The following is a 57,671-nucleotide window of genomic DNA, read 5'->3' on the forward strand; positions in this document are numbered from 1 at the left end:
GATTTTGAAAACCGCCAAACCGTCAAAATTCGTGACCGTTACGAGGCTTCAGTCCCATGCGTCGTCGGGCCAGTATCGCGACAAAAATCCGTCTTTGTTGAAGATGCAAAATTCCTACGCTCACAAACGGACAAACCGATCAAATGGGCATTGCCTGGGCCTATGACAATGGTCGATACCCTTTATGATGCGCACTATAAGAGCCGTAGAGAGTTAGCGTTAGAGTTCGCTAAAATCCTCAATGAAGAAGCAAAAGAACTGGCTAAGGCTGGCGTCGACATTATTCAATTTGATGAACCGGCGTTTAATGTTTTCTTTGATGAAGTGAATGATTGGGGCATCGAAGCCCTTGAACGCGCGAGTGAGGGATTAACGTGCGAAACCGCTGTTCACATTTGCTATGGCTACGGAATTAAAGCCAATACGGATTGGAAAAAGACCCTAGGCAGTGAATGGCGTCAATATGAAGAAGTGTTTCCTAAATTACAACGTTCGAGTATCGATATTATTTCCCTCGAATGCCATAACTCTCATGTCCCGATGGAATTACTTGAATTAGTGCGTGGCAAAAAAGTCATGGTCGGCGCTATCGACGTCGCGACTAACACGATTGAAACCCCAGAAGAGGTTGCTGCAACACTACGCGAAGCGCTGAAATATGTTGATGCAGACAAACTTTACCCATGTACGAACTGTGGTATGGCACCACTCTCGCGTGACGTTGCGAACGCCAAACTCCATGCGTTAAGTGCTGGCGCTGAGATTGTTAGAAAAGAATGTTTAAACCAATAAAATCGGTGTGTTTTTAGGGAGTTCGAGCCATTCTGTTGCTTACGGTGTCGATTGCCTCGTTAAGTAGTCTTTGATGGCTCGAAACTCAAGAGAAACAATGCTGAATGGATAAATTGAACATGATTTTTGGATAGAAACCTGCCAGTAATAGGCTGACAGGCTTCTGTACAAAACGTGTTTCAAGTTGGCCGAGTAAATACCCGAAAATAACACTGTATGCGAAAATAACACCGCATCTCCGTCTTTAACCACTCCCCCTCTACTACGATCCCCCTGATAGTGATAAAATCTCCGCATCAGAATTACCGAGAAACTCCATGTTTATTCATCATGTTAACGACATCGACTGGCTAGTGATTACCGCTTTTGAAGAGCTGAAAACTTTATTTATCGAAGAAGCCGGTAGGATCCCTTCCTGCTTTTCTACCACCAGCGAATTGAGCTTGATTGATCAGGCCAAGCGCACTTATGGGTATTTGCCTTCACTCAGCGGCGTCATCACCGATACAGGCACTTTTCAAAGCCAAGATAACGAAGAAGATTTGCACCCACAGCTTGCGTGTCTCGTTGAGGGACGCGGTCGAGTATTTATCTACCACGGCGGCTTTGTGGCATTTGTGGATGATGAGCAAACCTTCATTACCCGACTGGACTGAGAATGATTTTGGAGCACAAATAAGTCACTCACATCAACCCTCCCCAGCCCTCCCTTGGCTGTCAATATTGAGGCCAAGTATTTTTCATTGGTAAAGGGAGGGAGTGATTGGTGATCGCTTGTTGTTTAGCCGCATATACTCAAGTGTTACCTGCCTCAGTTTTCCAAGACTCACACTAAACAAGCCGATTCCTGACCCACTTAGACTCTGCCGTTAATAACGACTTTAAGCCACTTACAACATGCGATTAACTTTAATTAGCGAAAGTAAAAGTGACAAAGATTAGCTCTTCCCCTTGATAGATGATGTCACTTGGCAGTAGAAGTCGACATAAGGGGAAGTTGGATGGGGTTGGTTACACCGAACTATTGTTGGACAGAAGCCTCTTAGCTCAGATCACTTAGTGGCATAATTTCAAGATAAGAAAAGTGTATTGACGCCTTAAACGTTTGTTAGATTTTAAGATATATACATCTGTTCAATCAGTTCTGATTTAAGCTTTAACTTTTTGTTCGATAATGTGTCTTCCAGAGCTTTGTACGTCATATCAGTTAACTTGAATGCCTGCTCGATACTCAGAACTTTCTGAGAGTCATTCACTAACATTATGATTTTCCCTATTATATGGTCTAAATAGTCATGCACATTTTCAATAAGAAGTTCAATATAACTCGGTGTCATACCACTATGAACGATCATGTTACGAGCACGGTAGATCCTTCTAATTTGCCAGCCCACTCTGATAGTATGGTTTTTTAAACCTTTGAGCATATTTTGTGGATCCGCATAAATAAATTCTAAATACTCAAAACGATCATATAGCAGGTGAAAATCTTTAAAAGAGTCTTTCAACTCCTGTCGCTTATCGGAATAATCTTCTAAAGATAACAATTTAGCTACCTTTATTACCTGATTATCCCCTTCGATATCCTTTAGAATTTTCTTTGTCTGATTGCGATTCCAGTTAAAAAGATCACTTGTTAAGCGGGCAACTAGCCTCTGATAGTAGCCTAAATTTAAGAAAGGCATCGTGCTCTGAACAATATGCTCTATGTTCGATATATTTGAGTCGTGAGAAGCTGGAATAATTGATTCAAGAGCAATCCATAAGTTTAGCATCTGATTCTCATTGGAATCGCTTTTTAAGGCAAGAGAGTGAAGCTCAGCTGCTCTAGTAAACACTCTAAATGAGTTTTTCTCTAAGCCAAATTCTGACAAAAATCTATTCGCTTGTATCGCTGCTCTAGACGGCTTTTGGTCACTACATTTATGCATCGCATTTGTTCGGATACGAGACCTACTCACTTCATTATCTGTCTCATTCCAAATCAAACAATCTGTAGTCCAGCTGAGTTGCTGTTTGTGGTGAAATAGACCAAATATCGTGCTCAACATCTCTAAAGTATCTTCAGCGGTATTTTTGGCAGAAAAATTGTCTCGAGCCTTTATCTCTGAAACGCATATGTATACTTCTTTTTCGCTCTTAGGAAACTTATGTTTAGTATGGTCTATATCTAAGTCGTGCAGGTCATTTACCAATTTGATGCCAAATGCTTTCAAAGAGTCTTTATATAGATCAACATCTTTAGTTGAGCGGAAGACTATTTGATATTGTTTTGGCTTATCGCAGAATATTTGTATAAAGTCCTCGATTGCGCTATTGCCATGAATTCTGTTTTTGTCGTAGTGGAAAAACTTTTGTGTTGTTTCAGCAATATACTCTGAACTGAAACCTAAATTTAATAGTGTTGTTGCGTAACTTCTAGCCAATGATCGGATTGAAGAAAAGTCAACTTCCCCCTTGATTACTTGGATGAGTAGTTCTTCGTTTTTCTTTTTATACCGCTTCAGATTAATTTGACGAAGTATTAATTCAACTACTATTTTCTTATCTTCAGCCGTCTTCTTAGGGTCACGAAGAGTAGCGTTAATTTGTTTTAACTTGATAGACAATAGAGCATTTGCAGCCTTATCTCTTGACAAGTTTTCACATAGTTCATCGATAACATGTTGTAAATTTGGTGCTTTAATATTTCCTTTTTGGATCTCATCGATTACCTCCAGTGCCTCCTCACACAACAAACTTGTGTTCATGGACGATGGCTTATAAGTATCGAGAGAGAAATCAAAAAACAGCTCATCAAATAGTTGAGCAAAAAAAAGTAGGTTTTTGCTGTTTTCTAAGTCATCCCACTTTTCAGTTTTTCTATACTTCATTATTTTTCCTAACCACTACACTTCGTTTAAAATCTAACGCCGCGTTAAGGGGTGAACAACGCCTACACCCAAACCTAAAGCATTGTGCCATAAACACTAAATTTGCAGTAGAAGCAAAAATGCCGAGCGTTGTGAATCACTCTTAAATGTTTGTTATAACTTTGATACCAGCAGATCTCTTAGCTGCGTCACTACCCCTACTAAACTTTCATTCGGGTTAGATGACTCATAATCATCAGGGCATATCCAATATAGAAATTCTGCTGCATTCGTTCCCCCGCCAATCATAGTGACAATATGATTTTGTACTTCGTCAGGCGTTAAGCACTTTTTTGTTTTAAATGAGTTAACATGAGCTACGTAGTCGTCTCGCAAGATCAATAGAGATTTGTTGCTAGTAATTAACTTATTATACTGCCCACGAATTTTGTTCAACTCAGGTGTCATTTCATTAAATTCGCGAGAATATTTACGATTTAACTCCACGTACTTGCAACAGTTTAAAACAATCGAATTAAAACACAGTCTCCAAATACTTTGTCGACTAGCTATCAATTCTGGTTTGTGCATATAAGGCTTTTCTTCATATTCACGAATTATACTAACTGAAATAGTTAGATCACCGATCAAGCCAACAAGAATTTCTAACAATTCATGATTTCTATTTCTCACTCAAACTCCAATAAAAGTTATAACAATTTAATAGACGGAAAAAATCCGTATAGTTTTTCCGTCTATTTTCTCAGTCACTTTTTGGAACAGCAAGCTAAATAGCTAAATTTATTAATAAAGTAATATTTATCTCATATTCACTCAGCATAAAATACGGAAATAATCCGTATAGTTCACCAAAGCCAACTCATGATAAACAACTGTAAATTTACTCAGTATCTAGAGCGAACCCAAACCGGGGCTATATTACCTCTGATCCATGTATACCTAGTTTTCTAATTAAAAATCCAATTATTCTAATTTCAAGCTATGCAGAATTGGCAATATTTGGCATGAGAAAGTATATGGAAAATGATAATCAGTAGAGTTACTGGCGACTCAGTTTGAGGCACAAAATAAGTCATTCACATCAACCCTCCCCACCCCTCCCTTGGCTATAAGTTTTGATGCCAAGTATTTTTCGTTGGTAAAGGGAGTTGTTTGTGACCGCTTGCTGTTTCGCGCCAAAGATCCGCTCTTCCCCTTGGTAGATGATGTCACTTGGCAGTAGAAGTCGATATAAGGGGAAGTTGGATGGGGTTGGTTACTCGAAACTTAAGGCATACATGGGTTAATCTCCCCCTAAACATCCCCTATCATTTCACCCTCATTTATGGGTAAAACCACAAAATCATCATTCAATTCATAAAATCCAACTCTGTTCACAAAACCCGGTTATTTGAGCGAACGATCTCATTTTTCTGGGCTTTCACATGGCTAATTCACTTCAAAATCGCGCTTTCTAGGGTCTTCATTTGCACAGAGTGTGATCCTCGCACTCATCCTTAATCTCTACTCCCCCTACGCCCTTGTTTTGGGAGGATGTTAGTCCCCCTCGGTTCTCGCAAAATTGCTTCATCGCTGAATGATTCAAATAAAAGCTCCTAAAAGCCGCCACACATTCAGAGATTTAATCGTCTCATAGGTTCATAACCAACCGTTGAGCAAGATGAAACAATATAAAGGATTGCTAATATGAAAACCCTCAAAGTTTGTTTAACCGCTGCTGCCGTTTCTTCCGCTTTACTCGCCCCTGCTGCTATGGCGGTGGGTGTTGATTTCCATGGCTATATGCGTGCTGGTGCTGGTGTCAGTGCTCATGGTGGAGCCAATGAGTCATACGAAAGAAATAAAGTGGGCCGTCTTGGTAACGAAGATGATGTTTACGGCGAAATTCAATTAGATACAACCCCTATTAAAGCCGGTGACAGTGCAGAGTTCATTGTAAGTTCAATGATTGCTTATGGTTCTGATGGTTCAAATGGCTGGGAATCGGCGCGTGATGATGACAATGGTGCTGATGTGGCGCTTGCTCAGTTTAACGTTCAAGCGAAAGGCCTATTTGATTTCGATAAAGAAGCAACCCTTTGGGCGGGTAAGCGTTACTACCAACGTCAAGATATCCATATTACTGATTTCTACTACTGGAACACTTCTGGTGGCGCTGGCGGCGGTATCGAAAATGTCACGGCTGGCCCAGGTAAAATCTCGTTTGCTTTCATGCGTGATGATTCTTTAGGTAACGATATTGGTGTCGACTTAGATGGTGATGGCGTTGCTGATAAGCAAAATTACAACGTTAACAATTTTGACTTACGTTATGCAGGATTAGGTTTATGGCAAGATGCGTCATTAGAGCTTGGCGTAAACTACTACATGGTTAATGAAACCGATGAACAAGAAGATTTCAACCTAGATACTAAAGACAGCGTAATGGCGACGGCGGTGATCACTCAAGGTAACTTCTTTGGTGGCTTCAACAAAACGGTATTCCAGTTTGCGACTAACGGTGCGGCATCTGGGATGGCTGGGCTAGGTTCAGGTAGCTGGATCCCTGCGGTATCAGATGGTGATACTGGCTTCCGTGTGATTAACTTCGGTGTGGTCGATTTAAGCGAGAACTGGGACTTTGGTCACCAGGTGATGTACGCTCAAAGCTCATACAAAGGTGATAAAGAAGACCATAAATTTGCTAACGTAGTGATGCGTCCAATCTATAACTGGTCTGAAACCATGAAGACTGAGTTTGAAGCTGGTTACTACACAGAAGAAAACCAATGGGGTAACGACGGCGCTGATAACGAAGGTACGAAGTTCACCGTCGCTCAAGCATGGTCTGCGGGCTCTGGCTTCTGGGCGCGTCCTGAAATCCGTGTTTACGCTTCTTATGTTGATGACTTCAAAAACGACAACCGCTTTGGCAACAACCAATCAAATGAAGTATCGGTTGGTATCCAAGCTGAAGCATGGTGGTAATGCCATCGCTTTAATGTAATTCACAACGCCGGCAATGATGCTGGCGTTGTGCGTTTTTTCTTTTTCTATATAAATTTAAAGAGGCATTATGTCTGTATTCACAAATCAACCTGCTACTGCAAACCCTGCAGTTTCTTCTGCCGATGTGATTTTACATGCCTTTGATTGGTCGTATCAAAAAGTGGCCAGCGAAGCCGAACGTATCGCTCAATTAGGCTATGACTCTGTATTAGTGTCACCTGCCATGACGTCCCCTGCTCACTCTGAATGGTGGAACCGGTACCAACCACAAGATTATCGCGTGATTGATAACCCACTCGGCAACACTCATGATTTTATCGCCATGCAACGCGCTTTGTCGGAACATGGTATCGCCTTGTATGTCGATGTGGTGTTTAATCACATGGCGAATGAGTCTCAAGCTCGCGACGATCTCACCTACCCTAATCCACAAACAATGGCCGACTACCAGGCTAAAGCGGAACATTTCGAATCATTAAAATTGTTCGGCGATTTATCACAACCATTGTTTACCGATGAAGATTTTGAGCCTGCTTTTCCTATCACCAACTGGCTCGACGCCAACGAGGTTCAGAAAGGACGTTTAAGCAGCAGCGATACTGACCCAGGATTACCGACCTTAGCGCCGACTGAAACGGTCATTGCCCACCAGCAAGCCTACTTAAAAGCATTGAAAAACCTCGGCGTAGCAGGCTTTCGTATTGATGCAGCGAAACACCTTTCACCAGAGCATATTGCCAAAGTATGGACCGATGAGATCTGTGAAGACGTCAAAATATTTGGTGAGATCATTACCGACGGTGGTGAAGGAAAAACTGAGTATGAGGTCTTCTTAAAGCCTTTTATTGAAAGCACCTCTTTTGACGCTTACGATTTCCCGTTATTTCATCGTTTATTGGACGTGTTTAAATACGATCACAGCATGACCTCGTTATTAGATTTAGCCCAGCAAGGGCAATGTTTAGACGAGAAGCGCGCCATTACCTTTGCAGTGACGCATGATATTCCTAACAATGATGTCTTCCGCAATCAAATGCTGACGCCACAACAAGAACAACTGGTGTATTGTTATTTACTCGGTTGTCGCAATGGTGCGCCGTTGATTTATACCGATTTAAACACCAGCAACGATCTGGATGCACTAGGCTACCCACGTTGGGAGCAAAGCTGGCACGATACTAGCCTTATCAAGATGATTCAGTTTCATAAGCAAGTGCATGGCTCGCCTATGCATATTCTGGAATCAACAGATGAAGTATTGGTGGTTTTACGTGGCAGCGAAGAAAGCCCGTTGGGTGTGGTGGCGATTAATAAAAGTACCGAAGAATGCCATATTGAATTGCCGAGCACTAATCCGTTGAATGTATGGCTAGGTGGCGATGATTTATTGCGCCAAACCTTAACCTTGCCCGCACAATCTGGGGTGATGTTATTGGCGTAATTCCTATGACTTATCGAGGATGATTAACCTCATAGGCTCAGTGTACATCCGAAACTAAAAAGCCAGAGACATCCGCCTCTGGCTTTCTTATTTCAGCGCCCAATCGCGCGGCTGATTTGCGTCTTACTCTTTATCAAAACTATCGACGACAATCGCGCCCATTGACGCAGGCATCGCTATCAGAATCAATCGCTTAAATGCTAATAATGGCTCGGTTTGTAACGGGAGTTTGTCTAAGGTAAAAAGCACCAAGGCCACCACAAAAATGGTGAGCAAATAGGCAAATACAATGCGCAAAATAAACGCTAACATTCGGCGTTTCACATCGCTTTGAAATACGCTTTGATAGGCAAAAAAACCGAGGAATAAAATAGAAATAAAAAACAACATTGCCACATTTTCTAGTGGTAATGTTTTGCTTAAATCCCACGCTTCTTCTGAAAAAGAAATCGGAACCGCTAGGGTAAACGCGCCAATAATCACCTGGCTTGCATCTTCAAGGTTAAAGTTTAGTTTCATCAAGCGACTCTTTAATGATTGTGCCATGTATGTCTACCTTCAATTCTAGCTTGATATGGTGAATGGTGAATGGTGAATGGTGAGTTAAGCGACCCACATTACCCGCAATGCCAATGCAATTAATACCACCCCAGAGATGCGATCAATCCAGTGGGCTTTATTGCGTAATGTCGCCAGTAGTAATTGGCTGGAGAGCATAAACGTAATCAAGGTATACCACAGTCCATCAACAATGAAAGGGGTCATCACAATAATTGCTTTACTGCTGGTTTCGGCGCTCACCGCCACAAACTGACTAAATAAGGCAGTAAAGAAAATAGCGATCTTCGGGCTGAGAATGGAAATCAAAAAGCCTTCTTTTGCCGATTGCGCCACCGAACAACTGTGTCCAGATTCTAAACGCTCGGCAATGCCGCCTTTGGATTGAATGGCATTGAAACCTAGCCAAGCTAAATACGCGGCACCGGCATAAGTAATCACTTTAAACACCAAAGGAAACTGGTGAAGTAAAATCGCTAAACCTAAAATGGTAAATAACGCATAAAGGCCAATCCCAAATGCATGTGCCCACGCCGTAGCTAAGCCATTTTTTCGTCCACCAGCTAAGCTATGTTTTGCGACCATCGCCAAACTTGGCCCCGGTGACATAGCGCCCAATAAGCAGATAAGTAACAGCGATAACCAAATAGTGAGTGTCATAAGTTCCCTTTATTCATATTGAATGCCTGCCTATTCTACTGAAAAAATCACATTGAAAGATCAACAACATTGAAAAAAATCCGTATGATAGTCTGACGTTAAGCAAAATTTAGATAAAAGGAAAGAGAATGAAAATTGCACTCATCGGACTCGGTGGCATCGCCCAAAAAGCCTACTTACCTTTTATTACTCAAATTGAAGGTGTTGAATGGGTCTTATGCACCCGCAATGCCGATGTTCTACAAGGCTTAGCCAGCAAATATAATGTTCGAGAATACTACAGCGATTACCGTCAATTGATTCATGCAGGCATTGATGCCGTGATGATCCACAGCGCGACGTCTAGTCATAAAGATATCGCCAGCTTCTTCTTATCGCAACGTATTGCCACTTTTGTTGATAAACCTCTGGTTGATAATGGCCACGACTGCGAAGCCCTGTACGATCTCGCTCAACGTAATAACACACCGTTATACGTTGGGTTTAATCGCCGCCACATTCCCCTATTCAACCAGCATTTGGTCGGTGTGCAATCGGGAATGCCGCTCAGCTCTTTGCACTCATTACGTTGGGAAAAACATCGTTTCAATCAACCTGGTGATGCGCGTACTTTTATTTTTGATGACTTTATTCACCCACTCGATAGCGTCAATATTTATGCGAAGGCCGATATAAACGATATACATATTGCAACCCAGTGGAGCGATAATCAGCAACTCGCGAGTATCAATGTACAATGGCAGCAACAAGGTAGCTTGTTAAATGCGTCGATGAATCGTGTATTTGGTCAAACCCAAGAACGCATCTCTGCCGATTTTGCTAATCAGTCTTATGAATTCCGAGGTTTTATGGAGGGGACTTTGTGGCAAGACGACAAGGCTCAACAATTACAAACCAAAGACTGGATGCCAATGCTGGCCACGAAAGGCTTTGATAATATGGTTCAAGAATGGCTTGGTATCGTCAAAACGGGGCACATGCCATCGTCTTTAATCGATAGAAATATCGCATCCCATTTATTAGCCGATGCTTTATGCCAACATGTATTAAAGCAGCAAACTCGAAAGGTGCACTAATCACCACTCACAGCGGATATCGAATCGATAAAAACAAAGGGATCCTATTTCAGGATCCCTTTGCTCAGTGTTCGCATTATGTTGAATCAATTATGTATTACGATTGATATGGCTAGGTTGTGGCGTCTAATAAAGCCTTAGGACTTTCCCAACAATAAGTATGACATGGCACTTGTGAACCACATGGCGCTTTCCAGATAAAATCACCATCATCTTGCGCAGCCAAAGACAAATAAAACGCTTTCGCTGGGGTATTACCCTCGAGTACTTCTAAATAGATACCCGAGTCAGAAAAATGTTTTTGCGCCCATGTTGCGGCTTCTGCTAGCAAGGTTTTTCCGTAACCTTTACCTCGCTGTGATTCATTCACATGCAAATTATCAATCATAGTACCTTGGTCAAAACTATGATTCCCATATAAACAAACAAAACCACATAACACTCCATCATCTTCCAATACAAGCACCCCTTGATTGAGTGACGGGTGAGTTAAACGCGTTTGCCACATAGCCAAATGCTCATCCTGCACTCTGTTTTTCAGATAATCATCATCTAACAGACCTTGGTAGACTTGCTGCCAACTAGTCGCATGTAGCTTTGCTATTTTCGAGTAATCCTGAAACTCTGCTTCTCTAACGAACATCCTTGCTCCTTGAGTATCTATTTTATTGTTTTCTCTAATGTATCGAAAAACAGACCAAAGATTGCACTTTTTTATGGGTAAATAACAGCATAAACGAAAAGAAAGATAGAGAGTGGAGAGGTGAAACAAAAAAAGCCAATAGATTTCTCTATTGGCTTTTCATCAGCGAGTTAAAACAGCAACTTAACTACGTTTTGGCTGAGTATACGTTTTACCTGCTGCGGTATAAGTTTCTTTATTTTTCACATCGAACATAATGTCAAAGAACCAGGCTACGAAACGGATAATATCGTCACCTTCATTCATAATATGTTCAACGTATTCTTGCTCAACGCCATTATCATCAGGCTGAGTTGTCACATGATAGATACGGTTTTCACCTTCCACTTCTGCTAGTGCAAATTGCCCAGACAGAGATTTCGCGGCATCGGCCACATTACTGTCGCTGTTCATTTGTAAAAACTTAAGTGCCGTTGGTACTGAATCTAGAGTACATAACGTTTTTACCAGTGTTTCGAAATCGCTTTGTTGCATGTTCTATTAGCCTTGTATTTAGGTCTTTGACCCTTGAGCAGAGTTTCTTGCCCCGGATTCTACACTATTTCTATAACGATAAGTAATACCAAAACACTAAGGGATGCATTCGATATTGAGAGTGCAGTACAAAAGAAAAACCCCGACACTTTCGTATCGGGGTTATAGTCTTACTCGCAGCAATCCGGCTACTATCAGTGCTCCATGCATCTAATCCTTGATAGTGCTTATCCTAAGCTCATTCCTGCCTCGCCTTCCTAGCGGTGTCCTTACGCAAATCCTTGCTGCTAATTGTTCCTAATTAGCGCTCATCACTTGTTCCTTGAGCGGTGTTCCCTTCCTCAAACTAGAGGGGTCCATTAATCCATTTAAGTCGCATCCTGCCACTTAATTTAATCCGTTAAATGTCCTTTGCATCCTGCTGGCCGTTATCCTAACCACCAACCTTCATCCTGAATAAAACCATCTTGGTTTTTCTTAAATCCTATGTCGTTTCCTTCCGACACCAATAAGACTACGCTTTTGATGAAATTCCTCAAGAGATCGAATTCAAAGTTTTTAATCTTTCTCTAAAGGAAAAACGCTGAAAAACAAAAAAGCCATCCATAACAATGCGTTATAAATAGCTTTTTCTAATTTATATATCAATTTGCCGTTATCACTTACATCGCTTGTAAGCGATCTCGCACACGGAGAATCCTATATTTTACCGACTCAATTTCGATTAAAAATTGCTACCGTTATTTTTAGGATTACGTTGTGGTGATGCACCAGCAGGCTTACGGTTAGCGACTGGTTTAGGTTTCGCATTGGCTTGTGGCTTTGCCGCTGCGTCGTTAGATGCTGTCGCCGGCTTTGCATTACCCGCATGACGACGGTTTTTGCTTACGGGTTTATGACCACGTGCATTGTCACCTGAACGTTGTCCATCATTATGTTGGAACGTTTTTTTCGGTTTCTTTGGTTTTTTCGGTTTCATTGGACGGGTATCCAATCTCGATTCCGGCAGTTTATTCACCACTGGGAAACCATCAAGTTCCATACGTGGTAATACTTGTTTGATTAAGCGTTCAATTGAGAATAAGTCATGCGCTTCATCGACACACACTAAAGAAATCGCTTTACCCGTTGCGCCAGCACGGCCAGTACGGCCAATACGGTGGACATAGTCTTCTGATACATGTGGTAAGTCAAAGTTCACGACTTGCGGTAGTTGGGCAATATCAATACCACGAGCCGCGATATCGGTTGCCACTAACACGCGCACTTCACCCGTTTTAAAGTTCTCTAATGCTTTGGTACGTGCGCCCTGACTTTTGTTGCCGTGAATCGCTGCAGAAGTCACACCTTTCTCATCTAAGAAACGGCTCAAACGGTTCGCGCCATGCTTTGTTTTGCTAAACACTAACACTTGTTGCCAATCATTATCTTCAATCAGCTTAAGTAGCATTGGTGCTTTCTTTTTCTGATCCGCAGGATAGATGCATTGCTCAACGGTTGTTGCTGTTTGGTTTGCTGGATTAACTGAAATTTCGACTGGGTTATTCACTAAACCTTTTGCAAGTTGACGAATTTCGTCAGAGAAGGTTGCTGAGAATAATAAGTTCTGACGCTTCGCCGGTAAGAAAGATAAGATCTTACGGATGTCACGAATAAAGCCCATATCCAACATGCGGTCAGCTTCATCAAGCACTAAGACTTCAAGTTGAGAAAAGCGCACAGCATTTTGGTTATATAAATCTAATAGACGACCTGGGGTTGCGACGAGCACATCCACACCTTGTCTTAATTTCATCATTTGTGGGTTAATTTTAACGCCACCAAAGACAACGGTTGAAGTTAAACGTGTGTGTCGGCTGTATTGATCTACGTTCTTATGAACCTGAGCGGCTAACTCACGTGTTGGGGTTAAAATCAGTGCACGAACTTGATTCGGTTTAACACGGTCACCGGCCAATAAACGCTCAAGAATTGGAAGTGTGAAACCGGCTGTCTTACCTGTACCCGTCTGAGCTGCTGCCATCACATCTTGCCCTTCAATAACGGCTGGGATCGCTTTTGCTTGGATTGGTGAAGGTGTGGTATAGCCTTGCTCTTCCACCGCTTTAAGTAAAGGGGCAGAAAGTCCTAAAGAGGAAAAACTCATAAATATTGATCTCGATAAATAGAAAAGCCAAAGGCTTAGAGGTATGAATATCAATATCATTTATATCCAAAATAATTGGATATATACACTCATTAACTTCAACCTTATTTAAGGTATCGACTTAGTTAAGTATATGAGAATTTACTCTGCTTTCAGGATTGGTGTCGCTGGAAGTGATATTAATAATCTTGATTGAGCGGCTATTCTGACCGCTTTATAGCAAAGCAGCAACTAATATCGTGACTTTTATCACAAATGATCAGGCATGATGGCCACTTTTTTGCGTCGCCTCCAAACTTAACACCTAAACCTCGCCTTATAAAAAAGGGATATTGACCACTGAACAAGCGGTTTGAATGAAAATACACCGCTCTATTATTCAGCATGATACTTGAGCTCTTTATGCGCCACTTTTCTCTCAAAAAATTGCCGTTTCCCTATTTCACTTTGATTAGAAAATCGGTATTCTTGCCGCCATTGAATAAATCATGGATTGATAGTGAATAGTTATGCGAAGGATTGCGTAATTTTTAAGCATTACCATTTGAGAGCATAATGAACGATTCTTCAAAACTAGCGGGTAACGCTAAGGTTGAAAAAACAACCTACCCAGTAAAAACTTACCTTACCTTTATTATTCCATCTTTGATCGGTTTGTTTTTATTCATGGCCCCGCTCAGCTATCAAGGCTCATACACGATTCCTGTAGCAATCTTGGCAAAATCCCTACAAGCGACCATTAGCGGTAGCATCATTGAAGTCATTACGATGGTTATTGCGTTTATGGCCGTGATCACTACTTTGTATAAATTGGTTCAACCTTCATTTATTAAAAACAACGCCTTCTTACATGCTTTGCTGACGCCATCATTAATTTGGTTTGTCGTGCGAATCCTAGGTGGCGTCGCTGCGATTATGGCGTTTTACCATGTGGGTCCTGAAATGGTTTGGGAAGAAAATACAGGAGGAATGGTACTTAGTGGCCTATTACCTACCTTATTCTGTGTTTTCATTTTTGCCGGTATGCTTTTGCCTCTACTGCTTAACTTTGGCTTGCTTGAACTGTTTGGCACGCTATTAAGTAAAGTGATGCGTCCTATCTTTAACCTACCAGGACGTTCAGCTATTGATTGTATGGCTTCTTGGTTAGGTGATGGCTCGGTTGGTATCTTGCTAACAAGCAAACAATATGAAGATAAGTTTTATACTCAACGAGAAGCGGCGATTGTCGGTACGACTTTCTCTGCGGTGTCGATTACTTTCAGCTTGGTGGTTATCGCGCAAGTTAACCTTGAGCATCTGTTCATTCCATTTTATGGCGCGGTTTGTTTAGCCGGTCTTGTGGCGGCAATCATCTTGCCACGCATTCCACCACTACGCTGGAAAAAAGACACTTTCATTGATGGTTCAGTGCCAGATATGAAAGCAGATGATTTACCAGCAGGACACAGCAACTTCTCTTGGGGCATGCATTTAGCGCTAACTAAAGCGGACAATGTTGGCTCGTTGCATAAAGTACTTATTGAAGGGATTAAAAATGCCATTGATATGGTGTTTGGCGTATTACCTGTCGTGATGGCGTTAGGTACTGGTGCTCTTATAATTGCAGAACACAGCTCACTGTTCGAAATCCTTGGCCAGCCATTTATTCCTTACTTAAAGCTATTAGGTCTGCCTGAAGCCGTTGCTGCTTCACAAACCATTGTGGTCGGTTTTGCCGATATGTTTATTCCAGCGATTCTTGCTGCTCCGATCCACAGTGATATGACCCGCTTTGTGATTGCGGCAATGTCGGTCACCCAGCTGATTTATATGTCTGAAGTGGGCGCTCTACTGTTAGGCAGTAAAATCCCAGTAACCTTATTGGAATTGTTCGTGATCTTTATTTTACGAACCCTCATTACCCTACCAGTGATTGTTGGCGTTGCGCATTTGATTTTTTAATCATTCAACACATTGACGATCAATACAAAGAAGCCTGCATCGAGTGTGGTGCAGGCTTCTTTTATTTAGTTTTGATGTTTATTTTAATTCTGGCTACTTCACTTCTCGTTTATTGAACTTCTAAGCTATCCACATCGATGGTTAGGCTGTTCCAGTCTTTATCTACTTCACCACGTAGTACCACGGTATGTTCCGTTGTTACCGTCCGACCATGCCATTTGTCATGATCAATTTCTACGGTAATGTCGCCCGTTGAATCAGCAAAGATATAATCTTCATCACCTAATGAGCTTTTAATTTTACCTGTTAACACTACTTTGGCGTCATCACTGGCCTCTTTGGCCGCTTTAATCGTTTCAATAACGGCAGTGCCATGACGCGGCCCTTGGAAACCACCTTGAGAAGAACTTTCACTCTTCATCGCTGGAGAAACCACTTCAGCCATGGCGAGAGAAGGAATGGAAATTAATGCTGCAAGCGAAAGAGTTGATAGTGTCTTTTTCATGATTCTTCACCTTTGATTGTCGGTTTGTTGCATCGATGAGAAACAATATATTCGAGCAAGCGTGAAAAAATCGTGAAGATCACATTTTCCCCTCTTCACCCAAACACCACCTTCGCCTTAAATAACTTACCGTCATTGTCGGTGTTGAAGTCCCAGTCCATCCGAGTGCATATGCGTTCAATAATGGCTAAACCACAACCGTAACCTGAATTATGCATATCATTGCCATCATGTTGATTTGTTATAACCAACGTTTTCTCGGTTAGCTCAATCACAATATCGCCAATGCTATAACTAAATGCATTTTTTAATAAGTTCGCCATCACAATATCAATAAAGCTGGATGGTGCTTCAATTGAGCTTGGGTGCTTTTCTTTTAACTCATACGTCGCATCTTGTTTAGCAAAATGTTCTGCCATATTCGATAGCACCGTTTTAATATGCTCAGATAATGATTCGTTATTAATATGGTGTGACTCGATGTCTTCTTTACCCAATAACAAAAACGCTTCTGTCAGTATTTGCATTTGATTGCCGGCATATTCAATCCGCGCTACGGCTTTATTGGCAACTCGAGGCATATCTGGCACTTTTTTCAATAATTCAGTTGAGCCTTTTATCACCATAATTGGCGTTCTTAACTCATGAGAAGCAAAGCGGCTAAATTCTTGCTCACGCTGAAAATAGGCAGAAATTTTGGCTTTATTATCTAATAGTGTGTATTCGATACTTCGGGTTTCTTTATAAGGTGTATCGACTTCAAAGTCTGGCTTATCGGGAGCCATCGCCTTGATTTTTTCTTCAATTTGAATGAGGGGACGTGAAAATAAACGCACAAAATACAAGCCATATGCTATCACCGCGATGAGAAAAACAGCGCCAACTAAAAAGGTAATGAGGTGTAAATTGTCTTCGTAGTCATCCAGATAATCATCAGCATCATCTTGAAAAACCACATATAACCAACCACTGCCAGATGGATGCTTGGTCACCAGAAAGTGTTTGTCTTCTGGGCCAAGTTGTTCTTCAAAGAAGCCAGAGGTTTGATAAGGGTCTAACCACTCTGGATGCTCTTCTCTTGACCAATAAGTATCGAGTTCTTGCGGGTCAGGCTTTTCCGCTTTAAAACCATAACGCTGATAATTATTTAAATACTCTTGTGTTTCGGTTGAGAGCCGGTGTTCTAAACTGATCACTTCTAAGCGGTCTTGCGCAAAATAAATCAGCCCCCAAAATAGCAGGAACATCACGCTAGTCAGTACGATAAACGTCATGCGGATCTTTTTAAAGAAACTTGGCGCATTAGTCATTTTTCAATCGATATCCTTGACCATGTAAGGTTTCTAAACGGCTAGTATCAAAACCTTTATCCAATGCGCTTCTTAGACCATAAATATGGCTGCGCAATGAATCGCTTGATGGACTCTCCTCTCCCCATACTTCAGAAATCACCGCCTCTTTAGAGACAACCGCAGGCGCATGTTTGAGTAATAATTTAAAAATAGTTCGCTGAATTTTACTTAATTTAATCGGCTGGCCCGAACGGGTCACTTCATTGGTTTGTATGTTCATAGTGAGATCCGCGAAGCTTACATTGCCCACATCTAATCTAGGTCCACGACGATGCAGTGCTTGCAAACGTAAACACAGTTCTTCCATTGCAAAAGGTTTATTAAGGAAATCATCACCACCAGAATTAAACGCTTCAATCTTATCGTTCAGAGTATCTTTGGCGGTTAGGAACAAAATAGGGGTATTACAAAATAATTCTTCACGCAGTTTTTTAACGGTACTGATACCATCCATCTTGGGCATCATAATATCCATCACAATCACGTCATAATGATTCTCTTCGATCAGCTTTAACGCACTCTCCCCATGGTAAGCACAATCCGCTACGATCCCTTCAAGCTCTAAATAATCCATGATGGTTTCTACTACGCTATGGGTATCATCCACAATTAAGACTTTCATGATAAAAATACACCTTTCTGACTTTTTTCATTAATTTCTTCACGCTTTCTTTACGCTTGCCTAATTAAGATACCTGCAAATCAATCATTCCTACAGTACAAATATAAAAAATAGGGTTTATCATGAAAAAGACATTTTTATGCTTATCGGTTGCCGCTCTCCTATCCGCGTGTGGTGGCAGTGGTAGTGATAACGACTCATCAAACAATGGCAATACTTATTCAACGCCTCAAAAACTTACGGGGACCGTTACTGAGATTTCAGAGCGAACCATTACCGTGAATGGCTTTGAGCTTGGTGCCGCTCAAGCCGAAATTGAATATGACAACAACAGATTAAATTTAACTGACCTACAAAAAGGTATGCGTGTTGATGTAGAAACCAACCGCAACGGTGTGGCAACAGAAATCGAACTCGACCCTAGCCTAGTGGGTGAAGTCACGGCTGTAAACGCTGACACAATCACAGTAAATGGTACCGATATTCCAACGGCAACCAAAACTCGTGCCTATTCAGCGACAACTCAAGACAGCAGTGCGCCGTATCAAATCGGTGACTGGGTCTTAGTAGACGGTTATCTGGATAACAGTGGCCAATGGCAGGTTCTCGGTATTTATGACGCTTCTTTCATTCACAATAATGAAGCGGAAATTGAAGGCCCTATTTCATCATTAGACATAACAAACCGCACCTTTTATGTTGGACAAACTTTAGTTTCTTATGCTGGAGCGGTAGAAATCGATGACGACGAACCATTATCGGATGGGCTATGGGTGGAAGTTGAAGGTCGTTTTGACGGTACACAATTTACTGCCACGGAAATTGATATTGAAGACGATAATCAATACAGCTGCGCAGAATTAGAAGGGATTATCACTTGGGTTAACAATGAACAAACATCATTCGAGTTAAATGGCCGTACCAGTATTGCGATTACTGAGAAAACGGTATTTGACGATGGTATTGCGACCGATCTCGTCGAAGGTGCTCGCATTGAAGTAGAACTGATTAATGGTGCCTCTGGATTAGAAGCCACTGAAATCGAATTTGAAGATGGTTCAGGCTCAAATAACACCGCCAGCAATAGCAAAAAGTTTGCGCTTTCAGGAACGGCAACCTGGACAACAAATACTTCATTTACCATTAATGGCTTTGATTTTACCACTAACAGCCGCACCCAATTTGAAGACCGCTTAACGATGGCGACAATAGATGGTGTGGAGATTGACATTGAAGGTATCGAATCAACCGATACAAACGGCAATACTATCTACCTAGTTAAAGAAGTAGAAGCGTTAGAGGCGAATGATAATGAAATCGACCTAGAAGGCGTGATCAGCAACGGTACACTTTGGGGCTATATTAATACCGATGGTTCATTTGGTTCAGAAGGCTCACGTATTGATGTGGAATGCCGAGTAATCGCGCTTAATAACGAAGTATCTCATTGTCAAAACGATAATTAATATTAACCTTTAACCAATAATAATGGCGCAGAAAGTCTCCCTTCTGCGCCATTTTGGTATTCACATTATATTATTTCAATTTTAATAGCTCAGCTTGTAGCGCTTTAAGCTTTTCTTGATCCTCTGCAACTCTCTGCTGATATTTTTCGACTTTATCCGCTTCTTGATCTTGCATTGCTTCTTTTAAGTCATCTTGATGTTCAGCTAAATCATCTTTAATGTCAGCAATCTCGTCTTGTAAATCGTCTTTGAGACCACCTACGGTACAGTGTTCTTTAACATTATTCAGAGCTTTGGTTAACCCTTGTACCTTGTTGACATTATTGTTTTGTTTGGCGTATTCCAACTGTTTTTCAATGTGACAAACTTTCGCTTCACACCCGGTTAAATCTTCACAATTTTGAGCCGCGCTGACATTCAAACTCGCCAAAAGGCTCAATGTAGAAGTGATCATTAATGCTGTTTTCATACGGTTATTCCTAAACGTGTTGAGAAGATCTTACTATAGCTAAAATCTTACTATAGCTAAAATCTATCATTAATAAATTCAAACTGTTTAAAATTAACAGAAATAATACGTTGTCATTTATGACTTTATCCCAATGTATTTATCACCATTTTTCACCAAAAAATAGGACCGACCCAAGGCGCGATAAGCACGGTGACCACACCTGCAATCATCATCACCATACTGGCAACGACACCTTCAGAACTACCGATCTGATAGGCTTTGGCCGTCCCCGCACCATGAGATGAAGCACCGAGACTGGCTCCTTTACCTAGATGTGAACGAATCGCAAGCAGCGCTAATATGGATTCTCCTACCGCCATTCCAATCACACCAGTTATCACGACAAATAAAGCCGTAAGATCCGCTTGTCCCCCCACCGATTTAGTTGCCTCGATAGCAAAAGGAGTAGTGATTGAGCGCATAGCCAAACTACGTTGCAATAACTCTGATAAGTGAAAGAACTGAGCCAATAACACCGTACTACCAACCGCGGCCACAACAGACACGCACACCCCTATCGACATTGATAGCCAGTGGCGGGCAATCAACTGACGGTTATCATAAACTGGAATAGCAAATGCCACCGTTGCTGGCCCCAACATCCATAATAACCAATGGGAATCACTCATATAAGTTTGATAAGGAATCTCTAAACCAATCACCAACAAAATCAGTAACAGCGGTGCTAACATCAATGGCATAAACAATAAAATGGGTTTGCGTTGGTAGCAATATTTACTGAAATAATAAAAAGCTACCGTCATGAAAAAACATAACAAGCCCAAACCATAGTGCCTCCAAACGTCCATTTTAATGCTCCACTTTGACAAGGGTTGAGGCATGTGTATTGACTAAACGGTTAGATTTTCGGCGAGCCAATTTCAATTCAAATCGATAAACACGATCCACAACCAAAGAGGTAACAGCAATCACCAAGATGGTACTAATAAAAAGCACAGCTAAAATCTTCATCCCATCATTGATAACAAGATCTGGGTATTTCACTACCGCAATCACTGCCGGCACAAAAAATAATAGCATTTCAGAGAGTAACCACGTCGCGCCACTACGTAACCAATTGACATTAATAACTTTCGTAAATAACAACATTAACAGCAGCAACATCCCTGTTAAGTTCGCAGGAATGGGTAAATGAAACTGCTGAACAAGCTTATCGGACAGCATCCAAATACAAGAAAAGACAACCACTTGAAATAAGGTAAAAAAGTGACGTTTTAACATCTTTATTAATCCACAATAATAACGAACCGCCATTATAATCCCGACTAAAACCATCAAAAAATGAATTTTTATTATCAAAATTATGCCAAAATGGAATGGTTTAATTTAACAGAGGTAAGCCACATGGACATTAAAGCACTGCGTTATTTCGTTACTCTGATCCAACAAAATAGCTTTACTAAAGCCTCTGAAACACTTTTCGTGACACAACCAACCATTAGTAAAATGATCAAAAACCTTGAGCAATCATTAGGCCAACCATTAATTCACCGAGAAGGAAGACGATTTTGGCTAACGCCAGCGGGGGATGTTGTCTATAACCGAGCGCTGCAAATACTGGAATCAATGGGACAAATACAGTCTGAGTTAGAAGACTTAGATCAATTGCAACGAGGTCAGTTGCGTTTAGGTATTCCACCGATGGTCGGACATTTATATGCAAATTTAATTCGAAACTATAAGCAGCAATACCCAAATGTCGAACTCACCATCGTAGAATATGGCGGTAAAAGAATCGAACAGGCATTATTAAATGGCGATATTGATGTGGCATTAACCATGCTCGATAGCAGTAACGAGGAAATACTCGCTCAGTTGCCACTGGATAATTACCCCATTCACGCCATCGTACCCAATATTGAAAAATGGCAAACTTCAGAATTACTTGACTGGAAATCGCTAGAACAAGAACCTTTTTACATTTACACCAAAGAATTCACCTTAAGCGAGTTTATTGAGCAACGCTGCCAACAAGCAGGGTTTTCGCCTTTAATTTCGGCTAGAAGTAGCCAATGGGATTTTCTCGTTGCATTGGTCAAAAGTGGTCATGGTGTCACCTTTTTACCACAACCGCTTTGCCATCGAGTAAAAGATGATGGTCTATTAGTGAAACCCATGAACCAAACGATGAACTGGTCACTAGGGCTTATTTGGCACTCAGAGCGATACATTCCCAAAGCCGCTCAAGCATGGATTGATTTATGCCGACAATCTGTCGCGATTCAATAATAAAACATCAAAACGAAAAAAGTACCCAACGACATTATCGCGGGTACTTAATTCTTTATCTTGCTAGGCAACGCCAAACGTTAAGCTTGGTAATATTTTACTTTCATTCTAAAGTCTAGTGTCATCAGCAGCATGCAGTCATCATGTTCGCGACCATTTCATGTGCACTTTTGGGCATTGGCTTGATTTCACTTAAATATTCGTGGATTTCTTTCGGTGTTAATGTGCAACCGCGATCAGTAAAATGCATGATTTGATAAGTGGTAGCGATTTTCGAAATAGTGAATTCATCACGACCAGGTGAAAATGGAGAAAACATCCAACGTAAGTTCGCAACTTGCTCTTGAGTTGCATATTCTTCTTTTAATTTGAACTGGTAGACATTTGTCATCATGCTGATCCTTTTATCTCTTTTTCTCACTGCACAGAAACTACCGCAGTAACCTTACTATTTATCACTGACCTATAACCTAAGCGGTTAGGATTAAGCGTATCTTTGCATCTCCATAATAATAGTAACACAAAATACTGGTTAAATATACAGTATAAATTTACAGTTTGTCTAATGTTATTTAAATGAAAATACACAAGGAATGTTGGCTCAAATCCTATCGTCATTTCATCACCACTTTCGATCTTTAGGCACAAAAAAGGCCGCTTTAAAGAGCGGCCATTTAGTGGTCTTACATTTTATTCGTAGAGATTATGCAGGTCCATCAACTCTATTCTCGTCCGTAAGCCCTATTCTCTTCCATAAACATTATTCTCTTGCTCTTGCACACGAATAAAAGTTGTACGCTTAGTTAGCTCTTTTAACTTAGCCGCGCCAACGTAGGTGCAGGTTGAGCGCACACCACCAAGAATATCAGAGATGGTATCATGCACGGTTCCACGGAATGGGATCAGTACTGTTTTACCTTCAGCTGCGCGATACTTCGCGACACCACCAGAGTGCTTCTTCATAGCTGACTGTGAAGACATTCCGTAGAATTTCATGAAGGTTTTGCCGTCTTTCTCAATACGCTCACCGCCTGACTCTTCGTGACCAGCAAGCATACCGCCAAGCATTACGAAATCAGCACCGCCACCAAAGGCTTTCGATACATCACCGGCACATGTACAACCACCGTCACCGATGATCATGCCACCTAGGCCGTGTGCCGCATCGCCACATTCAATGATGGCAGAAAGCTGAGGATAACCAACGCCCGTTTTCACGCGAGTCGTACATACAGAACCTGGGCCAATACCCACTTTAACGATATCCGCACCCGCTAGAATCAACTCTTCAACCATGTCGCCTGTGACTACGTTACCCGCGCTGATGACTTTGTTCGGGAATTCAGCACGGACTTTCGTCACGTAATCCACTAAGTGCTCAGAGTAACCATTCGCGATATCGATGCAGATAAAGATCAAATCATCGCTCATTGCCATGATGTCTTTCGTTTTTTGAAAATCTGCTTCTGAAGTACCAGTGGATACCATCGCGTTATTTAGTACGCTCGCATCATTTGATTCGATAAAACCTTTCCAGTCTTCTACTGAGTAATGTTTATGAATCGCCGTCATTACGTTATGTTCTGATAATGCTTTCGCCATATCGAAACTGCCCACAGAATCCATATTTGCCGCAATAACAGGTACACCTGACCATTGACGTCCGCTGTGCTTAAACGTAAAATCGCGGGTTAAATTTACTTGAGAACGACTTTTTAATGTTGAACGCTTCGGGCGGAATAACACATCTTTAAAGCCTAACTTAAGTTCTTGTTCGATACGCATAATGCAAATTTCCTTAATTACATAGAATGTATGCGTCCTTTTGGCGCAGCAATCGTGTATCTGTTGCATGCGAGATGAATACTTTGGCAGAAGTGCTCACCTGTATTTCGGACACAAAAAAACCGGAGCGTTGGCAGACGCTCCGGTTTTCAGCATTATAGGCTGTGATTTTTTTATTGCTAGTCTGCTATTTTAAATTTTTTTGTGATACCTTACACCAGATAGCAACTCAAAAACTGACTATTCAGTCAACACCAAAGAACACAAAAAATCTTAATTATCATGGTGTTATGGGTAAAAGGTAAGTATTCCCACCCTTAAAACTGCCGCAAAAAGCAACAAACTAATACCCAATTTATAAAATTTAAATTCATGTACGGTCATATCGACCCGCTTATAAAACACCGTTATAACTCCTTTCCAATCTTGGCTACGCTTTCCGTATTCATATAAGCTGAATAACACGCCACCAATACCTATCAACAATAATACTTTCTCTACCCCGACCAAAAGCATTTCCATATGTTCTCCTTTAGCCATAATCGCTCTTGCAATTGACTATGCAGGGTTTTCTCTAAAAGATCTGTAGAACTAAAGTCGAATTCAACCAAGCTTGGGATTTAACGCATAAAAAAAGAGCCGATCAAATTGATCGACTCTAAATATATTATCGGTTTAGCTGAAATTGCTAAAAAGGGGAAGATTAAAGTTGAGCAGACGCTACGTAATCTTGTAATTCTTGAACGCTAACAGTTGTAATTAGTTCGTTGTTTGCGTAAAACGCAACAGCATCACCTGTTTTCACGCCACGCAGTGTTTTTTGAGTGCCGTTTACGTAAGAAACGTTCATTTCAAGTGTGTTGTTGTCGATTTTTTGGATAGTTGTGTTTTCGATGTCAGCATTGTTAGCTTGAACTGGAGCACCAGTTAGAGAGCTATCTACTTTATCATTCACTTTTAACCAAGCTTCAACACTTGTATCAACAAGCGCAGGAGATTTGTTAGTGATGATGTTTTTACCAGTCCAAAACTCAATTGAGTTGAAGATGAATAAATCGGCTATAGATGCGATACCGTAAACTGGGCTGAGAAGAAGAAAAACGCCTTCACGTGCATAACGGTTATCAACGGCCATCAAGTTAACTTTAGTTACTAGACCAGTTACACCCATTTGACCCATACAGCCACTTAGAGTTGTAACACCAAGAGCTGCTACGATCGCTATTTTCAACTTTTTCATAATATATACTCGCTTTATGTTTTTAGAAGTGCCTTGTAAACTTAGCACACTGCGAAGAATACAATAAACTTTTTTACCTTACTTTTGAAGTAAGTAGCGATAAAACAACGAAAATACTTACATATAAAACCACACCTATAAATATTACAACCGGATGGCAATTTAATTATTCAAGATATTGATTTATTTTAATTTTATCTTAACCTTAATCCCCATTAACTTATACATATGAATAAGTGTCATCCATGGTTTCTTTTTCTATCTGTGTACTATTTTGCTACTCTTGTTAACAAAGTACTTAATTAGATAGATTTTCACTGGTATCCATATGAAATTAAAACGCCTATCTCTTCTATTTTTAATAACTCTATTTTCTGGTTGTGCTGTCTATACTGGACTAAATTACGATAATCTCTTCGGTAAGGCCGAAGTTCAAGATAGAACGCCAGAATACAACAGTAAAGCCGCTCAGCACTTTGTAAATGAAATCAAACCGATTCTAGATAACCGCTGTGTGGTTTGCCATGCCTGTTATGACGCCCCTTGCCAGTTAAAATTATCGTCGGTTGAAGGCATCGATCGTGGTGCCAATAAAAGCTTAGTTTATGAAGGTACGAGATTAACGGCCTCAAACCCAACTCGATTATTTGAAGATGCACAAACAACTCAGCAATGGCGGGATATTGGTTTTCATCCAGTGCTTAATGAACGCTCGCAAATTCCAGAAGCTAACTTAGAAGCGGGTTTAGTTGCTCGCTTATTAGAACAAAAACAAGCGCACCCATTGCCTAAACAAAAGCAATTAGAAGGCTTTGATTTTAATACTGACCGTGAACAGCAATGTCCAACCATTGAAAGCCTAGATCAGTATCAAGCCGATTACCCAACATGGGGAATGCCTTATGGTATGCCCGCGTTAAATAGCACCGAACACAATAAATTGATGGCATGGTTATCAAATGGTGCAACGATGACAGCGCATGCCCCTCTATCGAAAGCGCAGCAAGCCGAAGTAAAAAAATGGGAACGCTTTTTTAATGGTGACTCTTTAAAGCAGCAACTCACCAGTCGGTACATATACGAACACTTGTTCTTATCACATTTGTATTTTTCTGATCATCAAAAAGCATCAAAAGAAAGTCCAATCCAATTTTTTGCTTTAGTTCGTTCTAGTACACCGCCAGGCCAACCCGTTAACCGTATTGCAACTCGTCGTCCGTATGATGCCCCTAATGTCGATCGTGTGTATTACCGTTTAGTGGCCTACCCTGCCACCATTGTCGACAAAACCCATCAACCTTATGCTTTAGATGATAATAAACTGGCTCGTATCCAAGCACTCTTCATCAAGCCAAGCTATGAAGTAGAAGCATTACCAAGTTATGAACCAACAGTCGCGGCCAATCCAATGACCGCCTTTGCCGCCCTCCCCGTTGAGGCTCGTTATAACTTCATGTTGGACAATGCTCAAAATACCATTATGAGCTTTATTAAAGGCCCAGTATGCCGAGGGCAATTAGCACTTAATGTTATTAATGATCGTTTTTGGGTATTTTTTGTTGATCCCAAAACAGCCAAATTACCTGATGTAAAAGCGTTCTATGCCTCTCAACGAGATAACCTAAAATTACCATCGGAAAAACAGAGTAATGTTGTCCCACTGTATCAATGGGTAACCTACTCCGAGCAACAAGCTCGTTATTTAAAAGCCAAAACACAAGCCATGGATAATTGGTTTGAAAGTGGCTCTCACCTGACTACCGACCTCGTTTGGGATGGTGATGGAAAAAACCCTAATGCAGCACTGACTATATTTAGACACTTTGATAGTGCTTCGGTAGTACAAGGCTTAGTGGGCAAACCGCCGAAAACCGCTTGGATTATTGACTATGCCCTATTAGAGCGTATTCAATACTTATTAGTCGACGGTTTTGACGTATACGGTAATTTTGGCCACCAGCTGATGACTCGCATGTTTATGGATTTCTTACGTATGGAAGGGGAAGAAAACTTTTTATCCTTGCTACCAATAAAAGATCGCCATCAATTAATGGAAAGCTGGTACCAAGATCCTTCACCGCAATTGAGTGCGTTCATCCAACGAGATGTGAAAAAATTTGAGCAACCTACCAGTATTCAATATAAGACTGATAAGCCACAAGATGAATTGTATGCCATGCTGGAAAAACGTTTAGAGCCGGTGCTTGGTCATCGATACGAAATTCGCGATACCGGATTAACACCACAAAGCGAAGCTATCTTACGTAAAATTGATGATATTAAAGGAGAAGGGTTACGCCGAGTGCCTCAATTAGTTACCGTTCTCATTACCACGAATAGTGGGAAAGATCAGGTATTTACCCTAATTCATAATAATGCACATCGTAATATTTCAAGCTTATTTGATGAAGAAAGTAACCGTGATGTTGCCAATGATGACCTAACGTTTGTGAAAGGTGTCGTAGGTAGTTATCCTGCCGCGTTTATTCACTTACAAGAAAAAGACATTGCAGATTTTTATCAAGGTTTATCTACGATAAAAGAAGATCAAGACTACGTCACACTACTGGATAAATATGGAATTCGCCGTAGCGATCCTAACTTTTGGTCGTTCAGTGACAAACTACATCAATGGTATCAAAATGATCAGCCTATAGAATCCGGTTTACTCGATTATAATCGCTTCGAAAACCGATAACCTACGGCTAAATTACTATATAAAAAAGCAGGCTTGATGTTGTAATCAAGCCTGCTTTTTTGTGCTTCTTAATTAAGAATTAAAATCGATTTATACAAAAAACTCATGACTAAAATGAGTAACTTTATCTACTAGCTTTTGCTTTTCTTGCTCGTGAATAAAGCTGGCTTCAATCGCATTCAGTGTAAAAGCTTGTAGCTCTTCTAATGAGACTGGGAGCGCATCGGCAACCGCCATAAAGTTATCCGTCATGTAACCGCCAAAATAAGCAGGATCATCAGAGTTAATCGTCACACATAACCCTTGTCGCAATAAATCCACAATATTGTGATCGCTCATTTGTTCAAAGACTTTTAACTTAGTATTTGACAGTGGGCATACCGTTAATGGCGTGCGGTCTTCTATTAGCTGTTTCACTAACTCAGCATCTTCAACACAGCGAACGCCGTGATCGACTCGTGAAACGCCAAGCAATGTCAATGCATTATGAATATTCGCCGCAGGCCCCTCTTCACCAGCATGGGCAACGGTTAAGAAGCCATGGCCAATCGCTGCTTCAAACACCTCTTTAAATTTTTCCGGCGGATGACCTTGTTCAGAAGAGTCGAGCCCCACACCGATGATCTTGTCTTTAAATGGTAAGGCTTGCTTTAAGGTATCAAACGCCGATTCTTGATCTAAATGGCGCAAGAAACACATGATAATTTGACTCGAAATCCCTAACTCTTCTCGCCCTTTTTGCATCGCTCTATCAATACCATTTATCACGGTTTCAAAAGCAATTCCGCGTGCGGTATGGGTTTGTGGGTCAAAGAAAATTTCTGTATGGATCACGTTATCTTTCTGGCAACGTAATAAATAAGCCCAGGTTAAATCGAAGAAATCTTGCTCATTAATCAAGACATTAGCCCCTTGATAATAGATATCAAGAAACGATTGCAAATCCTCAAATTGATAAGCGGCTTTCACCTCTTCTGGTGAACTAAATGGAATCTTGATGTTATTACGTCTGGCAAGCTCAAACATCAGATCCGGTTCAAGTGAACCTTCAATATGAAGATGAAGTTCGACTTTTGGTAAGCCTTGGATAAACGCGGTTCTATGTGGATTCATTGGTTACATCCTTTTCGTTATAAAAATGAATGCGCAACGATTTTTCTTTTGCTATTCAAGCTTGTTCAATAAGCCTGTTACTAATTATAGACATACAAAGAGAAAACGATCGCCCGCTTACTCTTCGTAATCAGAATTTGAGGATTCTGGTAGAGACTCTCACACCTAAAGCGTAGTGCTTAATCAGTGAGATTATACGAAAGGGTTCTAAACTGCCTGACAAGGGTCAGCAGCCTAAGTGGTGAAAATTGTGTAACAGAAGTGATGAAAATGCAATCCCATCACTTCTTATAATGCATTAGGTATTAGGTATTAGGTATTAGGTATTAGGTATTAAGCATTTACCTATTCAGCACTATCCCAATACTGATTCATAATACGGTTTGCTTGCTGCCAGCGTTCGGTAGCTTGTAGATCTTTCAAACTAAAGCTTTGTTGTTTCAGTAAGTTGATCGCTTGTGGTACTTCTACGATAGGTAGATTATCGAGCACTTCAATCGCCGATGGACGGTTATTACACATTAATACCATGTCACAACCTGATTGCATTGATTTGAGCGAGCGTTCCGCAGGCCCCCCCATGATTGCAGCGCCTTCCATGTTTAAGTCATCTGAAAACACGATGCCTTTAAAGCCGAGCTGATTGCGCAATACGTCTTTTAGCCAGTAAGGCGAACCACTGGCTGGCTGATCATCATAATTTGGATAAACCACATGAGCTGGCATCATGGCATCAAGTATCCCCGCATCAATCTGAGCTTTAAAAATTGCCATGTCATTTTCAAAAATATCGTTGCGATTATCGAATGGTGTTTCGTAATGCGAATCGACAATCACGCCACCATGACCTGGAAAGTGTTTACCGGTTGTTGCCATACCCACTTGCTTCATGCCTTTCATATAGGCAGAGCTGTAGGTCAAAATGGTCTCAAGATCTTCACCAAACGCTCGACTGCCAATCGCTTTACATTGAAACGATTGATCGAGCACTGGTGCAAAACTTAAATCGATATCGTGAGCAATTAACTCTGCCGCCATTAGCCAGCCACCGAGTTCGGCTGCTTCAACGCCATTGTTCATTTGTGCATAGGCTTGCGCCGGTGGGATCTTAGTAAACCCATCACGGAAGCGTTGTACGCGGCCTCCTTCTTGATCGACACCGATAAGAATAGGACGCTTAGCCGCTTGGCGAATAGCATGATTCAAGGCGATAAGTTGTTCATTGTCATGATAATTGCGCGCAAATAAAATCACACCACCAACGGTTGGGTGTGCCAGAATTTCTTTATCTTCCGCATCAAGTTCATAGCCTTCAACGTCTAACCACAATGGACCCATTGCATTTTCCTTCTCAGTATCGAAATATTGCACCAAAATAATCGACAAACGTGATTTATGGTACTGATTTTAAGGTTTTATACGTTATTCTGACACTAATCATGTATGTTTAAAACTCTGTCTTTAAACTAATTAATTCTTAGATTCCGACTCAAAGGTAAACTATGGAAAAATACATCGGCATTATGTCTGGCACCAGTTTAGATGGTGTGGATACCGCATTAGTTGAAACCGATGGAAAGTCGATTCGCTTACTGGCGCAAGATTTTTTCACTATGCCAGAGGATTTAAAACAAGACGTATTAGATGTGTGTATTGGCCAACAGACCACGTTACTTAAAATCGGCGAAATTGATCATCGCTTAGGTAAGGTGTTTGCCGATGCAGTGGATCAACTAATAGATAAAAACAGCTTAAATAGAAGCGATATTAAAGCTATCGGTAGCCATGGCCAAACGGTGTTTCATGCACCTGATTCCGCTTACCCTTTCACCATGCAAATTGGGGATGCCAATATTATCGCCGCGCAAACAGGCATTACAACCGTGGCGGATTTTCGACGCAAAGACATGGCATTAGGTGGTCAAGGTGCCCCGCTGGTTCCGGCATTTCATAAAGCCCTATTTGATCACCTTGAAAATAACATCGTCATTTTAAATATTGGTGGAATTGCCAATATTTCTATTATCAATGGCGATAAAACTTCGGGCTATGATACCGGGCCTGGCAACATGCTCATGGATGCTTGGGTTCAGAAACACTTTGGTAAACCTTATGATAAGGATGCCGCGATTGCCCGAGCCGGTAAGGTAAATCAACCTCTTCTCAAAGCCTTATTAGCTGAAAGCTACTTACAGCTTCCCGCCCCGAAAAGCACTGGCAGAGAATTATTTAACCTTCCTTGGCTAGAAGAAAAATTAACACGCTTTACATTAAGCAATGAAGATGTCCTTACTACGCTCGCCGAATTTACCGCCATAACCATTGCTAACGAAGTAGAAGAGCTCACTCAAAATCACCGCATTAATGAGTTATTGGCTTGTGGCGGTGGGGCGAACAATCCATTACTTATGGAGAGGCTGCAACAACTGCTTCCTGAGTGGCAAATAGGCAATACATTAAAATATGGTATTGATGCCGATTACATGGAGGCAATGGCTTTTGCTTGGCTTGCACACCAAACCATCAACGGTTTACCGGGTAACCTACCCGCTGCGACAGGAGCTTCACGTCTGGCGGTATTAGGCGCGATCTACTTACCTTCATAACTTAATTTTCAAAACCTCAACCAATTTAAAAGCCAAAGTGTTCTGCATTTTGGCTTTTTCTATGAGACATAGATCACATTTAAATATCACTCCTAGCAATACATCAAAACGTCATATAACAGACACCAATTCTTAACATTCCTATTCTAGAGTACTTCCAACACCAAGAAGACATATAAGTCTCTAATTTAAAACATAGGATTTAAACAATGAAAAAAGCAGTTCTAGCCACATCTATCTTGGCAGCAATGATCTCGACCTCTTCTTTAGCGGCGACGGTCTATAAAGATGATACATCTGAGCTAAAAGTTGGCGGTCGTGCAGAAGCACGTTTCAATGTGTCAGATAACAATGAAGAATATGATCCCGTTACTGGTGATAAAGAAGAAAGCGCATTCAATGACAAAAGTCGTGCACGCTTAAACATTTCAGGTAAAACCCAGATTACTGATGATCTATATGGTTTTGGTAAATACGAAAATGAAGTGAGCTCAGGTAGCGATATTAAAACTCGCTACCTATTCGCAGGTATTGGTACGCAAATCGGTGAATTCTCTTATGGTAAACAAGACACCGCATTAGTCATGATCACTGATTTTACCGATACCATGGCCACGTTTGGCGCAGATGCCGATGGCGCTGTCGCATTACGTGCAGGTAGTGATAAACAAGAAAACAACTTTGCTTATAAAGGTAAATTTGGCGGCTTTACACTAGGTGCTAACTACCTTGCAGAAGAAGAAGCGGATTCTGATCAATACGCGCTTGCTGGTATGTATTCATTTGATTTCGGTCTAGATTTAGGTGTTGGTTACGCTGGCGGTAAAGTGGCAGACCAAGATGCAAACCAAGTCGATATCGGCGCACAATACTCTATTGCTGACTTCACCTTCGGTGCCCTTTATCTCATGAACTTTAGTGATGATGCTGCGGGTAACAGCAATGATAATGATGGTTACGAAATTTCAGCGCAATACAAACTGGATCAGTGGACTTTCGTTGGCGTATATAACTACGCAACTGAAAACGATGGCGATGATGATGCAGTTGATAACGTTGCAATTGAAGCGGTTTACAAATTCAACAGCAACCTACGTACTTACGCAGGTTACAAGTTTGAAATGATTGATGACTTAGATGACCAAATCCAAGCGGGTATCCGTTACGATTTCTAATCATTAGTAATCATTACCAAAAACTAAAAGGCCTGAAACGATATCTTTCGCTTCAGGCCTTTTTCCTATTTAACTATTCAGTTGTTTTAAGTTACTCCAGCATCGTAAGCAAGGCTTGCAGCGGATGTTTTGGCTTCATCCCCTCAAAACGCTTCACTTGACTACGACAAGAGTAGCCAGTAACCAAACAACGCTCTTTGTCTAAACGATTAATATTGGGTTGCCAACTTAACTGATAGATACCTTGTGACATTTCAAACTTATCGGCTTCATGACCAAAAGTTCCCGCCATACCACAACAACCAACTGGAACCGTCGTTAACGTCCCGCCAAAATGCGTGAAGATTTCGCCCCACTGCTTTTCAGAATTCGGTAACTTAGTTTTCTCGGTGCAGTGAGAAAACAAATACCAAGGCTTATGATCCGCTTTTGCCGAATAAACAAATGTCGACAAGTTTGGTTGTAACCATTCATGCACACTGAGTACTGTAAAGTCACCGGCTTTCTCACCTAATACTTCACGATATTCATCTCGATAACAAAGTACAGTTGCAGGATCGACGCCAACCATTGGAATATTTAATTCTGTGAGTTGGGTGAGAAACTCCGCGGTTGAACTGGCAGTTTGAGCAAATTGCTTCAAGAAACCTTTTATATGCTGAGCTTTTCCATTGGGTTTAAACGGTAACACGACTGGCTTCTTACCCAGTTTAACCGCTAAGTCCACAAAATCGGACACCACATCGGCATCATAAAAGCTGGTGAACGGGTCTTGAACAATCAGAACATATCTTTCACGTTTTTCCGCGGGAAGCGATTGCAACTGAGACAAACTGAAACGACTATCCCAAAGTTGATCTTCTAAAGATTGCTTTAGTGTCGGGATAGACAGCAATGGTGTATCAATATAACCCACGGTTTTTTTCGTTAACGATTGCACCCAATTCATCGCCAGCATGCTATTAACCACTTTAGGTGCCACGGCCATTAAAGGAAGCATGGTTTCAATATTTCCAACCAAATAATCTTTTACCGGGCGCTGATAACGAGTGTAATACACATTTAAAAAGCGAGAGCGGAAAGACGGCACATCGACATTAATCGGACATTGGCTAGCACAAGCTTTACAAGCCAAGCAGCCATTTAGCGCATCGAACACTTCATGGGAAAAGTCGTATTCATCTTTCTTTTTCATCGAATTACGAACACGATCAATCATGGTTTTTACTGAACTTGATTGCTTTAATGCCGTTTCTTCTAGATCAAGAATATCCACCCCATTGGCGGTCAATTGACGCAACCATTCACGAACTAAACCTGCTCGACCTTTCGGTGAATGTCGACGATCCGCCGTAACCTTCATCGAAGGACACATCGGAGAATTCACATCATAGTTAAAGCACAAGCCGTTGCCGTTACATTCCATCGCTTGTTTAAAGCTATCACGCACTGTAACCGGAATTTGGCGATCGTAAAATGCACGTTTGGTATCCGAGACTTTCACTAACTCATCTTGACTTTCAATTGGCGTACAGATTTTTCCTGGGTTCATTTTATTGAGCGGATCAAACGCAGCTTTCACTCGACGTAATTGAGTAAACAATTCATCACCAAAAAACTCTGGCCCGTATTCTGAGCGATAACCTTTGCCATGCTCACCCCACATTAAACCGCCATATTTAGCGACCAGTTTCACCACTTCATCAGAAACCTGATGCATCAATTTTTCTTGTTCAGGATCGCATAAGTCTAGAGCTGGACGGACATGCAACACGCCAGCATCAACATGACCAAACATGCCATAGTTCAGTGATTTATCGTCCAGTAACGCTCGGAATTCTGCAATAAAATCCGCCAAATTTTCCGGTGGCACACAAGTATCTTCAGTAAAAGCAATCGGCTTCGCTCGCCCTTTTGCACCACCTAATAAACCCACCGCTTTTTTGCGCATGTTGTAGATTTTATTAATGCTCTCAAGATCATGACAAACCTGAAAACCGATAATGCCACCGTCTTCCGTTTCGAGTTGCTTGTCTAATTTAGCAACGAGCTCATTCACCAAAGTGGCGACTTCACTTTCATCTTGACCTGCAAATTCGACAATATTGATCCCTTGCATGTCTTTGCCCGGAACATCGGTAAGTAAATCACTGACGGTATGCCAGACAATATCTTGCTTGGCTAAATTCAAGACTTTTGAATCCACAGTTTCAACCGACAAAGCCTGCGCTTTAACCATTAGTGGTGCATTTCTTAATGCCGAATCGAAAGAGTTATATTTGATGTTAACCAGTGAACGAGCTTTCGGGATTGGGGTTAGATTCAATTTTGCTTCGGTAATAAAAGCAAGCGAACCTTCTGCACCACACAGCACTCGACCCAAATCAAAAACTCCGGATTCCTCTTGTTCAAATGACAACGCATTTTTAAGATCATAACCGGTTAAGAAACGGTTTAATGGGGGGAATTTTTCTTCAATAGCCGCACGATTTTCTCGGCATATTACTTCTGTCATTCGGTAGGCTTCATTTGCATAAGTGCCCAATTTCGGTTCACCTTGCGAGCCATCGGTTTCATACATTGAGCCGTCGGCAAACACCGCTTGCAGCGACAACACATGGTCTGAGGTTTTACCGTATTTCAAAGAGCCTTGACCAGAAGCATCAGTATTAATCATGCCACCAATCGTTGCGCGGTTACTGGTCGATAAATCAGGAGAAAAGAAATAACCGTACGGTCGAACCGCGTCATTTAATTGATCTTTAATCACACCCGATTGGACTCGCACCCAACCTTCCGCTTCGTTGACTTCAAGCACTTTGTTCATATAACGAGACATATCAACCACAATACCTTTGGTCAACGATTGTCCGTTAGTGCCTGTGCCGCCACCGCGCGGAGAAAACGTTACGCTATCGTATTTTGATTGAGCACCGATGCGACCAATTCGCTGTATATCTTGGTTATCTCTAGGCAATATCACTGCTTGTGGAAGTTGTTGATACACACTGTTATCGGTCGCCACCGCTAAACGGCTGGCGTAGGTTTGCTCAATATCACCCGTAAATCCTGCTGCAAGTAGTTCATTGAGATAGGCTTCTACGAGAGAATCGACCTCAAAACGCTGCGTTAATGGCGGTAAAACAGTATTAACTGAAGATGTTTTCGAAGATTGGTTGTTTGCTAACATTGCGCCTCATGCCCCTGTATTGCTGATCCCTCAGCTAGGTATACCTTTATTACGTAGGTAACTATTTATTACGTAGGTAACTATCTATTTCGTGGAAAAGTAAATTTTGTGAATTACCTCACTTTACCTCATTTCAGTAGCAGTGAGGAGCAGAAAGTTATCGTTTGCACCATTCATAAGTACAAAATTAATTTGTGACCCAAGCTCAATTGTTCTCCTTTCTTACAAGCACAAAAAACGGTAGAATATGCGGCTCATTATTTTACCCAGACAATCAGCCTATCAATGAGTACATCAAAGGTAATGGATAAACAAAAAGCCCTTAAAAAAATTGCCAAATGCCTTGAGTTAGGCAGTTCTGCTAATGTCAACGAAGCAGCCCAAGCGATCAAAATGGCGCACAGGCTGATGCTTAAGTATGGCTTGGATAAGGACGATATTGATTTCATTAAATTGGGTAAGACTCAATCTAGCCATTTGTTGCCCTCTACTATTAGCTCAAACATCTTACGAATCATCCGTGGAATCAATACCCGTTTTGGGGTTGAAGCGGTATTGCTCAACCATAAAGGCTTAAAGCGTGTTGAGTTTATTGGCGAGGCCGACCGAGCTATTTTTGCCGCTTTCGCGTTTGATATTATTTATCGTGAAATGAACGAACAAACGGGTCAATTCCGTAATAGTTTCTCAGGTACAGGAACAACCAGTGCTGAAGTGACACGTCGTGTTAACTCTTTCTTATCTGGCTGGATTGAAGGTGCGCTGGAAAAGCTCCCTTTAATTGCTCCCGATGATGACTCGGCGAATAAGATTAACGACTATATCGACAAAGAATTCCAAAATGTCGACCGTGAAACCTTCAAACAACAGTTACGTGATGCTATGAAAAACTTCACTGCCGATTATGAAGTCGGCTTGAAAAAAGGCCGTCGTATATCAGTGAACCGCCCAATCAATGGTGCGGCAGAGAAAAAACGCTTAACCAAATAATCCATTTAATTCAGGCAATCGATTCCCTCATTTTTATTGTTGAATAATGTGAGCAAATACACATTTAACTAAATAATAACATTCGAAAGTGTCACTTTACTTCGCTACACTTCTTGGCGTTAAAGAATTTTGAAGTAGTAATGGGAAAATATAAAATGGAAAGTGAGCATGGTACTTGCGATTGGTGTAAACAGTTCGTGGGTCAATTAACGAAGTTAGAATATATCGATGGAATCAGTCATAAAGCTTGTCCAGAATGTCACGACTTTGCTCGAATTGATGTTCGACAATTTAACTTAGCAGAACAGGCTTTAAGAGATAAACAAGCCAAATTGAAATAACAACAACTGTAAATCGTAGACAAAAAAAGGCGCTCATCATAAGCGCCTTTTTAGATCCATTTGTATATACCCAGTGACTTCAAGACGCTGAAACTCGCACCTTGAAATTACTTGGGTATAAGCGATGCCTTTTATAAGACACCTCTTATACTTTGATTATGCGTTTTCTGCTTTTTCACAGCCGATGAAACGGTATGCAATCGCACCTAAAATCGCACCTGCAATTGGGGCAACCCAGAACAACCAAAGTTGAGAAGTCGCCCAATCACCCACGTATACCGCAACCGCAGTACTACGCGCAGGGTTAACTGAAGTGTTAGTTACTGGGATAGAGATCAAGTGAATCAGTGTTAGACATAGACCAATCGCGATTGGGGCAAAACCTGCTGGAGCACGTTTATCTGTTGCGCCAAGGATAACGATCAAGAACATCATTGTCATTACAACTTCAGTCACAAGCGCAGAAGTCATAGAGAAACCACCAGGTGAATGCTCACCGTAGCCATTAGATGCAAACCCTGCCGCCAGATCAAAACCAGCTTGACCTGATGCAATCACGTAAAGCACGCCACCAGCAATAATGCCACCAACAACTTGAGCAATAATGTAAGGTAAAAGTTGATTTGCTGGGAAGCGACCACCGGCCCATAAACCGATAGATACTGCTGGGTTTAGGTGGCAACCTGAAATATGGCCAATCGCAAAAGCCATGGTTAAAACAGTCAGACCGAAGGCTAGAGAAACACCCACAAAACCGATACCAAGATCTGGGAACGCTGCAGCTAAAACCGCACTACCACAACCACCAAGTACTAGCCAAAACGTACCAAAACATTCTGCTAAATATTTATTCATTTTTTTATTCCTATGAATTTATAGCCTCACAACGTGTAAAGCCATTGGTCAATCTAAGATGAACGATTTTTTATCCGTCACTAAAAATTAGTACTAAATAAAAAAATCAACCACACCATCAGAAAATTCCTACCTTCAAACCCATTAAATTTCTTTTTTTTTAATAAGTTATGAACCAATTAATTTTACACCAGTTTGGAAAAACCACAAATAAAAAGTGACCTTTATCACATTTAATGACCTATCGCTCAATAAAGCGCTTGATCTTTCACCAACAAAAAACTACTGTATATAAACACAGTATGGATATATGGACAGTTAATTATGTTGAATCACAATGCCGTTTTACCTCATCAAGCGTTTACTTCTTTTGCTCATAATGATGATGTTTATTCAGAAAATAGTTCGTTGTTTTCTCGTCTATCAATGCTTTCTAAAAAACCAAACTGGTTACTGTTTACCGCTGGTGCAATTCTTCCAACCAACCAAGAATTACAGACTTTTGGTATTGAGACTCATAAAGTCATCAAAATTAAAGCGTCTCATTCGATGACTGAAAAAGACATCATCCTGAAAGCCCTTGCCGCTAAAAATGCCAGTGCGATTGTGGCAAGTGATAATTTTTCGGCACAAGATAAAGACACTTTGAGAACTCAAGCACGTCAAAATGGCTGTGAGATCTTCTTTATGAATAACTCGATTCAACAAACGTTAACCCGCCACCTCCATTAATTTAATAGAGACATCAACACGAATTATTCAATAAGACTCCATTTACGTAAAAATATTTTAATAGCAAACGTTTGCTTTTTCTCTGGATGGAATTAGGTGAGTTCTGTTATTATGCGGCTTTCAGGTGTGAAAGGCATTCATACTTAGTTCTTAAGATATTTGTTCTTAAGATACCTGTTCTCAACATACCCAGTTTTTAAGCCTAGTAGGAAAATGGAAATGAGCATTGCTAATCAAGTTCTTGCCGTGAATGATGACCTCCCCATCCGCACTGACAAACCAGTACACAGTGGTAAAGTTCGTTCAGTATATTGGTTAACCGAAGCTGACAGCCGTCGCCTAATTAAAGAAAAAGGTTACGATGTCGCCGAAGATGCTCCCTTAGCTATTATGGTGATCAGCGACCGTATCTCTGCATTCGATTGCATTTGGCATGGCGAAGGTGGATTAAAAGGCGTACCGGGCAAAGGCGCAGCCTTAAATGCCATTTCCAACCATTGGTTCCAACTGTTTAAAGATAATCACCTCGCTGACAGTCACATCCTCGATATCCCTCATCCATTTATTTGGATCGTCCAAAAAGCCAAACCTGTCATGATTGAAGCCATTTGCCGTCAATACATCACCGGTTCAATGTGGCGATCTTACGAGAAAGGCGAACGTGAGTTTTGTGGTATTGCCATGCCTGAAGGCTTAGAAAAAGATAAACCGCTACCAGAACTGCTGATCACGCCATCAACCAAAGGCATTTTAAAAGGTATTCCAAACGTACCAGAAGCCGATGACGTCAATATCTCTCGCCAAGACATCGAGGCGAATTTTGAAGCGTTTAATTTTTCTAAAGCCAGCGACATTGCCCATTATGAAAAATTACTCAAAGAAGGCTTTAAAGTGATTAGCGATGCTTTAGACAGCGTCGGCCAAATTTTCGTCGATACTAAATTTGAGTTTGGCTATGTTAACGATGCCGAAGGTAACGAAAAACTGATTTATATGGATGAAGTCGGCACACCAGACTCATCAAGAATTTGGGATAAAAACGAATATCAAGCCGGTCGTATTGTCGAAAACTCCAAAGAAGGATTCCGCCAATTCCTGCTCAACTACTTCCCAGATCCAGATATTTTATTGAATAAAAACCGCATGGATGAACGCTTTGCCCTTGCGGAAAATAATGCATTGCCACAAGAAGAAATCATGAAGATCTCTCAAACCTACCTCGGCATTGCTGAAAAAATCACCGGTAAGAAAATCGAATTAAGCGCCGATCCTAAACAAGAAATCATCGATATTCTAAAACGTGATTACGACCTAATCGTATAATCACCTACCTGTCTTACTGCCGTTAAGCCTAAATAGAATCGATTTCTGTTTAGGCTTTTTTTATTACCTCAACCGCCTCGCTCCCTCCTCATCACAAAGCCTAGAACTGGCACAAAAAATAAGACTAAAGTCTAATATAGGCCATTGTTTTAGTTAATGAATCCGTCAAATCTTTATTATGGATTTCGCCGCTATTTACATGGATAGAATAGCTATTCAAGGGATTCTGTGACCATTTATCTGCTTATTACTCATTTCCTCTACTACTTTAATAAACGTGTGCTCAAATCGTTGACGTTGAAATTTAGTGGTTAAGTAGTTTGCACCAATCATTTCTGATTCGCATGGTGCAAAGTACCACCACTAAATTTACTGGAGTGCTGCATGGTTAACCAATTCAACCTATAAAGCAGCCACTTCTGTCAGTTAGGGCATAGAGATGAAAGGATGTATCCATCTCGCGTATCAATAATAACAAGGAAAATATTATGCTAAAAAAATTAACCTTAACTGCCATGGTCAGCGCCGCCCTTCTGTCCCATTCTGTTTTTGCTCAAGACCTTACTGTTGGGTTTTCGCAAATAGGATCGGAATCGGGTTGGCGTGCAGCGGAAACTAGCGTCGCAAAATCGGAAGCCGAAAAACGTGGTATCACATTAAAAATTTCTGATGCGCAGCAAAAACAAGAAAACCAAATCAAAGCCGTTCGATCTTTCATTGCTCAAGGCGTTGACGCCATCTTTATCGCGCCAGTCGTACAAACCGGTTGGGGACCAGTACTGGAAGAAGCAAAAGATAACGATATTCCGGTATTTCTTCTCGACCGTGGCATTGATGTACAAGACGATTCACTTTATATGACCGCCGTGATGGCTGACAACGTGCTTGAAGGTGAATTAGCCGCGAAATGGTTGATCAACAAAGTCGGCGGTAAACCATGTAATGTCGTGGAACTGCAAGGTACCGTCGGAGCGAGTGTTGCAATCGACCGTAAAAAAGGTTTCCAAGATGCCATCGCCTCCGCCAGTAACCTCAAGATCATCCGAACTCAATCTGGCGAATTTACTCGTAGTAAAGGTAAAGAAGTCATGGAGAGTTTTATTAAAGCAGAAGATAACGGTAAGAATATTTGTGCCGTATTTGCTCACAATGACGACATGGCAATCGGTGCAATCCAATCGATAAAAGAAGCGGGATTAAAACCAGGTTCAGATATCTATATCGTTTCCATTGATGGTGTGCCAGACATCTTTAAAGCCATGATGGCAGGTGAAGCTAATGCCACCGTAGAGCTCACACCAAACATGGCTGGCCCTGCTTATGATGCGCTCATTAAATACAAAGAAGATGGTACGGTGCCACCAAAACACATCAAAACGGAATCTAAACTATTTGAGCCAGATAGTGCAAAAGAGCAGCTCGCTCTGAAAAAAGACATGGGATATTAATCGATATTCAACGCGTATCACTCACGCAGCTTGAAATCAATAAACATGTAAGGTGATGGTTAAGTTCGCAAGTGAATCAATAGCGAGCTTCAACCATCAACCTTACATGCATATCAATATTTAGCCCGTTGAAGGAAAAATCATGCTCGAGTTTGTTAAAAGAGCATTAACGGAGTCACTATGTCACAGATTCAATCTGAGCAAGGACGCTCAGCAATACCCCTACTTCAAACAAAAGGGATTTCTAAATCCTTTCCTGGAGTACGCGCGCTCGATAATGTTGATTTTGAATTACAGCATGGCGAAATCATGGCATTACTGGGCGAAAATGGCGCAGGTAAATCCACACTCATTAAAGTACTCACTGGCGTTTATCAAAAAGATAGCGGCGAGGTGTTATTAGAAAATCAACCGATCAATCCAACCGATACTTCGCACGCCCAACAACTCGGCATTGGTACCGTTTATCAAGAAGTTAATTTATTGCCGAATATGTCGGTCGTCGATAATTTATTTATCGGCCATGAACCCATGAAATGGGGATTCGTGGATCGTAAAACCATGACCGAGAAATCCAAAACACTGGTCAAAAAATATGGCTTGAATATTGATGTCACCCAGCCTCTTAACCACTTTTCCGTAGCCATTCAGCAAGTGATTGCAATTGCTCGGGCAGTGTCTTTATCTGCCAAAATATTGATCTTAGATGAACCAACGGCCAGCCTCGATAACAATGAAGTAAAGATGCTATTTCGCATCATGACCGACTTGAAACAACAAGGGATCAGCTTAATTTTCATTACTCACTTTCTTGAGCAAGTCTATGAAGTGTCTGACCGCATTACCGTTTTACGTAATGGCCAATTCATAGGAACACGAGTCACCAAAGAGCTACCTAGAATCGAATTAATCAAAATGATGTTAGGTAAAGATCTTGCTGATAATGCGCTTAGACGTGCCGGCAAAACTCGTTTAAGCGACACGCCAACTATCCAACTTAGCCATTACGGTAAAAAAGGCACCATTCACCCATTTGATCTTAATGTCTATCCCGGAGAGATCGTTGGACTTGCAGGCTTACTGGGCTCTGGTCGAACTGAAACCGCGGAAGTCATTTTCGGCATTCAACCCAATGACAGCGGCCAATGTACTTTTAAAGGCGAAAAGATCACGATTCATTCGGCTAGAAAAGCTTCGCGTGCAGGTTTAGGCTTTTGCCCTGAAGACAGAAAAACCGATGGCATCATTGGCGCCGCTTCGGTACGAGAAAATATTATCCTCGCGCTGCAAGCACAACGTGGATGGTTCAACCCTATTTCGCAAAAAGAACAAGAAGACATCGCCAATCGCTTTATAAAACAACTGGGCATTAAAACCCCAAATATGGAACAACCGATCGAGTTTCTGTCTGGTGGTAATCAGCAAAAAGCACTGCTCGCTCGTTGGTTATTAACCAAACCTAAATTCCTTATTTTAGATGAACCCACTCGTGGCATTGACGTAGGTGCACACGCAGAAATCATCCGTTTAATCGAATCACTTTGCGCGGACGGACTCGCTTTACTGGTTATTTCTTCCGAACTTGAAGAATTGGTGAGTTATGCTGACCGAGTGATTGTGCTGAGAGACAAGAAACAAGTCACTGAAATTCCAACCGAAACATTAACGGTTCCTGCCATCATGCAAGCCATTGCCCAAGGAGGTGCCGCATGAGGTCTCAAACAGTTCAACATTCTCTTAAGCCAAAACCAAATCAGCCGTCGAAGTTCAAATTCAAAATACCGAAAGGCGCACCACAAATTGCGGCCTTAATTTTAGTGCTGCTCATCAACAGTATTGTCTCAGATGGTTTCTTTTCTATTCACATCCAAGATGGTCGTTTGTTTGGTAGTGTCATTGATATTTTGAACCGCTGCGCTCCTGTTGCCCTGCTTACCCTCGGTATGACACTCGTGATCGCGACTGGCGGAATCGATTTATCCGTTGGCGCAGTGATGGCGATCAGCGGTGCAACCATGGCAAGTTTAGCTTCGCAAGGCTACTCAATTCCCATCGTTATTTTAGCGTCATTGGCCGCAGGCTTAGTTTGTGGATTATGGAATGGTTTCCTCGTCGCGGTGTTTAAAATCCAGCCTATTGTGGCCACATTAATTTTAATGGTTGCCGGACGCGGTGTTGCTCAGCTAATTACCGAGGGGCAAATCATCACCTTCAATAACGACGCTTTAGCATGGTTAGGCAGTGGCTCTTTCCTCTACTTCCCAACCCCAGTCGTTATCACATTACTGTGTACTTTGTTTATCTGGCTACTTACCAAAAAAACCGCACTCGGCTTATTTATTGAATCGGTCGGGATTAATATCCGCGCTGCCAAAAATGCTGGCGTAAACACCCCGGTTATTGTGATTTCAACCTACATGTTAAGCGGCTTGATGGCTGCGATTGCCGGCATTATTGTCGCCGCCGATATTCGAGGAGCCGATGCCAATAATGCAGGGTTATGGCTTGAAATGGATGCCATATTAGCCGTTGTCATTGGCGGAACCGCATTAATGGGGGGACGTTTTCATTTATTCCTCGCCTTAGTGGGCGCGCTGATTATTCAAGGGGTAAACACTGGAATATTACTTTCTGGATATCAACCGCAATGGAACCAAATCGTGAAAGCGTTAGTGGTCTTAGTCGTTTTGGTGTTGCAATCATCTACGGTTTTAAATTCATTAAAGCGAGGTAAGTCATGATCAAACGCCATTTACCTTTAATGATCACTATCGGGGTCTTTATTCTCGGTTATGTCATTTGTTTGGTTGAATACCCAGCGTTTTTAACCACTCGAGTCATTTGTAATATCTTAACTGATAATGCGTTTCTCGGAATCATTGCCGTCGGCATGACCTTTGTGATCCTCTCAGGCGGCATCGATCTTTCCGTTGGTGCAGTGATTGCCTTTACCGGGGTATTTCTTGCCAAAATGGTCGGGGATTGGGGCATTAATCCTGTGGTCGCGATCCCAATTGTATTGGCGATGGGGGCAATCTTTGGTGCGATGATGGGTTGGCTAATTGATACTTTAAAAATCCCGCCTTTCATCATTACCTTAGCTGGCATGTTCTTTTTGCGCGGTACTAGTTTTATTATTTCTGAACAATCGATTCCAATCGTACATCCCATGTTTAGAGAATTATCTCGTGCCTCGTGGAAGATTTGGGGAGGCGGTCGACTAAGCTTAATCGCTATCATCATGTTGGCAGTGGTGGCCTTTGGGATTTATCTCGCCCATCGGACTCGATTTGGTAATAACGTCTATGCGATTGGTGGTAATGCTCAGTCTGCCGCGTTAATGGGCGTGCCTGTTCGTCAAACCAACATTCGCATTTATATGTTATCGAGTTTGCTGGCGACACTATCCGGTATTGTGTTTGCGATTTACACCTCAGCGGGCTACCCATTAGCCGCGGTCGGTGTAGAGCTTGATGGCATTGCGGCAGTAGTGATTGGTGGAACCTTGCTATCGGGAGGTGTTGGCACCGTGTTCGGCTCGCTATTCGGCGTACTGCTCCAAGGCTTAATCCAAACTTATATCACCTTTGATGGCACCTTAAGTTCTTGGTGGACCAAGATCATCATCGGGATTTTGCTGTTTTGTTTCATTGGTCTACAACGTTTGCTCGTCGTCCTTTCCGAGCGGCGTCGAAATGTGCAATCGACCAATCAAACAAAAATTGAGGCAGTGAATTAATACCAATCACACTAATTAGATGGTCAAAAATTGCGTAGCAAGGATGATCAGATAATTAGTACGATTGGTATAACCCCACAATTAACGCTTCCTCATTTTTTGGCGGGTATCATAGGCCCGCCTTTTTTTGTCCGCTATTTACACGATGAAATACCACCATAAAAAAAGGCAAATGCTCATCACATTCACCTTATTGCTTGGATATTACATCGATAATGGTTGGCGGCTATGCGCAACACTTTTTATATTTTTTACCACTTCCGCATAAGCAAGGATCATTGCGATTTGGCGTTTTTTCAAACGTCGTTGTGGTTGGCTTATTTAGCACCGTTTCTAATTCAATAATGTTTTCGCTTTGTGAGTCATCAATCGTGATGTCTGCAACCAAATCGTGTTGCTTAAGTATTTCCAACACTTCTAAAGAACGTGCTTCAGTTTGAACACTTAACGATAAAGGTGATTCGGTGCTGCCAGCTTTAATATTACGCTTAACGTTATAGCCAGACGTAACATGGCTTTGGCGCGCATCAATACGGCCTTTAAAAAATAATTTTGACATTGATATTCCAATTAAAAGAAGCAAGGTGCTTGGTGGCGAGTATACGCTGTTTTACGCAACAACGCAGAGCAATTGAACATTAAATAAAATATGATCATTTATACCCTTCGATGCTATCTTAATAGGTAAATGAAAACTAAAGGATAATGTAATGAAACCCTTTTCAATGAAATGGCTAACCGTGCCCGTCACCTGCTCACTGGCTTTATTGGTTAACGCATGTAGTCAATCCCCTTCTCTCACTCTCCCGGCATTGGCGAGTAGCAATAATAAAGCGGTAGGAACCATCATTTGGCGAGATCTTGCTACTACCGCTCCAGACAAAGTTCAACCTTTCTACCACAATGTCTTTGGCTGGAATTTTGAAAGCGTCAATAATGATTACAGCCTGATCACTTACCAAGGACAACCTATTGCTGGCATGGCCAAAATGCCTAGTAACAGCAGCACCAATTACTGGCTACCAGTGATCTCAACCAATAATGTTGATAACACATTAAGCCAATCAAAACTGGCTGGTGGTAAAACCTTAATCAAGAAAACCACATTAAAGGGACGAGGTGAACTTGCCGTAATTCAAGATCCACAAGGTGCCGTCTTCTCGATTTTAAATACCTTTACCGGCGACCCTGCACCTCTTGCGAAACAAGACGGCAATTGGATTTGGCAAGAAATCTGGACAGATAACATTTCTCAAAGTCAGAGCTTCTATCAAAAATTGGGCGACTTTAAGAGCACTGACAAAACCATGCTAGGTCATAGCTATTCATACTTGGCTATTAATGATCAGCCTGCATTTGGATTTGTGAAAAAACCTAATGCTGAGGTTCCAACGACATGGGTGAATTACATCAAAGTCTCTGACATCAACGCAACGGTTGAAAAAATCGAGCTCAATGGCGGACATGTGTTAATGGCACCTACCAAAGAAGTTCGTAACGGTACAGTCGCAATCATTCGCGATCCAGCGGGTGCAGGATTTGTTATACAGGAGATGAAATAATGAAAAATATCAAACGTATGATTATTGCTGCTGCAACAGTGGTATTACTCGCCTCTTGTACTCCTTACGCAAGTTTAGATATAGGCGCCCCATTTAAAATTGGCCCAGTCTATGTCAACCCAAGCATTGGGATCGGCGGTAATTTAAAATAGTCGCCGTATAGATAAATTCTCCTAAATGACTTCAACCTAAGTGACTTCAAATAGCATCTTGAAGCCACTTAGGTATAAAATACGCCCATCTATTTTCACACTCATAAGAGAGCATCATGAACCCAATTTTAGCGTTACTGAAAGAACACAATATTGCCGACGAGCAAATCCGTGATATTTTTCAACAACTCACAGAAAACCCATTAGCGGCAATGGCAACCATTAGCCAACTCGGTTTACCGCAAGACAAACTTCAAATGTTAATGGCTCAGGTAATGCAAAACCCAGCGTTAATTAAAGATGCGGTAGATGAGTTGGGTTTGGATTACTCAAAGGTAGAAGAAGCAAAAGAAAAGCTTCAGAAGTAGTTTAAATCTATATCGCTCATTTATACGAAAAAGGGTCGCTACCATTTCATTGATAGCGACCCTTTTATATTTCTCACGAAGAATGAAATTGTTAGTTTAACGCGACTTCAACATCCGACTCAACTTGGCACGAACACGCCAGAACAACGCCATTATCGATTTCATCTTCCGTTAAAGTCGCGGTACTAGTGCGAGTAAATTCGCCTTTGACGACACGACACTTACAAGAACCACAAATGCCACTTCGGCATGCGGCAATGACGGGTACTTTGGCCGCTTCTAATGCATCAATCAATGCACTCCCCACTTTCGCTTCGGCATGAGCGCCAAAGGCTGGTACAAATACGGTTGCATTACTGATGGCTTGCGCTTTATCGGCATCGCTATTCAATATTACTCCCGGTTCCAGCATTACTTCTGGTTGTTCTGATTCAGCAGACGTGAAACTTTCTTGATAAAAGTTATCCATATTCATGCCCAGCTCCGATAAGTTTTCTTGCATCGCGCTCATAAAACCAATTGGGCCGCATAAAAATGCACTACGCTCCGCAATATCAGGGCAATATTGTTTTAACGCTGCTTGTGTTAAGCGCCCTTCTAAATATTCTGATCCTTGGGCATTTTCTAACATCACATCAAAGTGAAAACGCTCATGTGACGCTGCCATTTCTAGTAATTCTTGATGGTAAATCACTTGCTCAAGTTCTGTTGCCGCATGGATAAAGTGAATATCTGTGGTATCCGTTTTATCCGCTAGTAGAGTTTTCGCCATCGACATTACTGGTGTGATGCCACAGCCTGCACTGAGCAATACAATGTGGTCGCCATGCGGTTGCTCGATATGAAATTCTCCAGCCGGTTTTAACACTGAAACGGTTTGACCTTCTTGTAAAGAATCCACGATATAGTTGGAAACTTTGCCACCATCAACGCGTTTAATGGTCAGTTGTAATTCGCTTTGATGAGGCATTGAACTTAATGAATAGGCGCGGTATTCCGTCTTACCTTCTACCTCAATGCCCAGCGTGATAAATTGACCGGGAATAAAGTCAAATACCGTTTCTGAATTCTGATTGTCGGCCACTAAAGTGACGCTAACGCAATTGGGTGTTTCCTGCCATTTACGTTGGCAAATAAAGGTGGCGGGTTGATTGTCTGGCCATTCAAATGGGTTCATGTCATTCGATCTCTCTTAAGAATTGCAAATATGAACGTCATTTCGAGTCATCATTGTTGATACCCGAAATGACGTCGATTACATAACGCTAAAACAATTAAGCGGCTTTCTCGCCCAAGATTGTTTTCATATCCGCTTCAACCGTTGAGATTCCGCGTAGATCAAACTTCTCTTGCATCACAGCCATTAGGTTATCGGTTAAGAATGCAGGTTTGGTTGGACCGGTGTAGATACCTTTAATGCCTAACGCAAGAAGCGTTAATAGCACCACAATGGCTTTTTGCTCGAACCAAGATAGCACTAAAGTCAGTGGAAGATCATTTACGCCACAATCAAACTCTTTGGCCAATGCAAGCGCTAATTGGATGGCGGAGTAAGAGTCATTACATTGACCCACATCTAATAGACGAGGAATACCGTTGATTTCACCGTGTTGTTCTTTATTGAAACGGAACTTACCACAAGCCAGCGTTAAAATTAGGCTGTCATCTGGGGTTTGTTTCGTAAACTCGTTGAAGTAGTTACGCTCCACTTTGTCACCATCACAACCACCGACTAAGAAGAAGTGGCTAATATTACCTTGCTTCACTTGATCAATAACCGCCGGTGCCGCTTCCATCAATGCATTACGACCAAAACCAACCGTGATCATGTGTTCAATTTCATCGTGTTTGAAGCCTTCTTGCGCCAATGCACAGTCAATCACTTCTGAAAAATCATCACCCACAATGTGAGTCACGTTTGGCCAACCTACGATGCTACGGGTGAAGATTCGATCATTATATTGACCCACTTCAGGGTTAAGCAGACAGTTAGACGTCATCACGATCGCACCAGGGAAGTTAGCAAATTCTTTTTGTTGATTCTGCCAAGCACTGCCGTAGTTACCGACTAGGTGAGGATATTTATTGAGTTCAGGATAGCCGTGAGCGGGCAGCATTTCACCGTTGGTGTAAACGTTGATGCCTTTGCCTTCAGTTTGTTGCAGGATTTTTTCAAGATCGTGCAAGTCATGGCCTGATACTAAGATACATTTGCCTTTGACAGGCTTAACATTCACTTGAGTAGGCGCAGGATGACCGAAAGTATCGGTTTCACCTTTATCAAGCATTTCCATGATTTTGTAGTTCATCAAACCAATTTGCATCGAGCAATCAAGTAACGCTTGTAGATCTTGAGGTTCAGAGCCTAACCAAGACATAATTTGGTGATACTCAGCAAAAACCGCTTCTTCTGTTTGGCCAAGTACGCGCGCATGCTCCATATAAGCCGCCGCACCTTTTAGCCCGTATAGAGATAATAAACGTAAGCCCATGACATCTGGATCGACGGTTTCATGACCACGGTTCACCGCGGCAAGAGGCGCATATTTTAATAATTCTTCACGTGAGGTGGGTAGAGCAAATTGAGCCGCTGGCGTTAACTCAGGTAATGCTTCATTGGATAAGGTCGCCGCTGCACGTACTTTTTCTTCTAAACGTAACTTATACGCATACGCTTGATTAGAAAATTCAACAATACGATCCGCATCGAAGTTCACATTGGTCAACGTCGAGAAGAAAGCTTGAGGTGCCCACTCATCCACTTCTGAATCTATGATGTCAAACTTGCGACCAAGATCCGCCCAGAAAGACACACCTTGCAATACGTAGACTAAGATATCTTGTAAGTCAGACACTTCGCTGGTTTTACCACACATACCTTGCGCGTAAGAACAGCCATCGCCAACCGGTGTACGGATCGTTTGTTCACATTGAATACAAAACATAATTTAAAGCTCCAGTAATGATTAACATCATCGCCCCACTCTTTTGGGACTCATAACAAATTCACTTCTGTACTGCACTTTGCGTGCCAACTTTTAAATTATTGATTTAATTCAATTTAACAAGTCATTAACCACCAGTATCGTTGTTATAATTACAACATAACGATGTTATTTTTACATCAAAAATTAACTACCTCATATCAGAACTAAGCAAGCTCTTTTACCGCGCGATAAATGAATGTGCAGTAAAAGAGCTATTTTTTATATTTATGGTGTGTCGGATACCTCAATCACTTGATAATGTTCAGCTTTTAATCCCAACACTTCAGGTAAAGAAGTACCAACTGAAATGGACGACCAGGTTCCGGTCATAATGCCGATAAACATTGCAATAGAAAAACCTTCCAACGGCGCACCACCGAGTAACCACAAGGCTGAAACCGTTAATAGCGTCGTTCCTGAAGTGATCATGGTGCGGCTAAATGTTGCTGCGATGGCTTGGTTATTGATATCCGCAGTGGCGACTTTCGGTTTCATTCTCAACAATTCACGAATGCGGTCGGCAATGATGATGGAGTCATTCAACGAGTAACCTAAGATCGCCAAAATGGCGGCGAGCACGGTTAAGTTAAATTCCATCTGGCTTAACGCAAAGAAACCCAGCACAAACACAACATCATGCAGTAATGCTACCAGCGACCCTAGCGCTAAACGCCACTCAAATCGAACACTTAGATACACCATGATACACAGCAAACAAACAAGCAAAGCCAGGCCGCCTTGTTCAGCCAGATCTTGGCCAACTTGAGGTCCTACAATGCTGGTATTCAACACTTTGGTATCGGCGTGTAATGGCGCGAGTAGTGTTTCAATTGATGCCACAGCCTGCTGAGTACTCTCAGGAATGCTGTAGCGAATAATCCAACGCCCTTGCTCTTCACCTGCCACCACACTGACTTTTTGGCCTAACCCTGCTTCTAATAATGGGCTCAATTCACTGTTGGTGATATGTGGGTTCAATTGAATCTCACTCACCACACCACCAGTAAAGTCTAACCCCCAGTTAAAGCCCTTTGTAGTAATGAAAAACAACGCAACACACATAAGTAAAATAGAAATGACACTGGTGCCATAACGCCATTTATTGGCATTTTTCATATTGATTAATTGACTCATGATTAAATACTCACATTACGGCGGGTGTCTTTACCCCAAAACCAATTGATCATTGCGCGAGAAGCAAAAATCCCAGTAAACATGCTGGTCAGAAGCCCGAGCCCAAGTGTTAAAGCAAAGCCTTGTATTGGCCCATTACCAATGCAATACAACACGATAGCAGTGATCATGGTGGTAAAGTTCGCATCGAAAATTGTGCTGGTTGCACTGCTAAATCCATCATTTATCGACTTAGCTAAACTATTCCCATCTTTTAATTTATCTCGGATCCGCTCAAAAATAAGCACGTTAGTATCGACCGCCATACCAACGGTAAGCACTAACCCTGCAATGCCGGGTAAGGTCAATACCGCCCCCGGAATTAAAGCCAGCAAGCCAAATAACATCACCATGTTGGCTAATAATGCGACGTTTGCAATCCAACCTAATCGACGATACCAAACCGCCATAAACAACAATGTCATGCCTAAACCTAATGCTAAGGCAGAAAAGCCGTTGGTAATATTTTCCGCCCCTAGTGTTGGTCCTATCGTGCGCTCTTCCACTATGGTCACTGGCGCCGTTAATGAACCCGCTCTGAGTAATAGCGCTAAACTTTGGGCATCTTGCATTGAGCCCGCCCCTGTAATGCGGAACTTAGAGCCAAGAGCAGATTGAATGGTCGCGACACTAATAATCTTATTAGTTTGTTCGACTTCCCCCTTTTCATTACGTGAATATTCGCTATACGCGGTTGCCATTGGCTTACCAATATGACGACCAGAGAAATCGGCCATCATTTTTCCCCCTTGCCCGTCCAAACTAATGTTCACTTCTGGCATGCCCATTTCGCCGAAATTAGCTCGCGCATCAACAATATGTTCACCCGTTAATACCGGCGATGATTTCACCCGAACCAACTGACCATTTTGATCCGGCAAGGTTTTTCCGCCCTCTGATGGGGTATTCAGTACTTCATAAAACGCCAAGCTGGCCGTTGCACCTATTACGTTTTTCGCTTGCGCGGGATCTTGCACCCCAGGGAGTTCAATACGAATGCGTTGATCACCTTGCCTCTGTACCGACGCTTCTGTGATGCCTAATTCTTCAATTCGGCTACGCATAATCTGCAAATTTTGCTGAACGGTTAAATTACGTAACGCGACACTTTCGGTTTCCAAGCGAGTTAAAGTAAGCCGATTATCCTTATTGATCACTTTCCAATTCGGATATTGCCCATGAATAAAATCACGTAGCGGCTCTATTTGTCTTGCACTGGCAAGTGTCACCGTCAATCCATCCTGTGAAATATCACTGAATTTGGCTCGACGTAATTGGTTATCCATCAAGAAATGGCTGATCCCTTGCTGCATTTCATCAATTTGATTTTGGTAGACTGAATCCATATCCACATCGAGTAGAAATTGCACCCCGCCACGCAGATCCAATCCGAGTGAAATCGGTTTAAAACCAAGGCTAGTTAACCATTGAGGCGCATTAGGTACCGACGCTAAAGCCACTTGAATACCCTTACCTTTCCCTTGTTGACCAACCATCTCAAGCAACGCTTTTTTGGCCTGTGCCATTTGCTCTGAGTCCGACAATATGACCCACGTGGTGGTTTTATCTTGCTTGATTTCTTTTAATTCAATCCCTTGTTTAGTCAGGGCTTGTTGTAGTTTCAATGGTTCTAATTGAGCATATTTTCCCTGATTAGTTTCACTGACTAAATCACTGCCCTGATTAATTTGCAGCGCAGGAGATTCACCAAACCAAGAAGGTAAGGCACTTAATAACATAATAGAAATAGTGACAATCAGTACCGCATACTGCCAATAAGAGTATTGGTTTAAGGTGCGCCGAGCAGAAGCGCGAGATTTATGTGCATTCATTTTATTTACCTAATTAGATCATCAACACACGATTTGAGACATCGGGCGTTAATGACTCAGCGGCAAGTTCTACTCCTTCTACGCCGTATAAAGACTCAGAATGATGAAATAGAACCGTCGCAAAGTAGCCGAATTATCATGCGATTGCGTAACAAGTATTCGCAAAAAAATAGCGCAATAATAACGGCCGAAACGGATGTTAGAGGATTAAAAAATCACTCAACCTAGGTTAGGCAAATAAATGGGCGTATTGCTGAGGTATATACTGTAGGTTGCTGTCTTTCCAAGCAGAAAGACGCAATGATTGGGAGTTGATGTGCATCATCCACTGATGCTGAGGAGTAAAGCGTTCAACATAATGTCGAGCACTTGAAGCAAATGACACTTCTGAAAATTCAAAGACCTTCACATAATCAGGGGCCAGTTCATCGCTGTTAAAGTTTCCATGGGAAAATCTCAGAGAGAAACCATTAACATAAATAGGATGGCTTAAATCACTCGAAGAAGTAACATCGAGAGAATGAGATAAAGTAACACTAGGTAGGTTATGCGAATTCGATACCGACAAAGGTGGAACCTTAGATGTCGGCGACTCACCTTGAGCTAAAGAAATAGGAGCAAGAGAACTCACTTCAAAAGAGCCATCATCTGTAGATAAATTAACCGATTGTAAATGAGAGGTGTGCATTGCCTTGGCAGGAGCCATTCCCACCAAGCTGATGCCAACGAAGCAAATACACAATAATAGAAACCGAATGACGCTCACATTTAGCTCTTCAGAAGTTAATTCCCCAACAGAATGGGGCTTCATTGATAAAATATCAATACACATATCAAATTTTCACTGAATTTATATTGATCATTCGGTTCCCTATTCTGATTCATACTGAGCTCTATAAGCCTAACTTCTTACCCAGTTTATATAGATTCCCTCGATCCACCTGTAAGAATTGCGCCGCTTTCGCCCACACGCCATCATTTTTCTTCAAGGCATGCTCAATCAGTTGCTTTTGGTATGCTTCCACGGCTTGTCTTAAGGCGATCGGTTCATTAGGCATAGCCAAGCTAGATTGTGAGGAATGTTGACGTTTGGGAATATCAACAAACTCACTGGTAAAGTGCTGAGGTTTAATTAATTCAGCTTTATCTTGAACGGCGTGAAGACCCGCGCGCATCAAGGAATGCTCAAGTTCACGAACATTACCAAGCCAGGGTTGTTTTTCCAATATTGCCAATGCTCTAGGGTGAAGGTGCAGAGTCTTAATTTGGAATTGACTACGAATACGGTCGAGAATATGGCCAACCAACACAGCAATATCGCCCTCTCTTTCACGTAATGGTGGTACATGAATTGGGAAAACATTTAAGCGATGGAAAAGATCGGAGCGAAATCGCTGTTCTTCCACTTCTTTATCGAGATCTCGATTGGTAGCCGCAATGATTCGAACATCAATAATACTGTTATGATCGGCCCCCACTCGCTGCACTTCACCTTGTTGGATCACTCGTAGCAGCTTAGCTTGCAGCAATAGTGGCAGCTCTCCAATTTCATCTAAAAAGATAGTGCCTCCATCGGCCAACTCAAACTTACCTGCGCGGTGAGAGTTAGCGCCAGTAAACGCGCCTTTGACGTGACCAAACAACTCACTTTCCGCGATAGATTCCGGCAAAGCAGCACAGTTAACATACACCATAGGTTTATCACAGCGGCTACTTTGCGCATGCACTTCATGGGCCACGAGTTCTTTACCTGTACCGGTTTCACCACTGATTAATACGGCATAGTTAGATTGCGCGACCATCTTAATGCTATTACGTAGCTGAACAATTTGTGGGCTGACCCCAACCAACTTACCGCCTTTATCACGAGCTTCATCGATAAGCAGCTGGTTGATTGAACGCTGTTGATGATTGGCTTTTTCAAGTGCTTCAAACAAGCTGATGTTACGCACAATGCCCGCCGCGAGCGCAGCAAAGGTGGCAATCGTGTCATCAGTGACTTTTTTAAAGGCGCCCGACGCCAATGCGTCAATAGTCAGGACGCCAACCAGCGCTTCTCCTACATATAAGCTACATCCCATACAAGAATGCACATCAATGCTGGCTTCATCATCTTCACTGAGTAACCCATCAAACGGATCCGGCAAGCTTGAGCTTTCAGGAAATCGAACCGGTAAACGACTTTGCATGATCATCTCAAGCCGAGGATGCTCCTGCGGTGAGAATTTTCGCCCCAATACCGCCATCGATAAACCATTAATCGCCACTGGCACTAAATTTTGTGCATCATCTAAAATAAACAAAGCACTCGCATCACACGGTAGAACCTGCTGCAACCCATCAAGTAGCTTTTGATAATGTCGATAAGTGGGCTGATGGGCATTCAGATTAACCGCAATATTGAGCAAAACCTGTTCGATTGATTGAGACATGTTAACTCTCTTAACAAATGGAATTGTGTCGATTATAGCAATGATGTGAAATTAACAACATCATTTTTATCTAAAAACAACCATAACTAAATAAAATCAATAACTTAAATATGGCATGAAAAATGCTTAGTCATAGTGGTAAATCAATTTTCCATACGCACTTTTTAGAGATCACTATTGATGATGAATATCACCGACAAAAGTAAAGAAGAGAAAATTCTCCCTATGTTACGTTTAGGGTTTAGGCCCTTCTTTTTATTAGGCAGTTTATATGCCGCCATTGCCATTGCCGTTTGGGTCTACGCCTTTCAACATGGCCAACCAAACACACTACAAGTCCCTGCATTATGGTGGCATGTACATGAGATGATCTTTGGTTTTGCCATGGCGATTGTGGCGGGTTTTCTATTAACCGCCGTTCAAAACTGGACAGGCATCAATGGCACCAAAGATAAGCGCCTCGGGTTTGTATTATTGCTTTGGTTATTACCTAGGTTGTTGTTTTGGGCTCCGGTTCCTCTATGGTTAACCTCTTCAATTGAAGCGTTATTTTTAGTCGTCGTTGCCTACGAGATCTCGATTAGAGTGATCAAAGCAAAAGGCTACCGCAACCTGATATTCCTTCCTTTCTTTGTGTTGGCCATTGTGGCGAACTTTGCCAGCTACGCCACCATCAAAGGCATGCCTCCTTTTCCAAGCATTGCGGTTTGGCAAGCGATGATCTGGTGGTTCGTTTTGCTGATTTCGATCATGGGTGGACGGGTGATCCCCTTCTTTACGGCTCGTAAGATGCAATTTGAAAAACCACCAACCCTCATTTGGTTAGATGCGTTTGCCAATACTCCGTTAGTCATGCTGTTTGTTTTAAGTTTTTTCCCTATCACATTTAGCACTATTGGGCCTTATCTCATGCTTATCGCGGCCTTATTTCAGGCTATTCGCTTTCTACGCTGGAAACCTTGGACGACTTATAAAGAGCCCCTAGTTTGGTCGCTACACGCTTCGTATGCTTGTATTCCAGTCGGCTTACTTTTTAAAGCATTGGCCTCATTTAACCTACTACCGAACGGACAATTCTTTGCCCACAACATGATCCATGTATTTGCCATTGGTGCGATTGGTGGTGTCATTCTTGCGATGATCGCCCGAGTGACCATGGGTCATACAGGACGTGCGATTTATGAAGGGCCGAGTATGTGGCATGCCTTTTTAGCGGTTGTAATCGCAGCGGTTATTCGTGGCTTTGGGGTGGCAATATGGCCTGAACACTTGTTCACATTGGTGAATATTTCAGCCGCGCTGTGGATCTACGCTTTTGCTCTTTTTGTGTTTAAATTTGGCAAAATGTTACTTACCCCAAGAGCGGATGGGCACCCTGGTTAATCTGGATCTCTATCTAGAACCCTACCTAACTTTCAATTTCTAAATCAAGCGTCAGAGCAATTCTGGCGCTATTTTGCCAACTGGAGTAACCACACTGACTTCATTGATGGCGACCGGCGTATTGAGTTTAACTTGGCTTGGGGCATAAATAAGTCACTCACATCAACCCTCCCCAGCCCCTGTCTC

The 57,671-nt window shown here is 41.8% G+C and carries 51 protein-coding genes and 1 riboswitch (1 of these 52 cut by a window edge); of the genes, 23 read left to right on the forward strand and 28 right to left on the reverse strand.

The genetic code is table 11. The features are described 5' to 3' along the window. Both VRUMOI_RS16090 and VRUMOI_RS16095 read left to right on the forward strand, forming a co-directional pair. Positions 1–792 carry the 3' portion of a methionine synthase gene (locus VRUMOI_RS16090; protein ID WP_089138536.1) on the forward strand. The gene continues 240 nt to the left of window position 1, outside the view, so 792 of the gene's 1,032 nt are visible here — the last part of the coding sequence; its start codon lies beyond the left edge, outside the window; its stop codon occupies positions 790–792. 317 nt (positions 793–1,109) lie between these two features. After that, positions 1,110–1,448, forward strand: a complete 339-nt coding sequence (locus tag VRUMOI_RS16095; RefSeq protein ID WP_089138535.1) for a cytosolic protein — start codon at positions 1,110–1,112, stop codon at positions 1,446–1,448. A gap of 459 nt (positions 1,449–1,907) precedes the next feature. Here the strand turns inward: VRUMOI_RS16095 and VRUMOI_RS16100 are convergent, their stop codons facing one another. Beyond that, a complete protein-coding gene (locus tag VRUMOI_RS16100) occupies positions 1,908–3,665 on the reverse strand; it encodes a HEPN domain-containing protein (protein ID WP_089138534.1) in 1,758 nt (585 codons plus the stop codon). Between the two features lie 153 nt (positions 3,666–3,818). Next, positions 3,819–4,337 (reverse strand): hypothetical protein, encoded by a 519-nt coding sequence (locus VRUMOI_RS16110; RefSeq protein ID WP_089138533.1) that lies wholly within the window; start codon positions 4,335–4,337, stop codon positions 3,819–3,821. A 1,014-nt stretch (positions 4,338–5,351) separates the two neighbouring features. Between VRUMOI_RS16110 and lamB the strand changes: the two genes are divergently transcribed. Together lamB and VRUMOI_RS16120 are read left to right on the forward strand one after the other, a co-directional pair. Further along, positions 5,352–6,632 (forward strand): maltoporin LamB, encoded by a 1,281-nt coding sequence (gene lamB, locus VRUMOI_RS16115; protein WP_089138532.1) that lies wholly within the window; start codon positions 5,352–5,354, stop codon positions 6,630–6,632. Positions 6,633–6,720: 88 nt separating this feature from the next. Then, positions 6,721–8,094: an alpha-amylase family glycosyl hydrolase gene (locus VRUMOI_RS16120; protein ID WP_089138531.1), complete on the forward strand. Its 1,374-nt coding sequence runs from the start codon at positions 6,721–6,723 to the stop codon at positions 8,092–8,094. A gap of 123 nt (positions 8,095–8,217) precedes the next feature. Here VRUMOI_RS16120 and VRUMOI_RS16125 read toward each other — a convergent pair whose 3' ends face one another. Both VRUMOI_RS16125 and VRUMOI_RS16130 read right to left on the reverse strand, forming a co-directional pair. Next, complete coding sequence (locus VRUMOI_RS16125; RefSeq protein ID WP_089138557.1) at positions 8,218–8,613, reverse strand: DUF2391 family protein; 396 nt, start codon at positions 8,611–8,613, stop codon at positions 8,218–8,220. Between the two features lie 84 nt (positions 8,614–8,697). Next, the gene (locus VRUMOI_RS16130) at positions 8,698–9,312 is read right to left on the reverse strand and encodes a LysE family translocator (RefSeq protein WP_089138530.1); all 615 of its coding nucleotides are present in this window, start codon (positions 9,310–9,312) and stop codon (positions 8,698–8,700) included. Between the two features lie 128 nt (positions 9,313–9,440). On the opposite strand from VRUMOI_RS16130, the gene VRUMOI_RS16135 reads away from it, so the two are divergent. After that, on the forward strand, positions 9,441–10,388 hold the full coding sequence (locus tag VRUMOI_RS16135) for a Gfo/Idh/MocA family protein (RefSeq protein ID WP_089138529.1): 948 nt from the start codon (positions 9,441–9,443) through the stop codon (positions 10,386–10,388). Between the two features lie 112 nt (positions 10,389–10,500). Here the strand turns inward: VRUMOI_RS16135 and VRUMOI_RS16140 are convergent, their stop codons facing one another. The 3 genes from VRUMOI_RS16140 to VRUMOI_RS16150 form a co-directional block, all read right to left on the reverse strand. Continuing rightward, a complete protein-coding gene (locus VRUMOI_RS16140) occupies positions 10,501–11,031 on the reverse strand; it encodes a GNAT family N-acetyltransferase (RefSeq protein ID WP_089138528.1) in 531 nt (176 codons plus the stop codon). A 183-nt stretch (positions 11,032–11,214) separates the two neighbouring features. Beyond that, complete coding sequence (locus VRUMOI_RS16145; protein WP_089138527.1) at positions 11,215–11,565, reverse strand: hypothetical protein; 351 nt, start codon at positions 11,563–11,565, stop codon at positions 11,215–11,217. A 724-nt stretch (positions 11,566–12,289) separates the two neighbouring features. Continuing rightward, positions 12,290–13,711, reverse strand: coding sequence for a DEAD/DEAH box helicase (locus VRUMOI_RS16150; protein ID WP_089138526.1), 1,422 nt, complete (start codon positions 13,709–13,711; stop codon positions 12,290–12,292). 666 nt (positions 13,712–14,377) lie between these two features. On the opposite strand from VRUMOI_RS16150, the gene VRUMOI_RS16155 reads away from it, so the two are divergent. Next, positions 14,378–15,655, forward strand: a complete 1,278-nt coding sequence (locus VRUMOI_RS16155) for a YjiH family protein (protein ID WP_231897563.1) — start codon at positions 14,378–14,380, stop codon at positions 15,653–15,655. Positions 15,656–15,764: 109 nt separating this feature from the next. Here the strand turns inward: VRUMOI_RS16155 and VRUMOI_RS16160 are convergent, their stop codons facing one another. From VRUMOI_RS16160 to VRUMOI_RS16170, 3 genes are all read right to left on the reverse strand, one after another. Further along, complete coding sequence (locus VRUMOI_RS16160; protein WP_089138524.1) at positions 15,765–16,160, reverse strand: YgiW/YdeI family stress tolerance OB fold protein; 396 nt, start codon at positions 16,158–16,160, stop codon at positions 15,765–15,767. Between the two features lie 95 nt (positions 16,161–16,255). Continuing rightward, positions 16,256–17,470 (reverse strand): sensor histidine kinase, encoded by a 1,215-nt coding sequence (locus VRUMOI_RS16165; RefSeq protein ID WP_089138523.1) that lies wholly within the window; start codon positions 17,468–17,470, stop codon positions 16,256–16,258. After that, entirely contained in the window at positions 17,463–18,134 is a 672-nt protein-coding gene (locus VRUMOI_RS16170; protein WP_089138522.1) for a response regulator transcription factor, read from the reverse strand. The genes VRUMOI_RS16165 and VRUMOI_RS16170 overlap by 8 nt, the downstream gene beginning before the upstream one ends. A gap of 122 nt (positions 18,135–18,256) precedes the next feature. Between VRUMOI_RS16170 and VRUMOI_RS16175 the strand changes: the two genes are divergently transcribed. Next, entirely contained in the window at positions 18,257–19,600 is a 1,344-nt protein-coding gene (locus VRUMOI_RS16175) for a DUF5666 domain-containing protein (RefSeq protein ID WP_089138521.1), read from the forward strand. 70 nt (positions 19,601–19,670) lie between these two features. Here VRUMOI_RS16175 and VRUMOI_RS16180 read toward each other — a convergent pair whose 3' ends face one another. The 3 genes from VRUMOI_RS16180 to VRUMOI_RS16190 all read right to left on the reverse strand — a co-directional run bounded on the left by VRUMOI_RS16180 (position 19,671) and on the right by VRUMOI_RS16190 (position 21,353). Next, positions 19,671–20,069: a DUF1090 domain-containing protein gene (locus tag VRUMOI_RS16180; protein ID WP_089138520.1), complete on the reverse strand. Its 399-nt coding sequence runs from the start codon at positions 20,067–20,069 to the stop codon at positions 19,671–19,673. 152 nt (positions 20,070–20,221) lie between these two features. Then, positions 20,222–20,920, reverse strand: coding sequence for an LrgB family protein (locus tag VRUMOI_RS16185; protein ID WP_089138519.1), 699 nt, complete (start codon positions 20,918–20,920; stop codon positions 20,222–20,224). Between the two features lies 1 nt (position 20,921). Continuing rightward, entirely contained in the window at positions 20,922–21,353 is a 432-nt protein-coding gene (locus tag VRUMOI_RS16190) for a CidA/LrgA family protein (RefSeq protein WP_089138518.1), read from the reverse strand. Between the two features lie 123 nt (positions 21,354–21,476). On the opposite strand from VRUMOI_RS16190, the gene VRUMOI_RS16195 reads away from it, so the two are divergent. After that, a complete protein-coding gene (locus VRUMOI_RS16195; RefSeq protein WP_089138517.1) occupies positions 21,477–22,361 on the forward strand; it encodes a LysR family transcriptional regulator in 885 nt (294 codons plus the stop codon). 124 nt (positions 22,362–22,485) lie between these two features. Here the strand turns inward: VRUMOI_RS16195 and VRUMOI_RS16200 are convergent, their stop codons facing one another. The 4 genes from VRUMOI_RS16200 to VRUMOI_RS16215 all read right to left on the reverse strand — a co-directional run bounded on the left by VRUMOI_RS16200 (position 22,486) and on the right by VRUMOI_RS16215 (position 25,386). Further along, the gene (locus VRUMOI_RS16200; RefSeq protein ID WP_162598441.1) at positions 22,486–22,755 is read right to left on the reverse strand and encodes a hypothetical protein; all 270 of its coding nucleotides are present in this window, start codon (positions 22,753–22,755) and stop codon (positions 22,486–22,488) included. A 347-nt stretch (positions 22,756–23,102) separates the two neighbouring features. Next, positions 23,103–24,146, reverse strand: coding sequence for a GMP reductase (locus VRUMOI_RS16205; RefSeq protein ID WP_089138515.1), 1,044 nt, complete (start codon positions 24,144–24,146; stop codon positions 23,103–23,105). 288 nt (positions 24,147–24,434) lie between these two features. Beyond that, entirely contained in the window at positions 24,435–24,668 is a 234-nt protein-coding gene (locus VRUMOI_RS16210) for a hypothetical protein (RefSeq protein ID WP_089138514.1), read from the reverse strand. 181 nt (positions 24,669–24,849) lie between these two features. Then, positions 24,850–25,386 carry a DUF3332 domain-containing protein gene (locus tag VRUMOI_RS16215; RefSeq protein ID WP_089138513.1) on the reverse strand — a complete coding sequence of 179 codons (537 nt, stop codon included), beginning with the start codon at positions 25,384–25,386 and terminating at the stop codon, positions 24,850–24,852. Positions 25,387–25,714: 328 nt separating this feature from the next. On the opposite strand from VRUMOI_RS16215, the gene VRUMOI_RS16220 reads away from it, so the two are divergent. Then, positions 25,715–28,084: a fatty acid cis/trans isomerase gene (locus tag VRUMOI_RS16220; protein WP_089138512.1), complete on the forward strand. Its 2,370-nt coding sequence runs from the start codon at positions 25,715–25,717 to the stop codon at positions 28,082–28,084. 90 nt (positions 28,085–28,174) lie between these two features. Here the strand turns inward: VRUMOI_RS16220 and VRUMOI_RS16225 are convergent, their stop codons facing one another. Together VRUMOI_RS16225 and nagZ are read right to left on the reverse strand one after the other, a co-directional pair. Then, positions 28,175–29,197, reverse strand: a complete 1,023-nt coding sequence (locus tag VRUMOI_RS16225) for an adenosine deaminase (RefSeq protein WP_089138511.1) — start codon at positions 29,195–29,197, stop codon at positions 28,175–28,177. Positions 29,198–29,304: 107 nt separating this feature from the next. After that, positions 29,305–29,417, reverse strand: a riboswitch (purine riboswitch). Between the two features lie 125 nt (positions 29,418–29,542). After that, positions 29,543–30,535 carry a beta-N-acetylhexosaminidase gene (gene nagZ / locus VRUMOI_RS16230; protein WP_089138510.1) on the reverse strand — a complete coding sequence of 331 codons (993 nt, stop codon included), beginning with the start codon at positions 30,533–30,535 and terminating at the stop codon, positions 29,543–29,545. A 164-nt stretch (positions 30,536–30,699) separates the two neighbouring features. Between nagZ and VRUMOI_RS16235 the strand changes: the two genes are divergently transcribed. Both VRUMOI_RS16235 and VRUMOI_RS16240 read left to right on the forward strand, forming a co-directional pair. Next, the gene (locus VRUMOI_RS16235) at positions 30,700–31,803 is read left to right on the forward strand and encodes an anhydro-N-acetylmuramic acid kinase (RefSeq protein ID WP_089138509.1); all 1,104 of its coding nucleotides are present in this window, start codon (positions 30,700–30,702) and stop codon (positions 31,801–31,803) included. Positions 31,804–32,012: 209 nt separating this feature from the next. Then, the gene (locus VRUMOI_RS16240; protein ID WP_089138508.1) at positions 32,013–32,978 is read left to right on the forward strand and encodes a porin; all 966 of its coding nucleotides are present in this window, start codon (positions 32,013–32,015) and stop codon (positions 32,976–32,978) included. Positions 32,979–33,069: 91 nt separating this feature from the next. Here the strand turns inward: VRUMOI_RS16240 and ydiJ are convergent, their stop codons facing one another. Next, a complete protein-coding gene (ydiJ, locus tag VRUMOI_RS16245; RefSeq protein WP_089138507.1) occupies positions 33,070–36,168 on the reverse strand; it encodes a D-2-hydroxyglutarate dehydrogenase YdiJ in 3,099 nt (1,032 codons plus the stop codon). Positions 36,169–36,471: 303 nt separating this feature from the next. Between ydiJ and VRUMOI_RS16250 the strand changes: the two genes are divergently transcribed. Beyond that, complete coding sequence (locus VRUMOI_RS16250) at positions 36,472–37,158, forward strand: DUF2786 domain-containing protein (RefSeq protein WP_089138506.1); 687 nt, start codon at positions 36,472–36,474, stop codon at positions 37,156–37,158. Between the two features lie 155 nt (positions 37,159–37,313). After that, a complete protein-coding gene (locus VRUMOI_RS16255) occupies positions 37,314–37,499 on the forward strand; it encodes a hypothetical protein (RefSeq protein WP_089138505.1) in 186 nt (61 codons plus the stop codon). Between the two features lie 156 nt (positions 37,500–37,655). Here VRUMOI_RS16255 and aqpZ read toward each other — a convergent pair whose 3' ends face one another. Next, entirely contained in the window at positions 37,656–38,354 is a 699-nt protein-coding gene (gene aqpZ, locus VRUMOI_RS16260) for an aquaporin Z (RefSeq protein WP_089138504.1), read from the reverse strand. Positions 38,355–38,678: 324 nt separating this feature from the next. Between aqpZ and VRUMOI_RS16265 the strand changes: the two genes are divergently transcribed. The 6 genes from VRUMOI_RS16265 to yjfF all read left to right on the forward strand — a co-directional run bounded on the left by VRUMOI_RS16265 (position 38,679) and on the right by yjfF (position 45,596). Continuing rightward, positions 38,679–39,086: a hypothetical protein gene (locus VRUMOI_RS16265; RefSeq protein ID WP_089138503.1), complete on the forward strand. Its 408-nt coding sequence runs from the start codon at positions 38,679–38,681 to the stop codon at positions 39,084–39,086. Between the two features lie 219 nt (positions 39,087–39,305). Continuing rightward, on the forward strand, positions 39,306–40,409 hold the full coding sequence (locus tag VRUMOI_RS16270; protein WP_089138502.1) for a phosphoribosylaminoimidazolesuccinocarboxamide synthase: 1,104 nt from the start codon (positions 39,306–39,308) through the stop codon (positions 40,407–40,409). Positions 40,410–40,897: 488 nt separating this feature from the next. Beyond that, positions 40,898–41,857, forward strand: a complete 960-nt coding sequence (gene ytfQ / locus VRUMOI_RS16275; RefSeq protein WP_089138501.1) for a galactofuranose ABC transporter, galactofuranose-binding protein YtfQ — start codon at positions 40,898–40,900, stop codon at positions 41,855–41,857. Between the two features lie 180 nt (positions 41,858–42,037). After that, on the forward strand, positions 42,038–43,570 hold the full coding sequence (gene ytfR, locus VRUMOI_RS16280; RefSeq protein WP_089138500.1) for a galactofuranose ABC transporter, ATP-binding protein YtfR: 1,533 nt from the start codon (positions 42,038–42,040) through the stop codon (positions 43,568–43,570). Further along, the gene (gene ytfT / locus VRUMOI_RS16285; RefSeq protein ID WP_089138499.1) at positions 43,567–44,598 is read left to right on the forward strand and encodes a galactofuranose ABC transporter, ATP-binding protein YtfT; all 1,032 of its coding nucleotides are present in this window, start codon (positions 43,567–43,569) and stop codon (positions 44,596–44,598) included. Before ytfR ends, ytfT begins: the two co-directional genes overlap by 4 nt. After that, on the forward strand, positions 44,595–45,596 hold the full coding sequence (gene yjfF, locus VRUMOI_RS16290) for a galactofuranose ABC transporter, permease protein YjfF (RefSeq protein ID WP_089138498.1): 1,002 nt from the start codon (positions 44,595–44,597) through the stop codon (positions 45,594–45,596). The genes ytfT and yjfF overlap by 4 nt, the downstream gene beginning before the upstream one ends. Positions 45,597–45,822: 226 nt before the next feature. On the opposite strand, the gene VRUMOI_RS16295 is transcribed toward yjfF, so the two are convergent. Continuing rightward, positions 45,823–46,155, reverse strand: coding sequence for a PBPRA1643 family SWIM/SEC-C metal-binding motif protein (locus VRUMOI_RS16295; RefSeq protein WP_089138497.1), 333 nt, complete (start codon positions 46,153–46,155; stop codon positions 45,823–45,825). Positions 46,156–46,306: 151 nt separating this feature from the next. On the opposite strand from VRUMOI_RS16295, the gene VRUMOI_RS16300 reads away from it, so the two are divergent. The 3 genes from VRUMOI_RS16300 to VRUMOI_RS16305 all read left to right on the forward strand — a co-directional run bounded on the left by VRUMOI_RS16300 (position 46,307) and on the right by VRUMOI_RS16305 (position 47,678). After that, positions 46,307–47,158, forward strand: coding sequence for a VOC family protein (locus VRUMOI_RS16300; protein WP_089138496.1), 852 nt, complete (start codon positions 46,307–46,309; stop codon positions 47,156–47,158). Continuing rightward, a complete protein-coding gene (locus VRUMOI_RS19370; RefSeq protein ID WP_174208823.1) occupies positions 47,158–47,310 on the forward strand; it encodes a hypothetical protein in 153 nt (50 codons plus the stop codon). Before VRUMOI_RS16300 ends, VRUMOI_RS19370 begins: the two co-directional genes overlap by 1 nt. A gap of 116 nt (positions 47,311–47,426) precedes the next feature. After that, a complete protein-coding gene (locus VRUMOI_RS16305; protein WP_089138495.1) occupies positions 47,427–47,678 on the forward strand; it encodes a DUF2999 family protein in 252 nt (83 codons plus the stop codon). A 91-nt stretch (positions 47,679–47,769) separates the two neighbouring features. Here VRUMOI_RS16305 and VRUMOI_RS16310 read toward each other — a convergent pair whose 3' ends face one another. The 6 genes from VRUMOI_RS16310 to norR all read right to left on the reverse strand — a co-directional run bounded on the left by VRUMOI_RS16310 (position 47,770) and on the right by norR (position 56,102). Beyond that, positions 47,770–48,855: a hybrid-cluster NAD(P)-dependent oxidoreductase gene (locus tag VRUMOI_RS16310; protein ID WP_089138494.1), complete on the reverse strand. Its 1,086-nt coding sequence runs from the start codon at positions 48,853–48,855 to the stop codon at positions 47,770–47,772. A 97-nt stretch (positions 48,856–48,952) separates the two neighbouring features. Continuing rightward, on the reverse strand, positions 48,953–50,623 hold the full coding sequence (hcp, locus tag VRUMOI_RS16315) for a hydroxylamine reductase (protein WP_089138493.1): 1,671 nt from the start codon (positions 50,621–50,623) through the stop codon (positions 48,953–48,955). Between the two features lie 267 nt (positions 50,624–50,890). Beyond that, on the reverse strand, positions 50,891–51,799 hold the full coding sequence (secF, locus tag VRUMOI_RS16320) for a protein translocase subunit SecF (protein WP_197712962.1): 909 nt from the start codon (positions 51,797–51,799) through the stop codon (positions 50,891–50,893). 2 nt (positions 51,800–51,801) lie between these two features. Then, positions 51,802–53,670 (reverse strand): protein translocase subunit SecD, encoded by a 1,869-nt coding sequence (gene secD, locus VRUMOI_RS16325; RefSeq protein ID WP_089138492.1) that lies wholly within the window; start codon positions 53,668–53,670, stop codon positions 51,802–51,804. Positions 53,671–53,899: 229 nt separating this feature from the next. Next, entirely contained in the window at positions 53,900–54,502 is a 603-nt protein-coding gene (locus tag VRUMOI_RS16330; RefSeq protein WP_089138491.1) for a hypothetical protein, read from the reverse strand. Positions 54,503–54,563: 61 nt separating this feature from the next. Further along, the gene (gene norR / locus VRUMOI_RS16335) at positions 54,564–56,102 is read right to left on the reverse strand and encodes a nitric oxide reductase transcriptional regulator NorR (RefSeq protein ID WP_089138490.1); all 1,539 of its coding nucleotides are present in this window, start codon (positions 56,100–56,102) and stop codon (positions 54,564–54,566) included. Between the two features lie 180 nt (positions 56,103–56,282). Between norR and VRUMOI_RS16340 the strand changes: the two genes are divergently transcribed. After that, on the forward strand, positions 56,283–57,485 hold the full coding sequence (locus tag VRUMOI_RS16340) for an NnrS family protein (protein ID WP_089138489.1): 1,203 nt from the start codon (positions 56,283–56,285) through the stop codon (positions 57,483–57,485). The last annotated feature ends 186 nt before the right edge of the window (positions 57,486–57,671 follow it).

The sequence above is a fragment of the Vibrio rumoiensis genome (assembly GCF_002218045.2).
GTDB lineage: Bacteria > Pseudomonadota > Gammaproteobacteria > Enterobacterales > Vibrionaceae > Vibrio > Vibrio rumoiensis.

Coding starts and splice junctions, on each gene's coding strand:
- secD (WP_089138492.1), bottom strand. CDS start 53,670: ATGAATGCACATAAATCTCGCGCTTCTGCTCGGCGCACCTTAAACCAA.
- VRUMOI_RS16310 (WP_089138494.1), bottom strand. CDS start 48,855: ATGAACCCATTTGAATGGCCAGACAATCAACCCGCCACCTTTATTTGC.
- VRUMOI_RS16210 (WP_089138514.1), bottom strand. CDS start 24,668: ATGGAAATGCTTTTGGTCGGGGTAGAGAAAGTATTATTGTTGATAGGT.
- VRUMOI_RS16240 (WP_089138508.1), top strand. CDS start 32,013: ATGAAAAAAGCAGTTCTAGCCACATCTATCTTGGCAGCAATGATCTCG.
- VRUMOI_RS16215 (WP_089138513.1), bottom strand. CDS start 25,386: ATGAAAAAGTTGAAAATAGCGATCGTAGCAGCTCTTGGTGTTACAACT.
- VRUMOI_RS16165 (WP_089138523.1), bottom strand. CDS start 17,470: ATGACTAATGCGCCAAGTTTCTTTAAAAAGATCCGCATGACGTTTATC.
- VRUMOI_RS16185 (WP_089138519.1), bottom strand. CDS start 20,920: ATGGACGTTTGGAGGCACTATGGTTTGGGCTTGTTATGTTTTTTCATG.
- nagZ (WP_089138510.1), bottom strand. CDS start 30,535: ATGGGTCCATTGTGGTTAGACGTTGAAGGCTATGAACTTGATGCGGAA.
- VRUMOI_RS16340 (WP_089138489.1), top strand. CDS start 56,283: ATGATGAATATCACCGACAAAAGTAAAGAAGAGAAAATTCTCCCTATG.
- VRUMOI_RS16330 (WP_089138491.1), bottom strand. CDS start 54,502: ATGTGTATTGATATTTTATCAATGAAGCCCCATTCTGTTGGGGAATTA.
- VRUMOI_RS16200 (WP_162598441.1), bottom strand. CDS start 22,755: ATGATGACAAATGTCTACCAGTTCAAATTAAAAGAAGAATATGCAACT.
- VRUMOI_RS16180 (WP_089138520.1), bottom strand. CDS start 20,069: ATGAAAACAGCATTAATGATCACTTCTACATTGAGCCTTTTGGCGAGT.
- ydiJ (WP_089138507.1), bottom strand. CDS start 36,168: ATGTTAGCAAACAACCAATCTTCGAAAACATCTTCAGTTAATACTGTT.
- VRUMOI_RS16220 (WP_089138512.1), top strand. CDS start 25,715: ATGAAATTAAAACGCCTATCTCTTCTATTTTTAATAACTCTATTTTCT.
- VRUMOI_RS16095 (WP_089138535.1), top strand. CDS start 1,110: ATGTTTATTCATCATGTTAACGACATCGACTGGCTAGTGATTACCGCT.
- VRUMOI_RS16305 (WP_089138495.1), top strand. CDS start 47,427: ATGAACCCAATTTTAGCGTTACTGAAAGAACACAATATTGCCGACGAG.
- lamB (WP_089138532.1), top strand. CDS start 5,352: ATGAAAACCCTCAAAGTTTGTTTAACCGCTGCTGCCGTTTCTTCCGCT.
- VRUMOI_RS16130 (WP_089138530.1), bottom strand. CDS start 9,312: ATGACACTCACTATTTGGTTATCGCTGTTACTTATCTGCTTATTGGGC.
- hcp (WP_089138493.1), bottom strand. CDS start 50,623: ATGTTTTGTATTCAATGTGAACAAACGATCCGTACACCGGTTGGCGAT.
- VRUMOI_RS16190 (WP_089138518.1), bottom strand. CDS start 21,353: ATGTTAAAACGTCACTTTTTTACCTTATTTCAAGTGGTTGTCTTTTCT.
- ytfQ (WP_089138501.1), top strand. CDS start 40,898: ATGCTAAAAAAATTAACCTTAACTGCCATGGTCAGCGCCGCCCTTCTG.
- ytfR (WP_089138500.1), top strand. CDS start 42,038: ATGTCACAGATTCAATCTGAGCAAGGACGCTCAGCAATACCCCTACTT.
- norR (WP_089138490.1), bottom strand. CDS start 56,102: ATGTCTCAATCAATCGAACAGGTTTTGCTCAATATTGCGGTTAATCTG.
- VRUMOI_RS16140 (WP_089138528.1), bottom strand. CDS start 11,031: ATGTTCGTTAGAGAAGCAGAGTTTCAGGATTACTCGAAAATAGCAAAG.
- VRUMOI_RS16270 (WP_089138502.1), top strand. CDS start 39,306: ATGAGCATTGCTAATCAAGTTCTTGCCGTGAATGATGACCTCCCCATC.
- aqpZ (WP_089138504.1), bottom strand. CDS start 38,354: ATGAATAAATATTTAGCAGAATGTTTTGGTACGTTTTGGCTAGTACTT.
- VRUMOI_RS16160 (WP_089138524.1), bottom strand. CDS start 16,160: ATGAAAAAGACACTATCAACTCTTTCGCTTGCAGCATTAATTTCCATT.
- VRUMOI_RS16120 (WP_089138531.1), top strand. CDS start 6,721: ATGTCTGTATTCACAAATCAACCTGCTACTGCAAACCCTGCAGTTTCT.
- VRUMOI_RS16205 (WP_089138515.1), bottom strand. CDS start 24,146: ATGCGTATCGAACAAGAACTTAAGTTAGGCTTTAAAGATGTGTTATTC.
- VRUMOI_RS16155 (WP_231897563.1), top strand. CDS start 14,378: ATGGCCCCGCTCAGCTATCAAGGCTCATACACGATTCCTGTAGCAATC.
- VRUMOI_RS16125 (WP_089138557.1), bottom strand. CDS start 8,613: ATGAAACTAAACTTTAACCTTGAAGATGCAAGCCAGGTGATTATTGGC.
- secF (WP_197712962.1), bottom strand. CDS start 51,799: ATGAGTCAATTAATCAATATGAAAAATGCCAATAAATGGCGTTATGGC.
- VRUMOI_RS16145 (WP_089138527.1), bottom strand. CDS start 11,565: ATGCAACAAAGCGATTTCGAAACACTGGTAAAAACGTTATGTACTCTA.
- VRUMOI_RS16170 (WP_089138522.1), bottom strand. CDS start 18,134: ATGAAAGTCTTAATTGTGGATGATACCCATAGCGTAGTAGAAACCATC.
- VRUMOI_RS16300 (WP_089138496.1), top strand. CDS start 46,307: ATGAAACCCTTTTCAATGAAATGGCTAACCGTGCCCGTCACCTGCTCA.
- VRUMOI_RS16135 (WP_089138529.1), top strand. CDS start 9,441: ATGAAAATTGCACTCATCGGACTCGGTGGCATCGCCCAAAAAGCCTAC.
- VRUMOI_RS16150 (WP_089138526.1), bottom strand. CDS start 13,711: ATGAGTTTTTCCTCTTTAGGACTTTCTGCCCCTTTACTTAAAGCGGTG.
- VRUMOI_RS19370 (WP_174208823.1), top strand. CDS start 47,158: ATGAAAAATATCAAACGTATGATTATTGCTGCTGCAACAGTGGTATTA.
- VRUMOI_RS16295 (WP_089138497.1), bottom strand. CDS start 46,155: ATGTCAAAATTATTTTTTAAAGGCCGTATTGATGCGCGCCAAAGCCAT.
- VRUMOI_RS16225 (WP_089138511.1), bottom strand. CDS start 29,197: ATGAATCCACATAGAACCGCGTTTATCCAAGGCTTACCAAAAGTCGAA.
- VRUMOI_RS16195 (WP_089138517.1), top strand. CDS start 21,477: ATGGACATTAAAGCACTGCGTTATTTCGTTACTCTGATCCAACAAAAT.
- VRUMOI_RS16265 (WP_089138503.1), top strand. CDS start 38,679: ATGTTGAATCACAATGCCGTTTTACCTCATCAAGCGTTTACTTCTTTT.
- VRUMOI_RS16235 (WP_089138509.1), top strand. CDS start 30,700: ATGGAAAAATACATCGGCATTATGTCTGGCACCAGTTTAGATGGTGTG.
- VRUMOI_RS16255 (WP_089138505.1), top strand. CDS start 37,314: ATGGAAAGTGAGCATGGTACTTGCGATTGGTGTAAACAGTTCGTGGGT.
- VRUMOI_RS16175 (WP_089138521.1), top strand. CDS start 18,257: ATGAAAAAGACATTTTTATGCTTATCGGTTGCCGCTCTCCTATCCGCG.
- VRUMOI_RS16100 (WP_089138534.1), bottom strand. CDS start 3,665: ATGAAGTATAGAAAAACTGAAAAGTGGGATGACTTAGAAAACAGCAAA.
- yjfF (WP_089138498.1), top strand. CDS start 44,595: ATGATCAAACGCCATTTACCTTTAATGATCACTATCGGGGTCTTTATT.
- VRUMOI_RS16250 (WP_089138506.1), top strand. CDS start 36,472: ATGGATAAACAAAAAGCCCTTAAAAAAATTGCCAAATGCCTTGAGTTA.
- ytfT (WP_089138499.1), top strand. CDS start 43,567: ATGAGGTCTCAAACAGTTCAACATTCTCTTAAGCCAAAACCAAATCAG.